The 55,392-nt window shown below is 59.4% G+C and carries 59 protein-coding genes and 1 pseudogene (1 of these 60 only partly in view); 30 read left to right on the top strand and 30 right to left on the bottom strand.

Annotation, left to right across the window (positions count from 1 at the left end; translation table 11 throughout):
• Positions 1 to 288: 288 nt before the first annotated feature.
• Positions 289 to 1,509 carry a CaiB/BaiF CoA-transferase family protein gene (locus CAF65_RS09190; protein WP_085716015.1) on the bottom strand — a complete coding sequence of 407 codons (1,221 nt, stop codon included), beginning with the start codon at positions 1,507 to 1,509 and terminating at the stop codon, positions 289 to 291.
• 13 nt (positions 1,510 to 1,522) lie between these two features.
• A complete protein-coding gene (locus CAF65_RS09195) occupies positions 1,523 to 2,704 on the bottom strand; it encodes an acyl-CoA dehydrogenase (RefSeq protein WP_085716016.1) in 1,182 nt (393 codons plus the stop codon).
• Between the two features lie 157 nt (positions 2,705 to 2,861).
• Here CAF65_RS09195 and CAF65_RS09200 point away from each other — a divergent pair, with 157 nt between their 5' ends.
• The 11 genes from CAF65_RS09200 (at position 2,862) to CAF65_RS09250 (ending at position 13,020) form a co-directional block, all read left to right on the top strand.
• Positions 2,862 to 3,761, top strand: coding sequence for a LysR family transcriptional regulator (locus tag CAF65_RS09200; RefSeq protein ID WP_085716017.1), 900 nt, complete (start codon positions 2,862 to 2,864; stop codon positions 3,759 to 3,761).
• Positions 3,762 to 4,196: 435 nt separating this feature from the next.
• Positions 4,197 to 5,318 carry a Re/Si-specific NAD(P)(+) transhydrogenase subunit alpha gene (locus CAF65_RS09205; protein WP_008018497.1) on the top strand — a complete coding sequence of 374 codons (1,122 nt, stop codon included), beginning with the start codon at positions 4,197 to 4,199 and terminating at the stop codon, positions 5,316 to 5,318.
• A gap of 11 nt (positions 5,319 to 5,329) precedes the next feature.
• Positions 5,330 to 5,686 (top strand): NAD(P) transhydrogenase subunit alpha, encoded by a 357-nt coding sequence (locus CAF65_RS09210; protein ID WP_008064823.1) that lies wholly within the window; start codon positions 5,330 to 5,332, stop codon positions 5,684 to 5,686.
• Positions 5,683 to 7,116, top strand: coding sequence for an NAD(P)(+) transhydrogenase (Re/Si-specific) subunit beta (locus CAF65_RS09215; RefSeq protein WP_085716018.1), 1,434 nt, complete (start codon positions 5,683 to 5,685; stop codon positions 7,114 to 7,116). Before CAF65_RS09210 ends, CAF65_RS09215 begins: the two co-directional genes overlap by 4 nt.
• Before the next feature lie 213 nt (positions 7,117 to 7,329).
• Positions 7,330 to 8,823 (top strand): acetyl-CoA hydrolase/transferase family protein, encoded by a 1,494-nt coding sequence (locus tag CAF65_RS09220; protein ID WP_085716019.1) that lies wholly within the window; start codon positions 7,330 to 7,332, stop codon positions 8,821 to 8,823.
• A gap of 319 nt (positions 8,824 to 9,142) precedes the next feature.
• The gene (locus CAF65_RS09225; protein WP_008018491.1) at positions 9,143 to 9,358 is read left to right on the top strand and encodes a DUF1127 domain-containing protein; all 216 of its coding nucleotides are present in this window, start codon (positions 9,143 to 9,145) and stop codon (positions 9,356 to 9,358) included.
• Between the two features lie 257 nt (positions 9,359 to 9,615).
• Complete coding sequence (locus CAF65_RS09230) at positions 9,616 to 9,825, top strand: DUF1127 domain-containing protein (RefSeq protein WP_085716549.1); 210 nt, start codon at positions 9,616 to 9,618, stop codon at positions 9,823 to 9,825.
• Between the two features lie 143 nt (positions 9,826 to 9,968).
• The gene (locus CAF65_RS09235) at positions 9,969 to 10,289 is read left to right on the top strand and encodes a DUF2388 domain-containing protein (protein ID WP_085716020.1); all 321 of its coding nucleotides are present in this window, start codon (positions 9,969 to 9,971) and stop codon (positions 10,287 to 10,289) included.
• A 107-nt stretch (positions 10,290 to 10,396) separates the two neighbouring features.
• Positions 10,397 to 10,714: a DUF2388 domain-containing protein gene (locus CAF65_RS09240; RefSeq protein WP_085716021.1), complete on the top strand. Its 318-nt coding sequence runs from the start codon at positions 10,397 to 10,399 to the stop codon at positions 10,712 to 10,714.
• A 27-nt stretch (positions 10,715 to 10,741) separates the two neighbouring features.
• Positions 10,742 to 11,062 (top strand): DUF2388 domain-containing protein, encoded by a 321-nt coding sequence (locus CAF65_RS09245; RefSeq protein ID WP_008018488.1) that lies wholly within the window; start codon positions 10,742 to 10,744, stop codon positions 11,060 to 11,062.
• Complete coding sequence (locus tag CAF65_RS09250) at positions 11,059 to 13,020, top strand: DUF4105 domain-containing protein (protein WP_085716022.1); 1,962 nt, start codon at positions 11,059 to 11,061, stop codon at positions 13,018 to 13,020. Before CAF65_RS09245 ends, CAF65_RS09250 begins: the two co-directional genes overlap by 4 nt.
• 46 nt (positions 13,021 to 13,066) lie before the next feature.
• Here the strand turns inward: CAF65_RS09250 and CAF65_RS09255 are convergent.
• The 3 genes and pseudogenes from CAF65_RS09255 to trpB all read right to left on the bottom strand — a co-directional run.
• Positions 13,067 to 13,267: pseudogene (locus tag CAF65_RS09255) on the bottom strand (hypothetical protein); the annotation flags it as partial.
• A 156-nt stretch (positions 13,268 to 13,423) separates the two neighbouring features.
• A complete protein-coding gene (trpA, locus tag CAF65_RS09260) occupies positions 13,424 to 14,236 on the bottom strand; it encodes a tryptophan synthase subunit alpha (protein WP_085716023.1) in 813 nt (270 codons plus the stop codon).
• Positions 14,236 to 15,471, bottom strand: coding sequence for a tryptophan synthase subunit beta (trpB, locus tag CAF65_RS09265; protein WP_085716024.1), 1,236 nt, complete (start codon positions 15,469 to 15,471; stop codon positions 14,236 to 14,238). The genes trpA and trpB overlap by 1 nt, the downstream gene beginning before the upstream one ends.
• Positions 15,472 to 15,595: 124 nt before the next feature.
• Here trpB and CAF65_RS09270 point away from each other — a divergent pair, with 124 nt between their 5' ends.
• Complete coding sequence (locus CAF65_RS09270) at positions 15,596 to 16,489, top strand: LysR family transcriptional regulator (protein ID WP_085716025.1); 894 nt, start codon at positions 15,596 to 15,598, stop codon at positions 16,487 to 16,489.
• Here the strand turns inward: CAF65_RS09270 and CAF65_RS09275 are convergent.
• Entirely contained in the window at positions 16,486 to 16,809 is a 324-nt protein-coding gene (locus tag CAF65_RS09275; RefSeq protein ID WP_008018481.1) for a YqjD family protein, read from the bottom strand. The genes CAF65_RS09270 and CAF65_RS09275 overlap by 4 nt on opposite strands.
• Before the next feature lie 157 nt (positions 16,810 to 16,966).
• Here CAF65_RS09275 and CAF65_RS09280 point away from each other — a divergent pair, with 157 nt between their 5' ends.
• Positions 16,967 to 17,182: a dodecin gene (locus CAF65_RS09280; protein WP_008018480.1), complete on the top strand. Its 216-nt coding sequence runs from the start codon at positions 16,967 to 16,969 to the stop codon at positions 17,180 to 17,182.
• Between the two features lie 121 nt (positions 17,183 to 17,303).
• A complete protein-coding gene (locus CAF65_RS09285) occupies positions 17,304 to 17,525 on the top strand; it encodes a DUF1161 domain-containing protein (RefSeq protein WP_085716026.1) in 222 nt (73 codons plus the stop codon).
• Positions 17,526 to 17,591: 66 nt separating this feature from the next.
• Here the strand turns inward: CAF65_RS09285 and CAF65_RS09290 are convergent, their stop codons facing one another.
• Positions 17,592 to 18,593: an LLM class flavin-dependent oxidoreductase gene (locus CAF65_RS09290; RefSeq protein ID WP_085716027.1), complete on the bottom strand. Its 1,002-nt coding sequence runs from the start codon at positions 18,591 to 18,593 to the stop codon at positions 17,592 to 17,594.
• A 188-nt stretch (positions 18,594 to 18,781) separates the two neighbouring features.
• Here CAF65_RS09290 and CAF65_RS09295 point away from each other — a divergent pair, with 188 nt between their 5' ends.
• Positions 18,782 to 18,994, top strand: coding sequence for a hypothetical protein (locus CAF65_RS09295; protein WP_085716028.1), 213 nt, complete (start codon positions 18,782 to 18,784; stop codon positions 18,992 to 18,994).
• Positions 18,995 to 19,048: 54 nt separating this feature from the next.
• Positions 19,049 to 19,282 carry a DUF1161 domain-containing protein gene (locus CAF65_RS09300; protein ID WP_008018477.1) on the top strand — a complete coding sequence of 78 codons (234 nt, stop codon included), beginning with the start codon at positions 19,049 to 19,051 and terminating at the stop codon, positions 19,280 to 19,282.
• Positions 19,283 to 19,286: 4 nt separating this feature from the next.
• Here the strand turns inward: CAF65_RS09300 and CAF65_RS09305 are convergent, their stop codons facing one another.
• Positions 19,287 to 19,709: a hypothetical protein gene (locus CAF65_RS09305; RefSeq protein ID WP_085716029.1), complete on the bottom strand. Its 423-nt coding sequence runs from the start codon at positions 19,707 to 19,709 to the stop codon at positions 19,287 to 19,289.
• Between the two features lie 41 nt (positions 19,710 to 19,750).
• The gene (locus tag CAF65_RS09310; protein ID WP_085716030.1) at positions 19,751 to 20,173 is read right to left on the bottom strand and encodes a hypothetical protein; all 423 of its coding nucleotides are present in this window, start codon (positions 20,171 to 20,173) and stop codon (positions 19,751 to 19,753) included.
• 59 nt (positions 20,174 to 20,232) lie between these two features.
• Between CAF65_RS09310 and CAF65_RS09315 the strand changes: the two genes are divergently transcribed.
• Positions 20,233 to 21,330, top strand: a complete 1,098-nt coding sequence (locus CAF65_RS09315) for an aminopeptidase (protein ID WP_085716031.1) — start codon at positions 20,233 to 20,235, stop codon at positions 21,328 to 21,330.
• On the opposite strand, the gene CAF65_RS09320 is transcribed toward CAF65_RS09315, so the two are convergent.
• The 4 genes from CAF65_RS09320 to CAF65_RS09335 all read right to left on the bottom strand — a co-directional run bounded on the left by CAF65_RS09320 (position 21,312) and on the right by CAF65_RS09335 (position 25,225).
• Complete coding sequence (locus CAF65_RS09320; RefSeq protein WP_085716032.1) at positions 21,312 to 22,541, bottom strand: nucleoside recognition domain-containing protein; 1,230 nt, start codon at positions 22,539 to 22,541, stop codon at positions 21,312 to 21,314. The genes CAF65_RS09315 and CAF65_RS09320 overlap by 19 nt on opposite strands.
• Before the next feature lie 117 nt (positions 22,542 to 22,658).
• Entirely contained in the window at positions 22,659 to 23,990 is a 1,332-nt protein-coding gene (gltP, locus tag CAF65_RS09325) for a glutamate/aspartate:proton symporter GltP (protein ID WP_085716033.1), read from the bottom strand.
• A 711-nt stretch (positions 23,991 to 24,701) separates the two neighbouring features.
• Entirely contained in the window at positions 24,702 to 24,866 is a 165-nt protein-coding gene (locus tag CAF65_RS09330) for a DUF1328 domain-containing protein (RefSeq protein WP_085716034.1), read from the bottom strand.
• A 71-nt stretch (positions 24,867 to 24,937) separates the two neighbouring features.
• Positions 24,938 to 25,225, bottom strand: a complete 288-nt coding sequence (locus CAF65_RS09335) for a hypothetical protein (protein WP_085716035.1) — start codon at positions 25,223 to 25,225, stop codon at positions 24,938 to 24,940.
• A gap of 440 nt (positions 25,226 to 25,665) precedes the next feature.
• Between CAF65_RS09335 and algB the strand changes: the two genes are divergently transcribed.
• The gene (algB, locus tag CAF65_RS09340; protein WP_085716036.1) at positions 25,666 to 27,012 is read left to right on the top strand and encodes a sigma-54-dependent response regulator transcription factor AlgB; all 1,347 of its coding nucleotides are present in this window, start codon (positions 25,666 to 25,668) and stop codon (positions 27,010 to 27,012) included.
• A 10-nt stretch (positions 27,013 to 27,022) separates the two neighbouring features.
• Positions 27,023 to 28,813, top strand: a complete 1,791-nt coding sequence (locus CAF65_RS09345; protein WP_085716037.1) for an ATP-binding protein — start codon at positions 27,023 to 27,025, stop codon at positions 28,811 to 28,813.
• Between the two features lie 7 nt (positions 28,814 to 28,820).
• Here CAF65_RS09345 and CAF65_RS09350 read toward each other — a convergent pair whose 3' ends face one another.
• The 7 genes from CAF65_RS09350 to CAF65_RS09385 form a co-directional block, all read right to left on the bottom strand.
• A complete protein-coding gene (locus CAF65_RS09350; RefSeq protein WP_085716038.1) occupies positions 28,821 to 30,434 on the bottom strand; it encodes an EAL domain-containing protein in 1,614 nt (537 codons plus the stop codon).
• A gap of 76 nt (positions 30,435 to 30,510) precedes the next feature.
• Positions 30,511 to 31,290 (bottom strand): N-acetylmuramoyl-L-alanine amidase, encoded by a 780-nt coding sequence (locus CAF65_RS09355; protein ID WP_085716039.1) that lies wholly within the window; start codon positions 31,288 to 31,290, stop codon positions 30,511 to 30,513.
• Positions 31,291 to 31,391: 101 nt separating this feature from the next.
• The gene (locus CAF65_RS09360; protein WP_085716040.1) at positions 31,392 to 33,377 is read right to left on the bottom strand and encodes a GGDEF domain-containing protein; all 1,986 of its coding nucleotides are present in this window, start codon (positions 33,375 to 33,377) and stop codon (positions 31,392 to 31,394) included.
• Positions 33,374 to 34,252, bottom strand: a complete 879-nt coding sequence (locus tag CAF65_RS09365; RefSeq protein ID WP_085716041.1) for an endonuclease/exonuclease/phosphatase family protein — start codon at positions 34,250 to 34,252, stop codon at positions 33,374 to 33,376. Before CAF65_RS09365 ends, CAF65_RS09360 begins: the two co-directional genes overlap by 4 nt.
• Before the next feature lie 14 nt (positions 34,253 to 34,266).
• Positions 34,267 to 34,908, bottom strand: coding sequence for a thiol:disulfide interchange protein DsbA/DsbL (locus CAF65_RS09370; protein ID WP_085716042.1), 642 nt, complete (start codon positions 34,906 to 34,908; stop codon positions 34,267 to 34,269).
• Positions 34,909 to 35,107: 199 nt separating this feature from the next.
• Positions 35,108 to 35,737 (bottom strand): cytochrome c, encoded by a 630-nt coding sequence (locus CAF65_RS09380; RefSeq protein ID WP_008018457.1) that lies wholly within the window; start codon positions 35,735 to 35,737, stop codon positions 35,108 to 35,110.
• A gap of 45 nt (positions 35,738 to 35,782) precedes the next feature.
• Positions 35,783 to 36,073 carry a cytochrome c5 family protein gene (locus tag CAF65_RS09385; protein WP_085716044.1) on the bottom strand — a complete coding sequence of 97 codons (291 nt, stop codon included), beginning with the start codon at positions 36,071 to 36,073 and terminating at the stop codon, positions 35,783 to 35,785.
• 191 nt (positions 36,074 to 36,264) lie between these two features.
• Here CAF65_RS09385 and yihA point away from each other — a divergent pair, with 191 nt between their 5' ends.
• Positions 36,265 to 36,909 (top strand): ribosome biogenesis GTP-binding protein YihA/YsxC, encoded by a 645-nt coding sequence (gene yihA, locus CAF65_RS09390; RefSeq protein WP_085716045.1) that lies wholly within the window; start codon positions 36,265 to 36,267, stop codon positions 36,907 to 36,909.
• Between the two features lie 320 nt (positions 36,910 to 37,229).
• Here the strand turns inward: yihA and polA are convergent, their stop codons facing one another.
• Positions 37,230 to 40,034 (bottom strand): DNA polymerase I, encoded by a 2,805-nt coding sequence (gene polA / locus CAF65_RS09395; protein WP_085716046.1) that lies wholly within the window; start codon positions 40,032 to 40,034, stop codon positions 37,230 to 37,232.
• 74 nt (positions 40,035 to 40,108) lie between these two features.
• Here polA and CAF65_RS09400 point away from each other — a divergent pair, with 74 nt between their 5' ends.
• Both CAF65_RS09400 and CAF65_RS09405 read left to right on the top strand, forming a co-directional pair.
• Positions 40,109 to 40,396, top strand: a complete 288-nt coding sequence (locus CAF65_RS09400; RefSeq protein ID WP_057397384.1) for a DUF2782 domain-containing protein — start codon at positions 40,109 to 40,111, stop codon at positions 40,394 to 40,396.
• A gap of 60 nt (positions 40,397 to 40,456) precedes the next feature.
• Positions 40,457 to 41,407, top strand: a complete 951-nt coding sequence (locus CAF65_RS09405; RefSeq protein WP_007989412.1) for a homoserine kinase — start codon at positions 40,457 to 40,459, stop codon at positions 41,405 to 41,407.
• A gap of 52 nt (positions 41,408 to 41,459) precedes the next feature.
• Here CAF65_RS09405 and znuA read toward each other — a convergent pair whose 3' ends face one another.
• Positions 41,460 to 42,389: a zinc ABC transporter substrate-binding protein ZnuA gene (gene znuA / locus CAF65_RS09410; RefSeq protein WP_085716047.1), complete on the bottom strand. Its 930-nt coding sequence runs from the start codon at positions 42,387 to 42,389 to the stop codon at positions 41,460 to 41,462.
• Positions 42,390 to 42,446: 57 nt separating this feature from the next.
• On the opposite strand from znuA, the gene zur reads away from it, so the two are divergent.
• From zur to CAF65_RS09445, 7 genes are all read left to right on the top strand, one after another.
• Entirely contained in the window at positions 42,447 to 42,929 is a 483-nt protein-coding gene (gene zur, locus CAF65_RS09415; protein ID WP_085716048.1) for a zinc uptake transcriptional repressor Zur, read from the top strand.
• A complete protein-coding gene (znuC, locus tag CAF65_RS09420) occupies positions 42,929 to 43,714 on the top strand; it encodes a zinc ABC transporter ATP-binding protein ZnuC (protein WP_008064713.1) in 786 nt (261 codons plus the stop codon). The genes zur and znuC overlap by 1 nt, the downstream gene beginning before the upstream one ends.
• The gene (znuB, locus tag CAF65_RS09425; protein ID WP_085716049.1) at positions 43,707 to 44,495 is read left to right on the top strand and encodes a zinc ABC transporter permease subunit ZnuB; all 789 of its coding nucleotides are present in this window, start codon (positions 43,707 to 43,709) and stop codon (positions 44,493 to 44,495) included. The genes znuC and znuB overlap by 8 nt, the downstream gene beginning before the upstream one ends.
• A 37-nt stretch (positions 44,496 to 44,532) precedes the next feature.
• Positions 44,533 to 45,249: a PA5502 family lipoprotein gene (locus CAF65_RS09430; RefSeq protein WP_085716050.1), complete on the top strand. Its 717-nt coding sequence runs from the start codon at positions 44,533 to 44,535 to the stop codon at positions 45,247 to 45,249.
• Positions 45,250 to 45,508: 259 nt separating this feature from the next.
• Positions 45,509 to 46,516 carry a methionine ABC transporter ATP-binding protein gene (locus tag CAF65_RS09435; protein WP_085716051.1) on the top strand — a complete coding sequence of 336 codons (1,008 nt, stop codon included), beginning with the start codon at positions 45,509 to 45,511 and terminating at the stop codon, positions 46,514 to 46,516.
• On the top strand, positions 46,516 to 47,190 hold the full coding sequence (locus tag CAF65_RS09440; protein ID WP_085716052.1) for a methionine ABC transporter permease: 675 nt from the start codon (positions 46,516 to 46,518) through the stop codon (positions 47,188 to 47,190). The genes CAF65_RS09435 and CAF65_RS09440 overlap by 1 nt, the downstream gene beginning before the upstream one ends.
• Positions 47,191 to 47,250: 60 nt before the next feature.
• On the top strand, positions 47,251 to 48,021 hold the full coding sequence (locus tag CAF65_RS09445; RefSeq protein WP_085716053.1) for a MetQ/NlpA family ABC transporter substrate-binding protein: 771 nt from the start codon (positions 47,251 to 47,253) through the stop codon (positions 48,019 to 48,021).
• A gap of 110 nt (positions 48,022 to 48,131) precedes the next feature.
• On the opposite strand, the gene CAF65_RS09450 is transcribed toward CAF65_RS09445, so the two are convergent.
• From CAF65_RS09450 to CAF65_RS09470, 5 genes are read right to left on the bottom strand one after another with little or no spacing between them, the layout of a single operon-like run.
• Entirely contained in the window at positions 48,132 to 48,767 is a 636-nt protein-coding gene (locus tag CAF65_RS09450; protein WP_085716054.1) for an SCO family protein, read from the bottom strand.
• A complete protein-coding gene (gene cyoE / locus CAF65_RS09455; protein WP_085716055.1) occupies positions 48,764 to 49,663 on the bottom strand; it encodes a heme o synthase in 900 nt (299 codons plus the stop codon). The genes CAF65_RS09450 and cyoE overlap by 4 nt, the downstream gene beginning before the upstream one ends.
• Positions 49,651 to 50,724 carry a heme A synthase gene (locus tag CAF65_RS09460; protein WP_085716056.1) on the bottom strand — a complete coding sequence of 358 codons (1,074 nt, stop codon included), beginning with the start codon at positions 50,722 to 50,724 and terminating at the stop codon, positions 49,651 to 49,653. The genes cyoE and CAF65_RS09460 overlap by 13 nt, the downstream gene beginning before the upstream one ends.
• A gap of 10 nt (positions 50,725 to 50,734) precedes the next feature.
• Positions 50,735 to 51,328 (bottom strand): hypothetical protein, encoded by a 594-nt coding sequence (locus CAF65_RS09465; protein ID WP_085716057.1) that lies wholly within the window; start codon positions 51,326 to 51,328, stop codon positions 50,735 to 50,737.
• Complete coding sequence (locus CAF65_RS09470; RefSeq protein WP_085716058.1) at positions 51,294 to 52,034, bottom strand: SURF1 family protein; 741 nt, start codon at positions 52,032 to 52,034, stop codon at positions 51,294 to 51,296. Before CAF65_RS09470 ends, CAF65_RS09465 begins: the two co-directional genes overlap by 35 nt.
• 71 nt (positions 52,035 to 52,105) lie before the next feature.
• Between CAF65_RS09470 and CAF65_RS09475 the strand changes: the two genes are divergently transcribed.
• Complete coding sequence (locus CAF65_RS09475) at positions 52,106 to 52,309, top strand: twin transmembrane helix small protein (RefSeq protein WP_085716059.1); 204 nt, start codon at positions 52,106 to 52,108, stop codon at positions 52,307 to 52,309.
• A 19-nt stretch (positions 52,310 to 52,328) separates the two neighbouring features.
• On the opposite strand, the gene CAF65_RS09480 is transcribed toward CAF65_RS09475, so the two are convergent.
• The 3 genes from CAF65_RS09480 to ctaD all read right to left on the bottom strand — a co-directional run.
• Positions 52,329 to 53,216, bottom strand: coding sequence for a cytochrome c oxidase subunit 3 (locus CAF65_RS09480; protein ID WP_085716060.1), 888 nt, complete (start codon positions 53,214 to 53,216; stop codon positions 52,329 to 52,331).
• Between the two features lie 25 nt (positions 53,217 to 53,241).
• Entirely contained in the window at positions 53,242 to 53,793 is a 552-nt protein-coding gene (locus CAF65_RS09485) for a cytochrome c oxidase assembly protein (protein ID WP_085716061.1), read from the bottom strand.
• A gap of 141 nt (positions 53,794 to 53,934) precedes the next feature.
• Positions 53,935 to 55,392, bottom strand: the 3' portion of a protein-coding gene (gene ctaD / locus CAF65_RS09490; protein WP_085716062.1) for a cytochrome c oxidase subunit I. The gene runs 135 nt beyond the window's last position; 1,458 of the gene's 1,593 nt are visible here — the last part of the coding sequence; its start codon lies off the right edge, out of view — the gene reads right to left on this strand; the stop codon is at positions 53,935 to 53,937.

The following is a 55,392-nucleotide window of genomic DNA, read 5'->3' on the forward strand; positions in this document are numbered from 1 at the left end:
ATCTCTCGTCAGCGGGAGGCGAATTCTACAGCGTTACTCGCTGCTGTCAACACCTCTTTTTCAACTTCCTTTCGGCTTCGATGACCTGAAGCAACCTGCCGCCGAAACCCGCATAACTCATTGTTTATCAAGGAGTTTTCCGTTTCGACTGCGCCGGAAGTGGGGCGAATTATAGAGATCTGAAATCTGCCGTCAAGCACTGATTCTGGTTTTTTGCAGAAAGGCGCAAAACGCCCCGATGGGCTCCTATATAGAGGAGCGAAAGCGCCCCTCTATATAGAAGAGAGATCAAAGTACGCCAGACGCCTTGAACGCAGACACCGCCCCCGCATCCAGACCCAGCACCCGCTGGAGAACCTCCAGCGTATGCTCACCCAGCAAAGGAGGCGCATATCGATACTCCACCGGAGTCTCGGACAAACGAATAGGACTGGCCACTTGCGGCACCATGCCAGCCAGCGCATGCGGCAACTCGATGGCCAACCCGCGCGCCTTGACCTGAGGATCGGCAAACATCTGCGCCAGGTCATTGATAGGCCCGCATGGCACGCCAGCCTGTTCCAGCTGCGTCACCCATTCAGCGGTAGTCTTGAACACCGTTGCCTGGCGGATCAGCGGAATCAGTACAGCCCTGTTTGCCACCCGCAACTTGTTTGTCGCAAAACGCGGGTCGTCCGCCCACTGCGGCTGCCCAGCCACTTCCGCGAACTTGCGGAACTGCCCATCGTTGCCGACGGTAAGGATGAAGTCACCATCCGCCGTAGGAAAATCCTGATAGGGCACGATGTTCGGATGAGCATTACCCAAGCGTTTAGGCGCATTACCTGTCGTCAGGTAGTTCATTGCCTGGTTGGCCAGACAAGCCACCTGTACGTCCAGTAGTGCCATATCGATATGCTGACCACCGCCGTCGTGGTCCCGATGCGCAAGCGCAGCCAGGATCGCGACGGTCGAATACAGCCCGGTCAGGATGTCCGTCAGCGCCACGCCAACCTTCACCGGCCCCGCGCCTTCTTCGCTTTCAGGCCTCCCCGTCAGACTCATGAGGCCGCCCAGCCCCTGGATCATGAAGTCATAACCCGCACGCTTGGCGTAAGGACCGGTCTGACCGAACCCGGTGATCGAGCAATAGATCAGATCCGGATTGATTGCCTTCAATGACTCATAGTCCAGGCCATAAGCCGCCAGACCACCGACCTTGAAGTTCTCGATCAGGATGTCCGACTTGGCCGCCAGCTCACGTACCAGCTTCTGCCCTTCAGGGCGCGTGAAGTCGATGGTGACCGACTGCTTGTTGCGATTGGCCGATAAGTAATAAGCCGCCTCGCTGGTGTTCTCGCCATAAGCGTCTTTCAGGAACGGCGGCCCCCAGGCGCGCGTGTCATCGCCGTTACCCGGGCGCTCGACCTTGATCACTTCGGCGCCAAGGTCGGCCAGGATCTGCCCGGCCCAAGGCCCGGCCAGCACCCGCGACAAATCCAGTACCCGTAGATGCGATAGCGCGCCCATGGACGTCCTCCTGTTAATAGAACGCCTGGATGCCGGTCTGTGCACGACCGAGGATCAGCGCATGGACATCGTGCGTACCTTCATAGGTGTTCACAACTTCCAGGTTGACCAGGTGACGTGCGACACCGAACTCATCGGAGATACCGTTGCCGCCCAACATATCGCGAGCCATGCGCGCGATGTCCAGCGACTTGCCGCAGGAGTTGCGCTTCATCATCGAAGTGATTTCGACCGCCGCAGTCCCCTCGTCCTTCATACGCCCCAGACGCAGGCAGCCTTGTAGCGCCATGGTGATTTCGGTCTGCATGTCGGCCAGTTTCTTCTGGATCAACTGAGTGGCGGCCAATGGACGACCGAACTGTTGACGATCCAGGGTGTACTGGCGAGCGGTGTGCCAGCAGAACTCGGCCGCACCCAGCGCACCCCAGGAGATGCCGTAACGCGCCGAGTTGAGGCAGGTGAAAGGACCTTTCAGGCCGCGGACATCCGGGAAGATGTTCTCTTCCGGCACGAACACATTGTCCATGACGATTTCACCGGTGATCGATGCCCGCAGGCCAACCTTGCCGTGAATCGCCGGAGCGCTCAGACCTTTCCAGCCCTTTTCGAGAACGAAGCCGCGGATATCGCCGGCATCGTCCTTGGCCCAGACCACGAACACATCGGCAATCGGGCTATTGGTGATCCACATCTTGCTGCCAGTGAGGCTGTAGCCGCCTTCCACTTTGCGCGCACGAGTGATCATCGCACCGGGGTCGGAACCGTGGTTAGGCTCGGTCAGACCGAAGCAGCCAATCCACTCGCCAGAGGCCAGTTTTGGCAGGTACTTCTGCTTCTGGGCTTCGGTGCCGAATTCATTGATTGGCACCATTACCAGCGAGGACTGCACGCTCATCATCGAGCGATAGCCGGAGTCGATACGCTCGACTTCGCGGGCAATCAGGCCGTAGCTGACGTAGTTCAGGCCACTGCCGCCGTACTGCTCGGGGATGGTTGCGCCCAACAGACCAACCTCGCCCATTTCGCGGAAGATCGCCGGATCGGTCTTCTCATGGCGGAAAGCTTCAAGAATGCGCGGCGCAAGGCTCTGCTGAGCGAACTGCGCAGCCGTGTCGCGAATCATGCGTTCTTCTTCAGTGAGCTGTTGATCCAGCAGCAGGGGATCGATCCAGTTGAAGCTAGCTTTACCGCCCATGAGTGTGTCCTCTCGAATCGGGTCAAATAACGTGGACTGATCCTAGGCCCGGATTGGCACTACGGCAAACGAGGATTTCGCATACTGTTGTGCTAATTTCTCACTCCGAAACGTCGAAAAAGAGCATTATTTCGATGTATTAGTGAGGTTGACGTACATGCGCAGGAAGATACCCAGTACCACCGCCCTGATCAGCTTCGAGGCCGCAGCGCGACACGAGAGCTTCACCAAGGCCGCCCAGGAGCTTTCGCTGACCCAAGGGGCGATTTGCCGACAGATCGCCAGCCTTGAAGAGTTCCTCAGTGTGGAACTCTTCCGACGCTCGCGGCGCGGGGTCAAGCTGACGGAAGCCGGCCTCTCCTACAGCCGTCGAGTGGCCACTCAACTCGATGCGGTTGAACGCGACACCTTGTCCGTGATGGGCCAGCAGGGCACCAACGTGATCGAGTTGGCCGTAGTTCCGACCTTCGGCACCCAATGGCTGCTGCCGCGACTCAAGGACTTTCAGCAAAAACACCCGGAAGTGACAGTCAACCTGACCAACCGCACGCGGCCGTTCCTGTTCGCCGATACTGATTTTGATGCCGCCATCTACTTCGGTGATGCGGATTGGTCAGGTACAGAGTCCCACAGGCTGATGGGTGAAAATCCGATGCCCGTTTGCAGCCCTGATCTACTCGGAAACAAGATCAGTCTGACACCCGGCGAAATCGCCGACTTGCCTCTTCTGCAACAAACCACACGCCCCTATGCCTGGCGCCAATGGTTCGACTCCCAACACCTGAATGTCCCGCGAGACATGACAGGCCCTCGCTACGAGCTATTCTCCATGCTCGCCCAAGCAGCCATGCACGACATGGGCATTGCCCTGATTCCGCCGTTCCTGATTCAACGGGAGTTGAAAGAAAAACGCTTGGTGATCGCCAACCCGCAAGCACTGTCCAGCATCAAGGCTTATTACCTGATGATTCCTGAGCGAAAGGTCGAATCCGCGTCTTTGAAGGCATTTCGTGACTGGCTGGTAAACCAGGCACACAGCTACAACCTAGAAGGATAAAGACTCTCAAGCGATACCTGACCTCGTAGTCAGCAAAAAACAAGCCCTACAGATATACGTATTTGTCGCAAAACAGCAAACTGTATCGAGAAGTCGTACAAACGTCCCACAAGCGCCTGCCTACGCGGCTTTGCGCCACTATTTCGAAGCGATGCCGCATCATTCATACGGCCGATGTGTAAATTCTTAAATTTCGGCCAGAATCCTTGAAAAGCACGGCCTGCAAGGGATTGATCCGGGTGGTTGCGACATTCGGTCACGGGGTGACTTGTAGTTAATTTTCCGTCACCCGTCATAATCCCTTGAAGGGCACAAAGTTCGCCTGCAAAATGCCGCGCCCCGCCCTGATTTGGCGGGACCGTGCTGATCGGCCGCCCCAGCCGCACCATCCGTAGTGCATGGGTTTACTCAATAAGATCACGCAGGAGATTTGACGTGCACATTGGTGTTCCTCTCGAAACCCAGACCGGTGAAACACGGGTTGCTGCAACCCCGGAAACCATCAAGAAGCTGATCAGCCAGGGTCATAAGGTCACTGTACAAAGCGGCGCCGGCGTTAATGCCAGCGTTGTCGACAGTGCTTATGAAGCGGCAGGCGCAACCATTGGCAGCGCCAATGACGCGTTTGGTGCAGAGCTGATCTTGAAGGTGGTCGCTCCCAGCGACAGCGAGCTGACGCTGATTAAAAGCGGCACCGTTGTGGTGGGGATGCTCAACCCGTTCAGCAACGAAACCATCGCCAAGCTGGCCGAGTGCGGGATTACCGCATTTGCCCTGGAGGCTGCGCCTCGCACCTCCCGCGCCCAAAGCCTGGATGTGCTGTCCTCGCAAGCCAACATCGCCGGCTATAAAGCCGTGTTGCTGGCCGCGCACTACTATCCACGCTTCATGCCAATGCTGATGACTGCTGCGGGCACCGTGAAAGCGGCGCGCGTGCTGATTCTCGGTGCCGGCGTGGCCGGTTTGCAGGCAATCGCTACCGCGAAACGCCTGGGTGCGGTGATCGAAGCGTCTGACGTGCGTCCGGCGGTAAAGGAGCAGATCGAATCCCTCGGCGCCAAGTTCGTCGACGTGCCTTACGAGACCGACGAAGAGCGTGAATGCGCCGTTGGTGTCGGCGGTTACGCCCGCCCCATGCCGGCCAGCTGGATGCAGCGCCAGGCCGCAGCCGTGCACGAACGCGCCAAGCAGGCTGACATCGTCATCACCACCGCACTGATTCCGGGCCGCAAGGCACCGACGCTGCTGAGCGCGGAAACCGTGGCACAGATGAAACCGGGCTCGGTGGTCATCGACCTCGCGGCAGCCCAAGGCGGTAACTGCCCGCTGACCGTGGCCGATCAGGTGGTCGTCGAAAACGGCGTGACCATCGTTGGCCCGACCAACCTGGCTGGCGCCGTGGCGGCCGATGCTTCGGCGCTGTATGCACGCAACCTGCTGGACTTCATGAAACTGTTGTTCGATAAAGAAGGACAACTGGTGATCAACCTTGAAGACGATATCGTCGCCGCGTGCCTGATGTGCCGCGACGGCCAGATCGTGCGCAAGAACGGCTGAGGATAAAAACAATGGAAGACATGCTGATCTCTCACGGTATCTACAACCTGATCATCTTCGTGCTGGCCATCTACGTCGGCTACCACGTGGTGTGGAACGTTACACCTGCACTGCACACGCCACTGATGGCTGTCACCAACGCCATCTCGGCCATCGTGATCGTCGGCGCCATGCTCGCCGCCGCCCTCACCGTGACGCCGCTGGGCAAGACCATGGGTACCCTGGCGGTGGCCCTGGCCGCGGTCAACGTGTTTGGTGGCTTCCTGGTGACCCGCCGCATGCTGGAAATGTTCAAGAAGAAAGCGGCTCCAGCAAAAGCTCCGGCAGCCAAGGCCGAAGCAATCAAGGCTGAGGTGCAGCAAGCATGAGCATGAACCTGGTTACTTCCCTGTATTTGATCGCCTCGGTCTGCTTCATCCAGGCGCTCAAGGGCCTCTCGCATCCCACTACATCGCGTCGCGGCAACCTGTTCGGCATGCTCGGCATGGGCCTGGCGATCCTCACCACGGTCGGCCTGATCTACAAATTGGGTGCTGAACTGGCCCATGACGGTATCGTCTACGTGATCGTCGGCCTGCTGATCGGCGGCACTGTCGGCTCGATCATGGCCAAACGCGTCGAAATGACCAAGATGCCCGAGCTGGTCGCCTTCATGCACAGCATGATCGGCCTGGCAGCGGTGTTCATCGCCGTGGCTGCCGTGGTCGAGCCACAGTCGCTGGGCATCGTCCAGCAACTCGGTGACGCGATCCCGGCCGGTAATCGCCTGGAGCTGTTCCTCGGTGCCGCCATCGGTGCAATCACCTTCTCCGGTTCGGTGATCGCGTTCGGCAAGCTCTCGGGCAAGTACAAATTCCGCCTGTTCCAGGGTGCACCGGTACAGTTCGGCGGACAGCATAAGCTGAACCTGCTGATGGGCCTCGCCACACTGGCACTGGGCGTGACTTTCATGCTCACCGGCGACTACACCGCTTTCGGCGTAATGCTGGCGCTGGCCTTCGTGCTCGGCGTACTGATCATCATCCCGATCGGCGGCGCCGACATGCCGGTGGTGGTGTCGATGCTCAACAGCTACTCCGGCTGGGCAGCGGCGGGTATCGGCTTCTCGCTGAACAACTCGATGCTGATCATCGCGGGTTCGCTGGTAGGTTCGTCCGGTGCGATCCTCTCGTACATCATGTGCAAGGCGATGAACCGCTCCTTCTTTAATGTACTGCTCGGCGGTTTCGGCAATACAGCGGACGCAGGTCCGGCAGGCGCCAAGGAGGCCCGTCCGGTGAAATCCGGTTCTGCCGACGACGCCACCTTCCTGCTGACCAACGCCGATACCGTGATCATCGTTCCGGGCTACGGCCTGGCGGTAGCACGGGCGCAGCATGCGCTGAAGGAACTGACCGAGAAGCTGACCCATCGCGGCGTGACCGTGAAGTATGCGATCCACCCGGTTGCCGGTCGTATGCCAGGGCACATGAACGTGTTGCTGGCCGAGGCTGAAGTGCCTTACGACCAGGTGTTCGAGATGGAAGACATCAACTCCGAGTTCGGCCAGGCCGACGTGGTGCTGGTATTGGGCGCCAACGACGTGGTCAACCCGGCGGCGAAGAACGATCCGAAATCGCCGATTGCCGGCATGCCGATCCTCGAAGCGTTCAAGGCCAAGACCATCATCGTCAACAAGCGCTCGATGGCCAGCGGCTATGCCGGCCTGGACAACGAACTGTTCTACCTGGACAAAACCATGATGGTGTTCGGCGACGCTAAAAAGGTCATCGAAGATATGGTCAAAGCCGTCGACTAACCCCGCGCGGCACTCAGAACGCCCCGACTTGTCGGGGCGTTTTTGTTTGCGCAAATCGTCGGACAAACTATGCTTTTGTTACCGATCCGGTAACGGTGTTTTGCTTCAAAGGCCCGGAATAGACGCCTCGATTGCGACCTTGGTAGCGGGACAGAAGCCGGCGCAATTCACTAGACTGCACGTCCTGCTACCCGTTGCCCGAGATAACAATCCATGTACCGTGACCGTATTCGCCTGCCTTCGTTGTTGGACAAAGTGATGAGCGCTGCCGACGCTGCCGCTCTGATTGAGGACGGCATGACCGTCGGCATGAGTGGTTTTACTCGCGCCGGCGAAGCCAAGGCCGTCCCCCAGGCGCTGGCCGAGCGTGCCAAGGTCACGCCGCTGAAGATCAGCCTGATGACTGGCGCAAGCCTGGGCAACGACCTCGACAAGCAGTTGACCGAAGCCGGCGTGCTGTCGCGACGCATGCCGTTCCAGGTCGACAGCACGCTGCGCAAGGCAATCAATGCCGGTGAAGTCATGTTCATCGACCAGCACTTGTCGGAAACCGTGGAGCAATTGCGCAACCAGCAATTGAAGCTGCCGGACATTGCCGTGATTGAAGCCGTAGCGATCACCGAGCAAGGACATATCGTGCCAACCACCTCGGTAGGCAACTCGGCCAGCTTCGCGATCTTCGCCAAACATGTGATTGTCGAGATCAACATGGCGCACAACCCGAACCTCGAAGGTCTGCACGACATCTACATTCCGACCTATCGCCCGACCCGCACCCCGATTCCATTGGTCAAAGTCGACGACCGCATTGGCAGCACCGCCATCCCGATCCCAGCGGAAAAAATCGTCGCCATCGTGGTCACCAACCAGGCTGACTCACCGTCCACTGTGCTGGCACCGGACGCCGAGACCCAAGCCATTGCCGACCACCTGATCGACTTCTTCAAACAGGAGGTGGCCGCCGGACGCATGACCAACAAGCTCGGCCCGTTGCAAGCCGGCATCGGTACCATCGCCAACTCGGTGATGTGTGGCCTGATCGACTCGCCGTTCGAAAACCTGACGATGTATTCCGAGGTACTGCAGGACTCGACCTTCGACCTGATCGACGCAGGCAAGCTGAGCTTTGCTTCGGGCAGTTCGATCACCTTGTCGAGCCGGCGCAATGCCGACGTGTTCGGCAATCTGGAGCGCTACAAGGACAAACTGGTCCTGCGCCCGCAGGAGATATCCAACCACCCTGAAGTCGTGCGCCGCCTAGGCATCATCGGCATCAACACGGCACTGGAGTTCGACATCTATGGCAACGTCAACTCCACTCACGTCTGCGGCACGCGGATGATGAACGGTATCGGCGGCTCGGGTGACTTCGCGCGCAATGCACACCTGTCCGTGTTCGTGACCAAGTCGATCGCCAAGGGCGGTGCGATCTCCAGCGTGGTACCAATGGTCAGTCACGTTGACCACACCGAACATGACGTCGACATACTCGTGACCGAAGTGGGCCTGGCAGACTTGCGAGGCCTTGCGCCTCGGGAGCGTGCCCGGGTCATCATCGACAAGTGTGTGCACCCGGATTACCGCCAGGCGCTGAATGATTACTTTACCGCCGCGTGCGCCATCGGCGGGCACACCCCGCACATCCTGCGCGACGCCCTGAGCTGGCACATCAACCTGGAAGAAACGGGGCAAATGCTGAAGAAGTAATTGCTACAGATAGCAAGCTGGCGCAAACACAGTTTCGCCAACTTGCTCTTACCGCTTCGAAATATGAAAAAACTGTACTGCTGTACTGGTCATTTTCCAGGGAAAACTCCCATCTCACCGAACGAAAACAACACTTTTGCACCTTAATAGTGCATACAGGTACAGTTGCCTCAATTTCGACCAGTACACCGCCTATAAACAGTTAACTGAGCTCTCACAATACAGATGAACTGTATCTACAGTGACTAGGCAAACGAGAGGATCATGGGCACCAGTTAAACCACTACCTAATCCCGCCATAAGCGGAAGGATGTCAACCATGGAACGTACACTCAGTTCCGAACTGTTCTTCGAAGACACTGCTGCAAAAACCCAGGCTTCCCTGCCTCTGCGCGTTATTGCCAACCTGATGCTGTGGCAGCGCCGCATCACCAGCCGCCATCAACTGGCTCGCCTGGATTCGCGTCTGCTGGCTGACGCCGGGATTAGCGAAGCACAACGCTACGAAGAGCTGAGCAAGCCGTTCTGGCGCTAAGCTAGCGTCGCTGGCTCTGACCTTAAGGTCCACCGCCAGCAACCCGAATTGAAAAAACAAAACCCGTCGTGGGAAACCACGACGGGTTTTGTCGTTTTGGCCTGTCAGATCCGGTCCTACAGTAGGGAAACTTGAAGACCAGTACAGTTTTCAAAAACTACAAACTGGATGAGTACAATATCATCACAGTGTGTCTGTAGTGAATGTTCGTCCGGTGCCAGCATGGAACCTCTACTGATCAGGACAGGGACCGCCCCATGAACTCTTTACAGGATGTTTCCACCCCGTCAGCTCAATCGAGACCTTGCCTGAACCGGGTTAGAGATCTGTTCACAGGACTCTTCGCCAGCCTCGAAAGAGCAAGAACACGACGTTTACTGGCTCAACTCGATGATCGTCAGCTATCAGATCTCGGCATCAGCCACGCCGAGCGCAGCAATGAACTGGATAAACCGTTCTGGCGCTGACTTCCCGCTTGCACGACGGGCTGTTCGAACCGACACACTCAGGCCTAATATCAGACCAGAACGTGGCGAGCGCCAAGCGCCTGGCGTCTGACTTTGCAGACACTGCGCCATTTTTCAATTGGTTTACCCAAAGGAGTTACCCCATGTCCCGTCTTCGCCTGCTCAGTGCTGCGGCCCTGTTTGCCGTGGCTGCCAATGCCAGCGCAACCAGCTTCATCGTGACCACCGACGCTGTTGTCAACGCGCTCAAAGCCACATCCGATGCGACCACCGACGTCGTCTCGTCGTCATTCAAGGATGACAAGATCGTGCTCGCGGCCCGTGACGACGCTGCCAGCTTCGTCGCCAGCGAAGGTTCCATCCGTGGCGTGAAACTCGAAAGCGCCCTCGACCACATTCGCCACCAGGCACCACAGCTGAACGCAAGCGACGCACAACTGGCACAAGCGATCCTGACAATCTAAACGACTGCCCAGGCATGGGGCACGTCCGGCGTGTCCCAGAGTCTTGGCGTTGGCTCCAGGCCGGACCTTGCGCTAGCCTTGGGACTCACTTTCAACTGTCGAGTCTCATGCGTTTTCCTTCAAGTCTCTTGATCGCTCCAGTCTTTCTTATCCTTGGCTACTGTGGATCAGTCCACGCTTATGACGCCTTCAACCTGTCCACCCAAGGCATCGTCGCCAGCGGTTACGCTACAAGTTTGGTGACCAGCGCCCCCTTCGACCATAAACTGCTGCTCGCCGCCCAGGATGACGCGGCGGCATACGTTGCCAGTGACGGCCAACTGAGAGGCGCACGACTGGAGTCGGCCCTGCGGTATCTGCGCCGAACCCAGGCAAAACTTCATGCCAGCGACCTTGAACTGGCACAAGCAATTCTCGTCCAATAGTTATCCCTGTTTTTCTGGAGTCGTTCCATGCGTAACCCGCTGATTGCTGCCACCTTAGGCCTGCTGCTGTTGGCCGATGTAACCCAGGCACATACTCTGGTTGCCACCAGTAACATGCTGATCCGTGCTACCCAGCGCACCCTCGATTTCACCTCCGACACCACCACATCCATTCGCGATTCGAAAATCGTGCGCGAAGCCCAGGACGACGCCGCCAGTTTCGTTGCCAGCAATGGCGACATTCGTGGCGCTCACCTGGAATCCGCTTTCGACTTGCTGCGCACCCGCGTGCCGGAAGCCCGTGACGCCAGTGATCAGGATCTCGCCGAAGCCATCCTCGCACTGTGAGACGCCCAGGCACCTGGCTGCTGGCCGGGGCCCTGTTGCTGCTTGGCAACACGGCCCAAGCAGGCCTTCAGTTACATCTCAAGACCGAAGGTCTGACGCCCGCGCAGCAGCAAGCCAGCCAGGCGTTGCTCGATGAAGCCATGCAGGCACTGCCGCCACGTTTTATCGAGCAACTCGATCGACGCATCGACGTCGATTGGACCGATGACATGCCGCGCAACGCCTACGGTCAGGCATCACTGGTGTCCGAGCTCGATCTGAACCGCAACCTGCTGGCCGGCCTCACCGATGGCAGCGCCGCGACCAGGAAAACCCATCGCCCTCATGGGACCGTGCGCAAGGAACTGCTGGCCACGGTGTTGCACGAACTGACGCACATCTACGATCGCTCGCGCCTGTGGCCGGATACCGAACGCAAGCTGATTCAGCGCTGCACCCGGCACAACAACAGCTCAGGGCTGGTTGGCATTCCCGACCAATGTCGAGGCCAGTCCGATCGGCGCTTTACCCTCAGTGACGATCCGCGTTTGCTCGACCTCGCTGGCTGGCAGCAATACGTAGGCCGTCGTGGAGAACGCGAACAGCACAATCGCCAGATTGCCCGCAGTCCGGATATCTACGAGACCAGCAGTCCAAAGGAGTTCGTCGCGGTCAACATGGAGTATTTCCTCCTCGACCCGAGCTACGCCTGCCGCCGCCCGGCGCTGTACCGCTACTACAAGGAACATTTTGGCTGGGCGCCCGCTGCCAAAGACACCTGCAGCAAAACCCTCGCTTTCCTCAATGCCGGCAACGACTTCGCCAAGACACCTTTGGGCCAGGTCGATCCGGAGCGGGTCTATGCCGTTGACTACCTGCTGGCCGAGGCTAACCAGAACCTGTTCAGCCGCTGGGGCCACAGCATGTTGCGCCTGGTGATCTGTGCGCCGGGGCGACCACGCGGGCCGGATTGTCGATTGGACCTGGACCAGCATCTGGTGCTGTCGTACCGCGCCTTCGTCGGCGACGTACAACTGTCGAGCTGGGATGGCCTGGTCGGCAAATACCCGTCGCGGCTGTTTATCCTGCCGCTGTCTCAGGTCATCGACGAATACACCAAGACCGAATTGCGCAGCCTGGCCTCCGTACCCCTGAACCTGTCGCGCAGAGAGATTGAAGACGTGGTGGAGCGTGCTGCCGAGATGCACTGGAGCTACGACGGCAACTACTTCTTCCTGTCAAACAACTGCGCGGTGGAAGAACTGAAATTACTGCGCGGCGGCACCAACAATCCGCAACTGGTGGGGCTCGACAACATCATGCCCAACGGCTTGCTGGAGGTACTGAAGGGCCGTGGACTGGCGGACACCAGCGTGCTGGACGATCCGCGAGAGGCCTTGCGCCTGGGCTATCGCTTCGACTCCTTCCGCGATCGTTATCAGGCCATGTTCGAAATACTGAAAAAGCAATTGCCGATCAAGCAGGAAACCGTCGAAGACTGGCTGGACTTAAAAGCCCAGGAGCGTCGCCAATGGTTCGAGCAGGCCGATTTGCGTACCAGTGCGGCGTTGCTTCTGCTGGAACAGGCGAGTTTCCGTCGACAGTTGCTATTGGCTCAGGATGAAGTGAAGCAGCGTTATCTGGGCGCCCGAGAGCTGAAGAATGGCGGCATGGACAAGGCCAACGAGACGCTCAAGGACATTCTCGCCAACAGTGGCTTCCTCAGCCGGCCAGCGGAACTGCTGGGCACCCACGGTTATGGCTTGCCACAGCCGAGCGAGTGGCAGCATCTGGAAGCGGAAAGCAGCCAGCGCCAGAAGCAGCTCCTGGCGCTGTCCGGGGATCTGGACAAGGAAGTGAGGGCACTGCTTGAACCTGGCCGTGCCGCCGAAATGGCCGCTAACGAGGCCAACGTGAAACAGATTGGCGAGCACTTGCGCAAACTGCACAGGGCGTCGGGCGGGATAGAGTTGCCCTGACCCCGCTCCTACAGGGGGTTCAGGGTTCAACCCAATGACAGATCCATCAGTACAGCCCTCCCTGCAGAACCTCATAAACAATCCAGGTTTCCGCGGCGATCAGCACAACGTCCGCGCCCGCGCGACGCCATTCGTAGCCCGGGTAATACGGCAACCGGCTTAACGCGCGTTTATCCAGGCGTTCGCCGTAATAGCCCCGAGGCTGCGGCCTGCCACGCACCAAGATGACACCCGGTGGTGGCGGGGCCCAAGGCCGGCCATCAGGCGTTTCGACATTTTCATCAGGTCTTTCCTCGCAACACGCACAGCAAAAAGGGCCTCAGAACGCAGTCCTGAAGCCCTCGGTCTTGCTGTTTAGTCTGTGCCGCGAGGCGCTAATTCCTCTGTATCAGGAACTTTACCCTCAGTTGACGCGGGCTTTACGCACGCCATCGGCCAATGCCGAGCAAAGGCTCAGCACACCATCGACCGCCTGATCCGGCGTCGAGGCATTGGCGATGTGATCGATCAGTGCCGAACCCACGACCACACCGTCCGCCAGACGCGCGATAGACGCTGCTTGCTCCGGCGTGCGAATGCCGAAACCGATGCTGATCGGCAGATCGGTATGGCGACGCAAACGGGCGACCGCCTCTTCAACGTGTTCCAGCGTCGCCGCACCAGCACCGGTCACACCGGCAACGGACACGTAGTAAACAAACCCGGAGCTGCCGTTAAGCACTGTCGGCAGACGCACATCGTCGGTGGTCGGGGTGGTCAGACGGATGAAGTCCAGGCCGGCAGCCTGTGCCGGATCGCACAACTCGCCGTTATGTTCGGGAGGCAGGTCGACCACGATCAGACCATCGACACCGGCCTCTTTCGCTTCGGCGATAAAGCGCGGCACGCCATATTTGTGGATCGGGTTGAAGTACCCCATCAGCACCAGCGGCGTTTCATTGTTGTCCTTGCGGAACTCGCGAACCATTTGCAGGGTTTTCGCCAGGTTCTGCTTGGCAGCCAGAGCACGGATGTTGGCGAGCTGGATTGCCGGACCGTCGGCCATCGGATCGGTGAAGGGCATGCCCAGTTCGATCACGTCGGCGCCTGCAGCCGGCAAGCCTTTGAGGATCGCCAGGGACGTGTCATAGCCCGGGTCGCCAGCGGTCACGAAGGTCACCAGGGCGGCGCGGTTCTGTTCCTTGAGTTCGGCAAAACGTGTTTGCAGGCGGCTCATCAGTGTTTCTCCTGCTTCGATTGCTCTTGTTGAGAGTGTTCCATGTGGTGCATCACGGTTTGCATGTCTTTGTCGCCACGGCCGGACAGGTTAACCACCATCAGGTGATCCTTTGGCAGCTTCGGTGCACGCTTGAAGACTTCAGCCAGGGCATGGGCGCTTTCCAGGGCAGGGATGATCCCTTCCAGGCGGCAGCATTGGTGGAACGCGGCGAGAGCCTCGTCGTCGGTCACCGAGGTGTACTGGGCGCGACCGATGTCGTGCAACCAGGCGTGTTCAGGGCCGATGCCTGGATAATCCAGACCTGCTGAGATCGAATGAGCGTCGATGATCTGGCCATCGTCGTCCTGCAGCAGGAAGGTGCGGTTGCCGTGCAACACACCCGGTACGCCGCCGTTCAGGCTGGCCGCATGCTTTCCGGTCTCGATGCCGTAACCGGCGGCTTCAACGCCGATGATTTCGACGCTCTTGTCGTCAAGGAACGGGTGGAACAGCCCCATGGCGTTGGAGCCGCCACCAATGCACGCCACCAGGCTGTCCGGCAGGCGGCCTTCCTGGGCTTGCAACTGCTCACGGGTTTCCTTGCCGATCACGGCCTGGAAGTCGCGAACCATTGCCGGGTAAGGGTGCGGACCGGCCACGGTGCCGATCAGGTAGAAAGTGCTGTCGACGTTCGTCACCCAGTCACGCAGGGCTTCGTTCATCGCATCCTTCAGGGTGCCGGTGCCGGCCACCACCGGGATAACCTCGGCGCCCAGCAGCTTCATGCGAAACACGTTGGCCTGCTGACGCTCGATGTCAGTGGTGCCCATGTAGATCACGCAATCCAGACCGAAACGCGCAGCGACGGTGGCCGTGGCCACACCGTGCATGCCGGCGCCGGTCTCGGCAATGATGCGTTTCTTGCCCATGCGCCGCGCCAGCAGGATCTGGCCGATGCAGTTGTTGATCTTGTGCGCGCCAGTGTGGTTCAACTCTTCACGCTTGAGGTAGATCTTCGCGCCGCCACAGAACTCGGTCAGACGCTCGGCGAAGTACAGTGGGCTCGGACGGCCGACGTAATCGCGCTGGAAGTAGGCCAGTTCTTCCTTGAATGCAGGATCTTCCTTGGCCAACTCATATTCACGGGCCAGGTCGAGGATCAACGGCATCAGGGTTTCGGCAACGTAGCGGCCGCCGAACGCGCCAAACAGGCCGTTGGCATCAGGGCCGTTGCGCAGATTAGTCTGGGTCATTTGGCGCTCCAGTTGAATGCGTGAAGTGATGCATAAAGTGATAGTGGGCTTAACTCTACCCCTGACGCCTCGGCCTGAAAACCGATAAGATCGCCACAACCTGTCAGTAAAACTCACAGATCAAATGAGCCATGACCTTCCACCGCTGAACGCGCTTCGCGCCTTCGAAGCCACCGCCCGCTTGAACAGCGTCAGTCAGGCGGCCGAGCAGTTGCATGTCACCCATGGGGCCGTCAGCCGGCAATTGAAAGTCCTCGAAGAACACTTGGGTGTGAGCCTGTTCATCAAGGACGGACGCGGCCTGAAACTCACAGATGCCGGGTTGCGCCTGCGTGACGCCAGCAGCGAAGCCTTCGAACGCCTGCGCGGTGTTTGCGCCGAACTCACACAAAGCACAGCCGATGCCCCGTTCGTGCTCGGTTGCTCGGGAAGCCTGTTGGCCCGCTGGTTTATCCCGCGACTGGGGAGACTCAATGCCGACCTGCCGGACTTGCGCCTGCACCTGTCGGCCGGAGAAGGCGATCTCGATCCGCGAAGACCGGGGCTGGATGCCTTGCTGGTCTTTGCCGAGCCACCCTGGCCGGCGGACATGCAGGTTTTTGAGCTGGCCAGCGAACGTATCGGTCCGGTCATGAGTCCTCGGTTCAGCGGCTATGAGCGGCTCAGGCAAGCGCCGGAAACCGCACTGTTGAGCGAACCCTTGCTGCACACCACCTCACGCCCGCAAGCCTGGCCGAGCTGGGCGCAACCACGCGGCCTCGACGCCAGGGCGTTGAAGTACGGTCAGGGATTTGAACATTTGTATTACTTGCTCGAAGCCGCTGTCGCAGGCCTGGGCGTGGCGATTGCCCCCGAACCCCTGGTGGCCGAGGACTTGAAGGCCGGTCGCCTGGTTGCACCATGGGGTTTCAGTGAAACCCCGGCGCAACTGGCGTTGTGGCTACCCAAGCGCGCCGCGGACGGGCGCGCCCGGCAACTGGCTCAGTGGCTCAGGAACGAGCTGCGTCGAGCGGATTAATCACGCTTGCACAACAGATAAGCGGCCAGCAGGCCCAATGCGCCCACAGCGACACCAGCTGTTGTCCAGGGGTGTTCCTGGGCGTAGTCACGGGTGGCAATCCCGGTTTCGCGGGTTTTGACCTTGACCTCTTCATAGGCGTCGGCAAGCAGATGGCGCGAGTGCCTCAAGGCATTCTCGGCGTTGCTTTTCAGGGTCTTGAGGGTTTTACGCGACTCGTCCGAGGCATCGTCCTTCAGGCTTTCCAAAGACTTGAGCAGACTCTCGATCTCGGCTTCCATGCTTTGCAATGAGGCTTTGCGTAACGAGGTGTTGGCCATGGTGGCTCTCCTGCACTGGTGATAAGTGGCGTGTGTTGGTTGGGACTTCAGGGGCGCGAGAAAGTGCATAAAATCTGAACTTCATCCGGAGAACGACCAACACAAGAAATAGGAAAAATCACTGCTAGGCTGTAATTCACACGCCGAGGAGAACGCCATGTCTGACCATCACACCTACAAGAAAGTCGAGCTGGTTGGCTCGTCCACCAGCAGTATCGAAGATGCGATCAACAACGCGCTGGCCGAAGCCAGTAAAAGCCTCAAGTACATGGAATGGTTTGAAGTAACCGAGACCCGTGGGCACATCCGGGACGGCAAGGCTGCACACTTTCAGGTGACCTTGAAAGTCGGGTTTCGGATTGCCAGTAGCTGACTTTGGGCTAGTCTTCTGAACTTGCACGCCGGCCGAATGCCACAGGGAATGGCAATGCGCGACATGAGTGCGTCCGGCTGACGGCTGGTTACCCCTATGACCCGACCAGGGAATGCAACCGATGAAGAAGTTTATGTTGGCGGTAGGTTTGTTGAGCCTTGCGGGGACCGCATTGGCGGGCGGCAAGCCATGCGAAGAGCTGAAAGCCGAAATCGCAGCGAAACTTGATGCCAAGGGCGTTTCCGGTTATTCGCTGGAGATTGTCGATAAAGGTGCCGCTGCCGGCGGGAAAGTTGTTGGCAAGTGCGAAGCGGGCGCCAAAGTGATCGTCTATAAAAAGTAGGCAGAATCCCACCTGAAAAAAAGCCGACACCACGGTGTCGGCTTTTTTACGCCTGCCGTTTGAGTATCAGCCTCGCATGACCTGCGCCAGCAACTCGTAGGAATGCACGCGATCCGAATGTTCGTACAGGTCACAGGTGAAAATCAGCTCGTCAGCCTGGGTCTGTTCAATCAGGACCTCGAGTTTGGCGCGGATTTTCTGCGAGCTTCCGATCATGGCCAAGCCAAGGAAATCGTGCACGGCCTCTCTCTCATGAGGCAGCCACAGGCCGTCCATGGTCTTCACCGGCGGGCGCTGTACCAGGCTTTGGCCACGCATCAGGGCGAGAATCCGCTGGAACACCGAAGTCGCCAGGTAATCGGCCTGCTCATCGGTATCGGCTGCCACCAATGGCACACCGAGCATCACGTAGGGCTTGTCCAAAACGGCTGACGGCTTGAAGTGATTGCGGTAGACCCGAATCGCTTCATGCATGTAGCGCGGTGCGAAATGCGAAGCGAAGGCGTAGGGCAAACCGCGTTCACCCGCCAGCTGCGCACTGAACAGGCTCGATCCCAACAACCAGACCGGCACATTGGTCCCGGTCCCCGGCATGGCGATGATGCGTTGATCCGGGGTCCGTGGCCCAAGGTAGCGCAGCAGTTCCGTCACATCTTCCGGGAAATCGTCGGCGCTGCCGGAGCGTTCGCGGCGCAGCGCACGTGCGGTCATCTGGTCAGAGCCGGGCGCGCGACCCAGGCCCAGATCAATCCGGCCCGGATAAAGGCTTTCCAGGGTGCCGAACTGCTCGGCGATCACCAGCGGTGCATGGTTGGGCAACATCACCCCACCCGAACCGACACGAATGGTCGACGTACCACCGGCCAGATAACCGAGCAGCACCGATGTCGCAGAGCTGGCGATGCCGTCCATGTTGTGATGCTCAGCCACCCAGAAGCGGTTGTAACCGAACTTCTCGACGTGCTGCGCCAGGTCCAGCGAGTTGCGCAGCGACTGGGCCGCGCTGCCGTTCTCGCGCACCGGCACCAGATCGAGGGTCGAGAATTTGATATCGGACAGTCGTTTCATGAACCTGCTTCTCCAATTGAGGGCGCAGGTTTGTTCTTGCGAACGCAAACCTGCCGAATCCAAAAGCGTGTTCATGCAATGTGGGCATATACCCGAGTTTCAATAGCCAGGTAAAAAAACCCGCGAAAAAAGCAGATTGATCGGACGAGGTGAACCTTGCCCCACCATCTATCGCCATGGCGTTTTCCATGATCCTCGGTGATGACAAAAAAGGCTGTCCGGTGTCCAGGGTACTGAAGGCGAAGATCAGCCTGGAGGCAACATTGGTCGGCTGGATTTCTGTTGAAAACAAAAGATCGCAGTTTTGTGCAACCTGCCGGGATCATTCGGCAAAAGCTGCTCAAGGCTGCGATCTTTTTTACGGCGTGACAGATCTGCCCGCTAAAACTATGGTCGAATAAATGACAGCAGCGAAACCCCATGAATATGCGTGCTGCCTCAAAGGAGCTTCAACCATGAAACGTTTTGCCTTGGCGGTTATCTGTTGCGCACTGGCCACTTCGGCCCTCGCAGCACCGAAGCCCTGCGAAGAACTCAAGGCCGAGATCGAAGCCAAGATTCAGGCCAGTGGCGTCACTGCCTACACGCTTGAAATCGTCACCAACGACGAAGTACACGACCAGAACATGGTCGTGGGCTCGTGCGAAAATGGCACCAAAAAAATCATCTACCAGAAGAACGACCGCTGACAGCTCACATCAGGCAGTAGGACTCCCGATCTTCAGCGACGATCTCGCGCTTGGCGTTGTACAGCCGGGCCTCGGGTATGAAGGCGATTGAGCGGCCTTGGAGCACATAACGCTGACCGGCTTCGAAATGATCGTAATTGATGGTCAGGTAGCAGATCCGTTCAGAGGGGCCGTTCATCATGCTCAATCCGCCACCACCGGGTACTTCAAAGTCGAAACGGACGATCAGTTCGTGGCTGCCCGGCGTGACCTCAAAAAAACGCCCATCGGGCAGGCGCTGTTTATCCAGTCGTTCGGCCATCAACAACTTGTCGTTAGGGAAGGGCGTAGAGAATTCGACCCAGGCCATCTTCGGATTAGCCGCCGGCATCGGGCTCTGACAACCGGCAACAACACTGGCGGCGAGTAACAGCATCAACCTGCGCATGATGAATGTCCCTGGGGATTATGTATTCAGCATAACGCCGATCAGGTGCCTTGGCAGCCCGCTGGCTTGCCTTGACCAATCACTTTTCGCTGCTGATCGTAGAGTTTCGCCCAAGGCCGAAAACCAATGTTTCCCGCCTGTAGCTCATAACGCTCACCCGCGTTGAAATCGTTGAATTTCACGCTCAACTGACAATCGCGCCACAACGGCTCGGCGTCGGGACCGATGTTGGTGGGCTGGACCGAAAACTGATAGCGGACCGTCAACTCATGGCTACCGGGCTGGACCTCGAAATAGCGTTTATCGTCAGTGGCCTTGTTATCGACCTCAAGCGCCTGCAGCGCCGTATCTTCCTGCTTTGAGTCCAGGTCGATCCAGGCTTGCGCAGGATCAGGGCGAGGTATTCCGAAACCAGCACAGCCGGCCAGAAACAGCAGGCCACCCGTCAGTACCAACATGCGCATAGCGGAGCTCCATTCAAGCGGGATAGTCTTGTGCAAAGACTCTCCAAGGAAGAATTATTGTGTTCAGGCCGCTTCCTAGCCTTGGTTTACTTGATCGCGTTTTTCGCGTTTTGTTTCCGGGTGTGTTGTTTTTGTTGCTCAACGGTTGCGCCAGCGTCAGCTATTACAGCCAATTGGTCAGCGGCCAACTGCAGTTGCTGCGGGCCAGGGAGCCTGTTTCCAGTGTGATTGCCGACCCGGCGCGCGATGAAAAACTACGTACACACCTGGAGCAATCGCAAAAAGCCCGAACGTTCGCCAGCCGGCAATTGCACCTGCCGGATAACCAGAGTTACCGCTTGTATGCAGACATTGGGCGGCCCTTCGTCGTCTGGAATGTCTTCGCCACGCCGGAATTTTCCCTCAAGCCTGTAAACCACTGTTTCCCCGTTGCCGGTTGCGTGGCCTACCGCGGTTACTACAGCCAGGGCGCAGCCCGCGGCGAAGCTGCTGTGCAACGCTTACAGGGCATGGACGTGTCGATTGGCGGTGTCGAAGCGTATTCGACGCTTGGCTGGTTCAATGACCCAATCATCAGTTCGATGATGGGCTGGGGCGATGAGCGACTGGCCACGCTGATCTTTCACGAGTTGGCCCATCAGCGCTTCTATGTGAAGGACGACACGGAGTTCAACGAATCCTTTGCCACCTTCGTCGAGCAGGAAGGTACTCGCCAATGGCGCGCCTACCGCCACCTGCCACCGGCTGACAATGCGCAGGCGCGTCAGCGCGACCAGTTCACCGAGTTGGTGCTCAAGACCCGCACCCGACTGGAAAAACTCTACACCGCGCCGTTGCCAACCGAACAAATGCGCCAGCACAAGGCGGCCGAGTTCGAGCGCTTGCGCAGCGAATACCGGCAAATGCGCGACCGTCAGTGGGCTGGAGACAAACGCTACGACGCCTGGATCTATGCGCCAATGAACAATGCCCGGCTATTGCCGTTTGGTTTGTACGATCAATGGGTACCGGCATTTACCGCGCTGTTCCATCAGGTGGATGGCAACTGGCTGCAGTTTTATGCGGCCGTGGAGAAGCTCGGTGCCTTGCCCATGGACCAGCGCAAAGCAGCGTTGAAAACGCTGGCTGACGGCACCAATCAACCAAAGAACCAGTAGCAAACCCCGATTGAACCCAGCACCCCGGCAAGCTCCGCCAGCAATGCGCAGCCAACCGCATGGCGTGCGCGCTGGATGCCCACGGCGCCGAAGTACACCGCCAGGACATAGAACGTCGTCTCTGTACTGCCCTGGACCGTTGCCGCCACCAGTGCCGGGAAGCTGTCTACGCCCGAGGTCTTCATGGTTTCGATCAACATCGCCCGGGCGGCGCTTCCGGAGAAGGGTTTGACCATCGCCGTCGGCAGCGCATCGACGAAGCGCGTGTCCCAACCGGCCCACGCCACCAGATGGCGAATCCCGTCCAGGCCGAAGTCCAGCGCCCCGGAGGCGCGCAACACGCCCACCGCGCAGAGCATCGCCACCAGGTAGGGCAGCAAGTTCTTGGCGACGTCGAAACCCTCTTTGGCACCTTCGACGAAGGCCTCGTAGACCTTCACTTTGCGCAGTGCACCGATCAGCAGAAACAGCATGATCAGACCAAACAACGTCAGGTTGCCGAGGATCGATGACAAGCCGGCCAGCGCGGTCGCCGAAAGGGTCGCCAGCAAGGCCATGAAAGCACCGAGGGCGAGGGCGCCGGGGATCAGGTAGGCCAGCACCACGGGGTCCCAGATGCGCAAACGCTGCATGAACGCCACTGACAGGAAGCCGACAATGGTCGAGCAACTGGTCGCCAGCAGGATCGGCAGGAACACCAGCGTCGGGTCTGGTGCGCCTTGCTGGGCGCGATACATGAAAATAGTGACCGGCAGCAGGGTCAGCGAGGAAGCGTTGAGCACCAGGAACAGAATCTGTGCGTTGCTGGCGACGGTAGCGCTGGGATTGAGTTCTTGCAGCGCCTTCATGGCCTTGAGACCGATCGGCGTGGCAGCGTTGTCCAGACCCAGGCCATTGGCGGCGAAGTTAAGGGTGATCAGGCCGATGGCCGGATGTCCAGGCGGAACTTCAGGCATCAGGCGCAAAAACAGCGGCCCCAAGGCCCTGGCCAACCATTCGACGATCCCGGCTTTCTCGGCAATGCGCAGAAAGCCGAGCCAGAGGGTGAGGGTGCCGAACAGCAGCACCATGACTTCGACCGATAGCTTGGCCATGCCGAAAATGCTTTCCACCATCGCCGCGAATATCCCGGCGTTACCGCCAATCAGCCACTGGACCAGCGCCGATACGGCGGCCACGATGAAGAAGCCAAGCCACAGGCCATTGAGCATCAGTCAAACCCCCCAAAAGATCCGCGAATGATAGCGGGGTGGCCAGAAACGACAAACCCCGAATTTCTCCGGGGTTTGTCTGTTATTGCCTGCACCGCTCCCACAAGGGGTGTTGCATCAGTTCTTGGAAACTTCACCCAGCGGCAGTGTTTCCTTGCTGCGCCAGTGCGGCAGGGAGTTCCAGTAGCGCTGACCCTTGGCGTCGTCGTACATACCTTCCCAACGAGCGATAACCAGAACGGCCAGAGCGTTGCCGATCACGTTCAGTGCAGTACGGGCCATGTCCATGACGCGGTCGACACCGGCGATGAACGCCAGGCCTTCCAGTGGAATACCGACGCTGCCCAAGGTGGCCAGCAGTACCACGAAGGACACGCCTGGTACGCCGGCGATGCCTTTGGAGGTGACCATCAATGTCAGTACCAGCAGCAGTTGCTGGCTGATCGACAGGTCGATGCCATACAGCTGGGCGATGAAGATCGCTGCAATGCTTTGGTACAGGGTCGAACCGTCGAGGTTGAACGAGTAACCGGTCGGCACCACGAAGCTGCAAATGGCTTTCGGCGCGCCGTAGGCTTCCATTTTCTCGATCACGCGCGGCAGCACGGTTTCGGAGCTGGCGGTGGAGTAGGCCAGTACCAGCTCATCCTTGAAGATGCGTATCAGCTTGATCACCGAGAAGCCGAACAGGCGAGCGATCAGGCCCAGGATCACGAAAGCGAAGAAGGCAATGGCGAAGTAAACCAGGATCACCAGTTTGGCCAGCGGCAGCAGCGACGCGAAGCCGAAGTTGGCCACCGTCACCGCGATCAGCGCGAACACGCCGATCGGGGCGTAGTTCATGATCATGTGAGTGACCTTGAACATGCTTTCAGATACGCCCTGGAACATCTTCACCAGCGGTTCGCGCAGGTCTGCCTGCAGGCTCGACAGGCCGAGACCGAACAATACGGAGAAGAAGATGATCGGCAGCATTTCGCCGCGGGCCATGGCCGCGAAGATATTCGACGGGATCAGGTTGAGGATGGTTTCGATGAACGCATGTTCATGCTGAACCTCGGCCGCCGTGGCCTGGTACTTGGAAATGTCCACAGTGCCCAGGGTGCTCATGTCGATGCCGGCACCCGGATGGAACAGGTTGGCCAGCAGCAGACCGACCACGATGGCGATGGTAGTGACGATCTCGAAGTAAATGATGGTCTTGAGGCCGATACGCCCCAGTTTCTTGGCGTCACCGACGCCTGCGATGCCGACGATCAGAGAGGAGATGACGATCGGAATCACGATCATCTTGATCAGACGGATAAAGATATCGCCTGCCGGTTGCAGGACGTTGCTGATCCACCAGGCTTTTTCGGCACTGAAATGGTTGAGCAGCGCACCGATTGCAATCCCCAATACCAGACCGATGAGGATCTGCCAGGCGAGGCTAAGCTTTGCCTTCTTCATATCTTTACCCTTACTTGTTGTTTGACTCAGGGAGATGCGCGAACTGGAACGCTTATGGCGAAAAAGTCTAGTGCATCTACCCTCCGTATAAGGTGCCCCGGAACGCGTATTGACGGCTCTCTGGCAGGCGAAAAAAGGCGCAACTATTCCGATGCAAGGGAGCGCCGTCTAATGCCATAAACGCCTACCCCATGCCGAATCGGCATGGGTTTTTTTTACCGAAAGCGACGTCGCAATCGGTTCGAATGCGACATTTCAGCAGGCATAAGTGCCGTGAACCGGTCATCACAGAGCAGATTGAATGTTTTTTGAGCAGTGGCTGAGCGTTGATTTTTCGGCAGAATCCCGCTGGACGAAGCGAAAAATCACGGCCAAAGAAAATGGATTTTTCTCGATATACGGTCGCTGGTGAAACACCAGGAAAAGTATTTTGCGACGTAACAAGGACAAAGATGCGATAACACTGGTGAAACCGAGACGAGCGCTCTATTTCAATGTGTTGCGTGTTCAAGCCCTTCGCAAGTCCGTCGAGCCATGGCGGTCCGGCGAACTTGCGCAGCAGCTTTTCCTGACCCGGCCCTTGCGCAGGCACTCCCTGTACCCGTAGGTCACTCCGCCCCTGAAACAGGCAGAACGTCCCGACCCCTTGGTCATGCGCCAGCCTTCCTCAGGTGACGCAGGTGGAAGGAGGCGCTGTGGCCTCCTCTCATATCAGTCTCGACCGCGACGGCCAAAAAAGAAGGAGGCAATGAACATCACCAGGAACACGACAAACAGAATCTTGGCGATACCCGTGGCGGTGCCCGCTATACCACCGAAACCCAGTACGGCGGCGACGATGGCGATGATCAGGAATGTGATTGCCCAGCTCAACATGGTGATTCTCCTTACACTTGTGTTTAGAGGTGCTGCGTTTCCCGGCACATCGGGTGCGGCGGAAGTTTTGCCTAGAACACCCAACGCTCTTGATGACGCATCTCACCCACAGGCCCGGCCTGGTCGACATCCATCATTCGCATCGGTGGGCTATCGGCCTGACCGCTGCTGACAGCACTGAAATGGTGTTGGGCCGGATGCGGAGTCGACAGGAACGGCGCCTCCAGCTGCTGACTCTGCTCCCAGCGCAGAAACTGCTGGCCGCCGATCAGGGTGATCAACAGCACCAGAACAGCAAACAGTCCTTGCAGGATATGCACAGGCGACAGGCGCAGGTGGGCGGCACGTTGACGGTTCATCCTGGAGCTCCTACCACTCGGGTCGGTATTCGATAGCGGGCGTTTGTTTTTTCAATGCCCTGGTTAACCAGACAATTGCAGCCCGCATGCCAGCTTTTACTCGAAATAATTCCCTTTTATTTCAATATCTTATGACCACCAAAGAAATCACTTCGCGCGCATCCTGCACGATGCCACGGGGGCAGTCGTGCGTATTGCACGACTCGCATGAAGGGAAGGTGTAAATTTTTTGAATTGAGAGAAGGGAGCGGATGTCAGAAATACAGGCTGCCCACTCTCCAGTAACCGGCATCTACTAAAAGACCCGCATAACCAGGTAGCTAACCGATTCATCGGATGAAAGCTACTCTGCCATGACAGCATTGGCTCAGAATCAATCATGCAACTTGCCCGATTTTTCCGAGCCTAAATAAAGATCATTCATTAAGGAGCGCAGGAAAATGGAATCAGCCACTGAGCATCAAGGCCGCATTCTGCTGGTGGATGATGAGTCCGCTATCCTGCGTACCTTCCGTTATTGCCTTGAAGACGAAGGCTACAGCGTGGCCACCGCTACCAGCGCCGCGCAGGCAGATACCCTGTTGCAGCGACAGGTCTTCGACCTGTGCTTCCTCGATTTGCGCCTGGGTGAAGACAACGGCCTCGATGTGTTGGCCCAGATGCGTATCCAGGCGCCCTGGATGCGGGTGGTGATCGTCACTGCGCACTCGGCCGTCGACACGGCGGTGGATGCGATTCAGGCCGGTGCCGCCGACTATCTGGTCAAACCGTGCAGCCCCGATCAATTGCGCCTGGCAACCGCCAAGCAACTGGAAGTGCGGCAACTGTCGGCGCGACTGGAAGCCCTGGAAGGTGAAGTGCGCAAGCCCATGGATGGCCTGGACTCCCACAGCCCGGCCATGAAAGTGGTACTCGAAACCGCCCGCCAGGTTGCCACGACCGATGCCAATATCCTGATTCTTGGTGAATCCGGTACCGGCAAGGGCGAACTGTCCCAAGCCATTCACGGCTGGAGCAAACGCGCGAAGAAATCCTGCGTCACGATCAACTGCCCGTCGCTGAGTGCCGAACTCATGGAAAGCGAACTCTTCGGCCACAGTCGCGGCGCCTTCACCGGCGCCAGCGAAAGCACCCTGGGCCGAGTCAACCAGGCTGACGGCGGGACGCTGTTTCTCGACGAAATCGGCGACTTTCCCCTGACATTACAGCCAAAATTGCTGCGTTTTATTCAGGACAAAGAATATGAGCGCGTCGGTGATCCCGTGACCCGACGTGCCGATGTGCGCATCCTTGCGGCGACCAACCTCAACCTTGAGGACATGGTCCGCGACGGTCGCTTCCGCGAAGACCTGCTCTATCGCCTGAATGTCATTACCTTGCACCTGCCGCCGCTACGCGAACGCCGCGAAGATATTCTCAACCTGGCCGAGCGTCTCCTGGCGCGCTTCGTCAAGGAGTACGCCCGTCCCGCGCGCGCCTTCAGCGACGAGGCTCGGGAAGCGCTGCTGAGCTATCGCTGGCCGGGCAACATCCGTGAGCTGCGCAACGTGATCGAGCGGGCGAGCATCATCTGTCCTCAGGAGCGGGTCGAGATCAGTCATCTGGGCATGGCCGACCCCCCGGTCAACAATGCACCTCGCATCGGCGCGGCTTTGAGCCTGGATGAGCTGGAAAAGGCCCATATCGGCGCGATCCTCGCCACCGCCGACACGCTGGACCAAGCGGCCAAAACCCTGGGCATCGACGCCTCGACGCTGTACCGCAAACGCAAGCAGTACAACTTGTGAGCAATAGCCGATGAAACTGGCGATGAAATTGCGGACCCGGCTTTTCCTGAGCATCTCCGCCCTGATCACCGTCGCCTTGCTCGGGCTCTCGCTCGGGCTGGTCAGCGTGATGCAGATGGCCGGCAGTCAGGAAGCTCTGATCCGCAGTAACTTCATCACCCTGGACCTGGGGCTCAAGCTGCGTCAGACCCTGGGTGACCAGTTAATCATCATGCTGAGCGAGAAACCCGACTCTGCGGCCTTCGCGGCCTCGAAGCAGCATTACTTCGAACTGCTCGAACAAGGCATTGCCCAGGAACCGGCAGAATCAGGAAGCGAATACGGTTTCAGAAAAGCCAAGGCCGATTACGAGCGCTTTATCCAGGCTTATGAAGCATCCCCGGACACCTCGAATGTGCTCAGCAGCCAAGGCGACCTCACAGATAAATTCAACGCACTGCGCAATGGCCTGATCGCCGAGCACAAGCGCGCGCTGGATAACATCAACGATACCGAGCGCCAAGCCCGGGAGCAGGCACTGCTGATTGCCGGGTTACTTGGCCTGGTGGGGCTGGCGGTGCTGATCATCGGCTTCGTGACTGCGCAGGCCATGGCCCGGCGTTTCGGCGAGCCCATCGAGGCCTTGGCCAAGGCGGCGGACAATATCGGCCAGGGCAATTTCGATGTCACCCTGCCGATCTCTTCGGCGGTGGAGCTGAACCAGCTGACCCGGCGCTTCGGGATCATGGCCCAGGCGCTGCGTGAACATCAGGCCACCAACGTCGATGAGTTGCTGGCCGGTCAGCAGCGTTTGCAGGCCGTGCTCGACAGCATCGACGACGGACTGCTGATGATCGACCGCCAGGGTCACCTGGAACACCTTAACCCCGTAGCCCAGCGTCAACTGGGCTGGGAGTCCGATCGACTGGGTCAAGGACTGGGCACGGCGCTGGAGCGCCCCGAACTCGATGAGCAACTGCAACTGGTGCTGCGTGGCGGCACGCTGGAGCGGGCACCGGAAGACTTGAGTATCGACGTCGACGGCGAGTCGCGATTGCTGACCTATAGCCTGACCCCGGTCAGCCATACCCAGGACCATATTCTCGGCGCTGTGATGGTGCTGCATGACGTCACGGAACAGCGTGCCTTCGAACGGGTTCGCAGCGAATTTGTACTGCGCGCCTCCCATGAATTGCGTACTCCGGTCACCGGCATGCACATGGCCTTCGGATTGTTCCGTGAGCGCACGCACTTTGCCGCGGACTCCCGGGAAGCCGACCTGCTCGATACCGTGAATGAAGAAATGCAGCGGCTGATGCAGTTGATCAATGACCTGCTGAATTTCTCCCGTTACCAGAACGGCTTGCAGAAACTCACCCTGGCGCCGTGTTCCATCGAAGCATTGCTGGAGCAGGCTCAGTCACGCTTTGCCACATCGGCCGAAGAGAAGGAAATCAGTCTGCAGGTGGAAGTGCAGGGGCCTTTGCCGCGGTTGCAGGCCGACCAGCCACAGCTGGACCGGGTACTCGACAATCTGCTCGACAACGCCTTGCGTCATACTGGCTCCGGCGGGCGGATACGCCTGCAGGCCCGGCGCCACGGCGACCGGGTCATCATCAGTGTGGAGGACAACGGCGAAGGCATTGCCTACGGTCAACAGGGGCGGATCTTCGAGCCGTTCGTGCAGGTCGGACGCAAGAAGGGCGGGGCCGGGCTCGGCCTGGCCTTGTGCAAGGAAATCGTGCAATTGCATGGCGGGCGGATGGGCGTTTATTCACGGCCGGGGCAGGGTACCCAGTTCTACATGGCACTGACCGTTTAGGTCGCATTCACGCTTCGTCATCCAGCCGCCGGCCAGCCAGGCGTCGCCCCCGGGTTATCAATTCAATGAACTGAACCGCGCTCAACGCGTGGGCGAACAGCCAGCCCTGGCCGAACTTCACGCCTTCACTGCTCAGGAACTCGGCCTGGGCCTCATGCTCAATGCCCTCGGCAATCACCTTCAGGTGCAGCGACTGGGCCATATGAATGATGTGCGGAGCCACACCGCTGCTGGCAGCGTCATGGCCCAATGCATCAATGAACGCCTTGTCGATTTTCAGGCAATCCACCGGCAGGGTTTGCAAATAGGCGAGGCTGCAATAGCCGGTGCCAAAGTCATCGATCAACACCTGGTGCCCGACATCCCGCAAGGACTGCAGGTTTTCCCGGGCCACCACCACATCGACCAGCCCGCGCTCGGTGACCTCAAAAGCAATTTGCCGAGCAGCGACGCGGTGCAGGGTCAGCAACCTCGCCATCACCTGGCCGATCCGCGGAACCATCACATCACACGCAGCGAGATTGACCGAGATATACAGATGCGGGTTGGCACGCAGCAACTGGCCGAGTTGCTCGAGCAGACGTTGCAGGACGAAGTCCGTCATCTGGCGAATCTGCCCGGTATTCTCCGCCATCGGAATGAACAGATCGGGACTGGTCAAGGTACCGTCCGGCCTGCGCCAGCGCAGCAGCGCTTCAGCCCCGACACAGTTGCGGCTATCGAGGTCGAAGATCGGTTGATACAGCACCTGCAACTCACCTCGGCGAATCGCGCCGGTCAGTTCGGCGTCCAGCGACTGCCGCTGGCGCACCAGCAGAAACACCAGGAACCCAACGCATATGCCCAGCGCAAGGCTGGCCGGCAGCAGCCACCACCAGACAGCCGGGATGTGCATACCGCTACGCGGGCTGATCAACACCAATTGATACTCCGGGTTGTCGGTGGGCATGCGGTATATCAGGCGTGTCTGGGTGATCTGCAGCGCATCACGGTTTTTTGGTGGCCAGGACTCGACCGGCGGCCAGATCTGAGTAGCTCCCAACACCGGAATCGCGCGCGCACCATGGTCCAGGACAACCAGCAGGCTACTGCCCGGAGACAGGTCGACCATATCGGTCAAATGCCCGCGAGAGGTCGCGACCCGGAAATTCCCGCGCCCGAGCATCAACGCGGCGCGGTTTTCATCGGGTTCGGTGGTGGTGTTGAGCCAATAGCTGTAAGTCGGGCCCTTGATGTCTGGCGATCGAATCAGCGACAGCCCTTCCTGGCGAGGTCGATTGGAGCAGATTCGCGAGGAGTCCATGTAGGCAGCTTCGTAGACGAAGCGATAATTGAACGTAAGCTGTTGCAAGGTCGCGATCATTTCAGCATCGCAGCCGCGCAACGGTTGCGCTTCAAGGTCGTCAAGGCTTTCACGCAGTTGCCCGAAGAGCTGTTCCAGACGGGCGAGGAAGCGCTCGCCCTGAGCATTCATTTCTTCGCTTTCGTTTTGCTCGACCTGGTGTATGGCGACGAACAGGCTGCCAGCCATCAATAACGTTGCGCTCAAGACAGCCGACATCAGCCCCAGGAACCAGGGGCGATGGAGCCAACCAAGGAAGGTCTCTCGAGCAGCAGGCATTGTGCAATATCCGAAGTATTACCAATGAGTTATAGCTGCTGATTGGGAAAAAGCCCTGACCGTCGGGCGGGCGTCATTATTTTGTCTGATTCAGCACCAATAGTAGCGCTGCAGTTTGTGCATCTGGAGTGCCATCGAAGCGCGCCGGGCGAAAATGCATCTGGAATGCCGCTATCACATGCCGTGTTGCGACATCGAGTTCACCAGTTTGTGGCGAGGCATAACCCAGGCGGGCCAATTGCGCCTGAAACCAGCTGATGCTTGGCAACTGTTCGGCGAACTGCATTTGCTGGCGCGCCACCGACTGTTCGTTCGGCCAGATACCCAGGCCTTCGGCGGCCAGACGCTTCCAGGGGAACAGCGGCCCCGGGTCCAGCTTGCGCAATGGCGCAATATCGCTATGGCCGATAATGTCACGAGGCCTTATGCCATGGCGTTTGCTGATGTCCTTGAGCAACACGATCAACGACTGGACCTGATCTTCGGTGAAGGGATACCACACGCGCCCGGTTGGAGTGTCCTTGAAGCCCGGGTTGACGATTTCGATACCGATGGAACTGGAATTCAGCCAGGTCCGGCCATTCCACTCGCTCTCCCCGGCGTGCCAGGCCCGCAGGTTTTCATCCATCAGCTTGTAGATGGTGGCGCCCTTGTCATCACCAATCAGGTAATGGCTGCTGACTTCACCATGAGTCAGCAGTTGCAACGAACGCTCCAGCGAGGCATTGGTGTAATGCAACACTACAAATTGCACGCGGCTGTCGTAATTGGCCGAAGGGTGGCTGGTGTCGAAACGGGGGCCGCTGGCACAGCCGGCCAGCAGAAGCAGTGACACGATCAGAGCAAAATATTTCATGGCGAAAGGCAGTACACACAAAAATAATGCAACAGTGTAACGTAATGCCTTGCGAGCTGACGGCAATCGCATCGAATTAAACAAAATGGAACAAATGATCGTCAGCCTGGTTCCACCCGGTTGCGGCCAGCATTTTTTGCGCGATACAGCGCCTGATCGGCTCTTTTAAGCACTTGATCGCTGTACTCGCCCGGCCTGAACGCCGTCATTCCGATAGACACAGTGATGGTCACCGGCTCTCCCTTGAAGTGGAACGGGCAGGCCTCAATTGAGGCACGCAAGCTTTCCAGCAGCTTCAGCCCCGCCGCAGGCACCGTGGATGGCATTAACAGCACAAACTCTTCACCGCCAAACCGGGCAATGAAATCCGATCCGCGCAGGCGCTTGCGCAACACGCTGGCAATGATTTTCAGCACTTTGTCACCGGCCAGGTGCCCGTAGTTATCGTTGATGCGCTTGAAATGATCTAGATCGAGCATGGCCAGCATCAGCGTGTTGCCATGTTGCTGCCATTGTTTGACTTCATGATCCAGGCGCTCGCTCCAGGCCGCGCGGTTGGGCAGGCCGGTCAACGGGTCGACCAATGCCTTCTGACGTTGCTCTTCAAGGTGCTCGCGATAACCCTGAGCCTCCTGCTCCATATGGGCGACCCGTTCGGCCAGGCTGTGCAGGCGTGCAGCGACCTCTTGCTCGCGTTCATCGCGCTGTTTCTGGTGCTGGTCCATGGTGCCCAGCAAACCTTCGAGATGGTTTTCCAGGACGTGCTTGAGATCTTCCAGGTCCGCGGCTTCCTGCATGCTGCTTTGCAGGCCATCGACCTGTTCACGGATCTGCGTGTCCATTTGCCGCGCCGCCGAACGGTTGTCGGCGTGTCCTGCAGTGGCAGCCTGCAAGTTGCTCTGGAACGATTCGAGGCGCTCGTTGAGTCGTTGCAGGTAGGCTTCGAACTCGTGCTGACCGCTGTCGGTAATGGCCAGCATCAACGTGGCAAAGTCGTCGAGAATCGGCAGCAATTCGTACCAGTTCAGACCGTTTTTCAGACGATCGCGCATGGATTCGGCTTGCGGGCGATGACGTTCGGGCAATGTCAGGTCTTCAAGCAGCCCCAGCAGCGTGTCTTCGATGTGACTGGCCACCGAGCTGTAGGAGGGCTCGGGGGAATCCGGGAGTGCGTAGTGAATGTCGTGCCCGGATTGCGCCTGATGGGCGGCGACCACGTCCTCCGGCGGAATCGGAGGCAAGGGCAAGCTATCCGGCGATACTTGCGCGGTCAGTTCATCAGGGTTGGCTTCCGGCTCAGGCGGTGCCGTGACGGTTTCCGGGGTCGATTTTTCGGCCGGTTCGATTTCTGCCACGACTGCACTGGCTGGTTGAGGCTCCGCAGCCGGAGGTGCAATTGCCACGGCTGCCGGCTCGGTCGGCACCGGCTCGTCCTCAACTCGCTCAGCATCGGAAGCTTCGAAGATTGCCGACTCAATGACAACCGGGGTCAACTCGATATTCGCCGCAGGGCTCTCGGTTACAAGGGCGGTCGGTGCAGGAGAAGTCGCCGTATCCTCCGCTTCACGACCACCGAACAACCGCTGCAGCAAACCCGGCCGACCAGGCTCCGTCGGGGCCTCCATCTGGCTCAGGGCCTTGCCTTGCAAGCCACTCAGCTCGCTGAGCAACAAGGGTATCTCACGTGCCTGACTGACCCGCGCATCCAGGCGCTTGGCGAAGCTCTTGAGTGGCCGGCTCACATCCCGTGGCAGCGGCAATGTTTGCAGCTGAGTGACCAGCGCAGTCAGGGCGGCACTGGTCTGGTTGACCCGGATTTCCCGACGCTGCTCCGAGTCGAGCACCGCTTTTTCCAGGCGTGGAATCAGTGCGGCCAGGCCGGCGTCCATGTCGTCGGTACGCACGACCTCGCGCATCTCCTTCATGCATTGGTCAACAACACGGTCAGTACCTTCCGCCGCCAGGGTGCTGCGCACCAGTCCACGACGCAGCAAGTCGAGCCGCGCATCCCAGCGACGTTCGAGCTTTTCCTGCTGTTCGATGCTTTTCAGGTATTTTTCTTTCCAGCGCTGTGCTTCGTCGCTCATTCATGGGATCCGCGAGGGGCAGGACTCAACGCGGGCAATGCATCGACCGTGAGCGAACCCGGCAGACGAATCTCTACCGCGACCGGCAGGTGATCGGAAATGGGCTGTGCCAGCACCTCGACCTTTTCCAGGGTCAGGCTCGGGCTCAGCAGGATATGGTCCAGGCAGCGCTGTGGGCGCCAGCTGGGGAACGTCGCTTCCAGTTGCGGCGCGAGCAGACCGAGATCGCGCAGCGCGGAGTTTTGCAGCAGGTCATTGGCATGGGTGTTCATGTCGCCCATCAGTACCTGGTGCTTGTAGTCGCCAATCAGGTCGCGGATGTAGGCCAGCTGCAGGCTGCGCGCCCGGGCGCCCAGCGCCAGGTGCATCATGACCACCACCAGCGCTTCCGGGCCTTCGCCGAACCGTACCAGAATGGCTCCGCGACCCTTTGGTCCTGGCAAGGGATGATCTTCAATGGCCCACGGGCGCAATCGGCTGAGCACGCCATTGCTGTGCTGGGCCAGGCGACCGAGATTGCGATTGAGTTGTTGATACCAGTAGGGAAAGGCGCCGAGTTGGGCCAGGTGTTCAACCTGATTGACGTAGCCTGATCGCAGACTACCGCCATCGGCCTCCTGCAAGGCGACCAGATCGAAGTCGCCCAGCAGATTGCCGATTTTCTGCAGATTGTCGGCACGCCCGGTGTGCGGCAGCAGATGCTGCCAGCCCCGGGTCAGGTAATGCCGATAGCGCTCGGTACTGATACCGACCTGGATATTGAAACTGAGCAAGCGCAGACGGCTGTCTTCGGGCAAGCCCGAGGACTCCAGATGATGCTCGTTGACCCGTGGATCATGCAGGCCAACGATGCGTTCAGTACCCCATCGGCGCATGGCAGTGACTGCCCTTAGTTGGCGGCAGCCTTGTTAGCTGCTCGCTCTTTGTCGATCAGTTTGTCGGCCAGTTGCAGGGCCTGTTCCGCACCGCCGGCAGAGCCTACGTCAAAGCGGTATTTGCCGTTGACGATCATGGTTGGAACGCCGGTGATTTCATACTTCTTGGCCAGCTCACGCGCCTTGACGATCTGCCCCTTGATAGCGAAAGAGTCGAACGTTGCGAGGAACTTGTCCTTGTCCACGCCTTGGGTAGCGAGGAAGTCGGCCATGTCATCCTTGTCGGTCAGTTTCTTGTGTTCTTTCTGAATTGCGTTGAACACCGCGGCGTGAACGTTGTGCTCGACACCCATGGCTTCAAGAGTCAGGAACATCTGACCGTGAGCATCCCACGGGCCACCGAACATGGCTGGAATGCGTACGAAATTCACATCCGTCGGCAGTTTCTCGACCCACGGATTGATCACAGGTTCGAAGGCGTAGCAATGCGGGCAGCCGTACCAGAACAGCTCGACCACTTCGATCTTGCCAGGCACGGCGACCGGAACCGGATTGCTCAGTTCGACATAGGGTGCGGCGGGGGCTTCAGCGGCCTGGGCAGTCATGCCGAACAGGCTGGCAGCGGCAAAAAAGGCGCTGATGATCAGATTACGCATGCTTTACTCCTGGACAAATTTTTCGCCTCGCGCGACTTGTCATCAGACAGATCCTGGCGGGCTTGAGTTCTGTAGTGTAACGGCAGCGGCCACAAAAAAGGGCGGCCAAAGCCACCCTTTTTATACTTCCCGGGACGGATTAATCGAGCGTTAACGTTGCTGGTAATAAGCACCCCGTTCAACGCCCGATCCACCGGCCTTAGTGAAGGCCTTGAATGTAACTGGACACTGCGGCGATATCTTCGTCGCTCAGCTTTTTGGCAATGCTCTGCATCGGCTTGGTGTCGCCGTCGTTGTTGCGGCCGCCTTCTTCCTTGCGGAAATCGGTCAGTTGCTTGGCGATATACTGAGCGTGCTGGCCACCCAGGTGCGGGAAACCGGCGGGTGCGTTGCCCGCACCATTTGGCGAGTGGCAACCGGTGCACGATGGCAGGCCCTTGGCCAGGTCGCCGCCGCGGAACAGTGCTTCACCGCGAGCCACGACTTTCGGATCGGCGGCGCCGACGCTGCCTTTCTGGCTGGCGAAGTAGGCGGCGATGTCCGCCAGGTCCTGATCGCTCAGGTTGGTCAGCAGGCCGGTCATTTCCAGAACGGTGCGCTTGCCCGACTTGATGTCGTGCAATTGCTTGGTCAGGTAGCGTTCACCCTGACCCGCCAGTTTTGGAAAGTTTGGCGCCATGCTGTTGCCATCCGGGCCGTGGCAGGCGCCACATACGGCGGCTTTGGCCTGACCGGCTTTTGCATCACCCGGTTGTACTGCCTCACCTGCAGCATGGGCCATGCCGGAGATGCCCACGGTCAACAGCAGACTCACGATCAATTTCTTCATCAGCTAATCCAACTACGGCTAAGGGTTAAGAGTTATGGACCGGGTTTACTCGCTCATCCAAAGGATGATGGCTTGGTAATCCTCGGCACTGCAGTCCATGCACAAACCACGCGGCGGCATCGCCTTGAAACCCTGGGTCACGTGTTGCACCAGCGTCTCCATACCTTTCGCCAACCTCGGCGTCCAAGCTTCCTGATCGCCTTTTTTCGGCGCCATGGGGAGTTGGCCGGAATGACAGGCACCACAAACACGGTTGTACACAGCTTCCGGATCCTGTGTAGCCTGAGCGCTGTAAAGCGGCATCATGACACCGGCAACTAGCAGCCATTTCGTCATAAAACGACCTTTTCAGGGTTGAGAGCGAGCTGCGTTCTAGTGCGCAATCAAGGTCTGTCGCTCTCGTGAACTTCATCCTACGCCGGGACAAAGCGCACACAAAATCTGCGGCATTATATACTGGCGTCACTGAAACGGAAGCGACACTGCTTGCCGCGCCCATTCCTGGCGCCGCCCACATCGGAAATCCCATGCAACTCAAGAATCCCATCCTCGGTCTGTGCCAACAGTCCACCTTCATGCTCAGCGCCGCCAAAGTCGACCAATGTCCGGATGACGAGGGCTTCGAAGTCGCCTTCGCCGGGCGCTCCAACGCCGGCAAGTCGAGTGCCTTGAACACCCTGACCCATGCCAGCCTGGCGCGCACCTCGAAAACCCCGGGGCGCACGCAACTGTTGAATTTCTTCAAGCTAGACGATGAACGCCGTCTGGTCGACCTGCCGGGCTACGGTTATGCAAAAGTACCGATCCCGCTCAAGCAACACTGGCAGCGTCACCTCGAGGCCTACCTGGGTGGACGCGAGAGTTTGAAAGGTCTGATCCTGATGATGGACATCCGCCATCCGATGACCGATTTCGACCTGCTGATGCTCGACTGGGCCGTGGCTGCCGGCATGCCAATGCACATTCTGCTGACCAAGGCGGACAAGCTGACCTATGGCGCAGCCAAGAACACGCTGCTCAAGGTTCAGTCGCAAATCCGCAAGGGCTGGGGCGATCTCGTGACGATTCAGCTGTTCTCGGCCCCCAAGCGCATGGGCCTGGAAGAAGCCTACACAGTGCTGGCAGGCTGGATGGAACTGGCGGACAAGGGGGCCGAGGTAGAAGCCCAGTAAGCAGCGAAAACTGCCTGGGACGCCCCAGGCAGTTTTCGCCTGGCAAAAAAAACCCCGGACTTCATATGGGGAGGGAGAAGGTCCGGGGTTCAAATTCTAGACCGCTAGGGCGGGGTCCAGATATCTGCCAACACTTAACACAACATAGGAGCATCGAAGGGCTTCACCAGCCATTCAGTACCTCTGAGTGGTGGTTTGCAAGATTAGTTCAGATTTTTTTCAAATAGCTTTGGAATAACTCTGATTATCTTCCGGTCTAAACGACTTGCGCCCTTCTGCCGCGGCACCATGCCGCAGCAGAACAGGTCTTTTCAGATGGCTCAGTGAGCCTCATCCCAGTTATTTCCAATACCCACTTCGACCAGCAACGGGACATCCAGTTTCGCGGCCTCGCTCATGTGCACGCGAATTTCATCGCGAACCTGGTCGACCAGGTCTTCACGCACCTCAAGCACCAGTTCATCGTGCACCTGCAAAATGACTTTGGCGTCGAGGCCAGACGCGGTCAGCCAGTTATCCACCGCGACCATGGCTTTCTTGATGATGTCCGCCGCGGTGCCTTGCATTGGCGCGTTGATCGCCGTGCGTTCGGCGGCGGCGCGCTCTTGCGGCTTGTTGGAGTTGATGTCCGGCAAGTACAGGCGACGGCCGAAGATCGTCTCGACATAACCTTGCTCGGCGGCCTGGGCACGCGTGCGGTCCATGTACTGGCGAACGCCGGGGTAGCGGGCGAAGTAGGTATCGATGTAGGCCTTGGCGGTCTTGGTGTCGACGCCGATGTCCTTGCCGAGCTTCTGCGCCCCCATGCCGTAGATCAGGCCGAAGTTGATCGCCTTGGCACTGCGGCGCTGGTCGGAGGTCACCTCGGCCAACTCGACCTTGAACACTTCGGCGGCAGTCGCGGTGTGCACATCCAGGTTGTGGCGGAAGGCGTTCATCAGCCCTTCATCCCGGGACAGGTGCGCCATGATCCGCAGTTCGATCTGCGAATAGTCCGCCGCCAGCAGCTTGTAACCGGCCGGCGCCACGAAGGCCTGGCGGATGCGACGCCCTTCGGCGGTGCGCACCGGGATGTTCTGCAGGTTCGGATCACTGGAGGACAGCCGCCCGGTGGACGCCACCGCCTGGTGGTACGAAGTATGGATCCGTCCGGTACGTGGGTTGATCTGCTCCGGCAGGCGATCGGTGTAGGTGCTTTTGAGCTTGCTCATGGAACGGTGTTCCATCAGCACTTTTGGCAAGCGGTGATCGTCTTCGGCCAGTTTCGCCAGCACTTCTTCGGCAGTAGACGGCTGGCCCTTGGCAGTTTTCTTCAGCACCGGCAGGCCGAGCTTTTCGTAGAGAATCACGCCCAGTTGTTTCGGCGAACCGAGGTTGAATTCCTCGCCGGCGATCTCGAAGGCTTCACGCTCCAGCGCCACCATCTTGTCGCCCAATTCGATGCTTTGCACACCCAGCAAGGCGGCGTCGACGAATGCGCCCTGGCGCTCGATACGCGCCAGTACCGGCACCAACGGGATTTCGATGTCAGTCAGCACACTGGCCAGGCTCGGAATGGCCGAGAGCTTTTCGAACAGGGTCTGGTGCAGACGCAAGGTGATATCCGCATCTTCGGCGGCGTAAGGTCCGGCCTGCTCCAGGGCAATCTGATCGAACGTCAGTTGTTTCACGCCTTTGCCGGCGATGTCCTGGAAACTTACCGTGGTGTAGTCCAGATACTTCTGCGCCAGGCTGTCCATGTCATGGCGCGTGGCCGTGGAGTTGAGCACATAGGACTCAAGCATGGTGTCGAAGGCGATGCCGCGCACGGTGATGCCGTTGTCCTGATCGCCGCCGATGGCGCAGTTGGCCAGGATGTTCATGTCGAACTTGGCGTGCTGGCCGACCTTGAGCTTGTCCGGGTCTTCCAGAATCGGCTTGAGCGCGCGCAGAACAGTATCGCGGTCCAGCTGCTGCGGCACGCCGATGTAGGAATGGGTCAACGGGATGTAGGCCGCTTCGTTGGCCTGAACCGCGAACGACAGGCCCACCAGTTGTGCCTGCTGCGCGTCGATACCCGTGGTTTCGGTGTCGAAGGCAAACAGCTTGGCCTTGTTCAGCTTTTCCAGCCAGGCGTCGAATCGCGCCTGATCAAGGATGGTTTCGTACTGGGCTTCAGCGGTCACAACGGGTGCCTCGGCCTCGACAGCGCTAAACAGATCAACCGCCGGCTCAGGCTCGGCAGCGCTGCTCTGTTCGATACGCTTGGCGTCCCGTTGCAGATCGTTCAGCCAGCTCTTGAACTCCAGCAGGGTGTAGAGCTCGAACAGCTTGTCCGGATCTTCCGCGCCCATCTGCAAGTCATCGAGACCAATATCCAGTGGCACGTCGACCTTGATCGTTGCCAGTTGATAGGAGAGGAATGCCATCTCCTTGTGCTCTTCGAGTTTGGCCGGCAGAGTCTTGGCGCCGCGAATCGGCAGGGTCGGCACGATATCGAGTTGCGCATAGAGTTCGGTCAGGCCGCCGTTCACGCCGACCAGCAGGCCTGAAGCCGTCTTCGGGCCGATACCCGGAACACCCGGAATGTTGTCGGAAGAATCGCCCATGAGCGCCAGATAATCGATGATCTGCTCCGGAGCGACGCCGAATTTCTCCTTCACGCCCTCCACGTCCATGCTGCTACCGGTCATGGTGTTGACCAAGGTAATGTGGCCGTCGACCAGTTGCGCCATGTCCTTGTCGCCAGTGGAGATAATCACCGGACGATCCGCCGCCGCGCTGCTGCGGGCCAGGGTGCCGATCACGTCATCGGCCTCGACACCTTCGACGCACAGCAGCGGGAAGCCCAAGGCGATCACGCTCTGGTGCAGCGGTTCGATCTGCACGCGCATATCGTCAGGCATGCTCGGACGGTTGGCCTTGTATTCGGCGTACATGTCATCGCGAAAAGTCCCACCCTTGGCATCGAACACCACGGCGAACGGACTGTCCGGATACTGCTTGCGCAGGCTCTTGAGCATGTTCAACACGCCCTTGACCGCGCCGGTCGGCAGGCCTTTGGACGTAGTCAGCGGCGGCAGCGCGTGAAAGGCGCGGTACAGGTAAGAAGAACCGTCCACCAGGACGAGGGGGGCTTGGCTCATGAGCAGGATCAACCTTTTCGGCGGGTCCGGCGCTAGAATAGCGGGACCGTTGACGACAAAGGGACAAGGTTATCATGCGCACACCAAATCGCCTGTTGCTGGCTGGCTTGTTTGCAATCGCCCCATTGGCCGTCATGGCGGCGGACGATGCGCCGACACCGGAGCCGGAAGTCACGATCCGCACGGAAGGGGACAAGCTCATCCAGGAGTACCGCCAAAACGGCTTCCTGTATGCGATCAAAGTCACGCCCAAAGGCGGCAAGCCGTATTTCCTGGTACGCGCCGACGGATCAGAAGGTAACTTCATTCGCTCGGATTACCCGGATATGCTGATTCCGGCGTGGGAAATATTTAAGTGGTAAGTCGTCCTTAACTTTAATCGGCGCTGGCTCAACAGCGGCGCCCGTACTGGCAGTTTAAACATGTCTGTGTTCACCCCCCTGGCTCGGCCCGAGCTGGAAGCTTTTCTCGCCCCTTATGGCCTCGGCCGCCTGCTTGATTTCCAGGGGATTGCCGCCGGTAGCGAAAATACCAATTTCTTTATCAGCCTGGAGCAGGGCGAATTCGTCCTGACCCTGGTCGAGCGCGGTCCGGTTCAGGAAATGCCGTTCTTCATCGAACTGCTCGACGTGCTGCACGGCGCCGACCTGCCGGTGCCTTACGCCCTGCGCACCACGGACGGCGTGGCCCTGCGCGAGCTGGCGGGCAAGCCTGCCTTGCTGCAACCGCGCCTGGCCGGCAAGCACATCAAGCAAGCCAACGCGCAACATTGCGCGCAGGTCGGTGAGTTGCTCGGCCATCTGCACCTGGCGACCCAGGCCAACATGATCAAGCGCAAAACCGATCGCGGCCTGGACTGGATGCTGGAAGAGGGCACGCAGTTTCTGTCGCACCTCGGTGCCGAACAGAAAGACCTGCTGCAACGGGCGCTGGAAGAAATCACCCGGCAGAAGGAAAAAATCCTGGCACTGCCGCGGGCGAACATTCACGCCGACCTGTTCCGCGACAACGCGATGTTCGAAGGCACGCACCTGACCGGGCTGATCGATTTCTACAACGCCTGCTCGGGGCCGATGCTCTACGACGTGGCGATTGCCTTGAACGACTGGTGCTCGGACGATGATGGCGTGATCGATGGACCGCGAGCGCGGGCCTTGTTGGGTGCCTACGCGGCCTTGCGACCGTTCACCGCGGCCGAAGCCGAGTTGTGGCCGACCATGTTGCGGGTGGCGTGTGTGCGCTTCTGGTTGTCCCGTTTGATCGCAGCGGAATCGTTCGCCGGACAGGATGTGTTGATTCACGATCCGATGGAGTTCCAGCTGCGTTTGGCGCAGCGGCAGACGGTCAATACGCCTTTGCCTTTCGCCCTTTAAAAGCTTCGACCTGTGGGAGCGAGCTTGCTCGCTCCCACAGGTCTGGTGTCGATTACAACGACTCCAGGCACCCCGCCAGATCATTGCCCAACTTCTCCAGCACCTGCTCATAGCCCTGAGCAGTCGCCGGTGTGTACCCACCCAACGCATCCAGTTCAGCCAGTTTCACCGGCAGGCCGGTCACCAGGGTTTCCGCCAGGCGCGGACGCAGCGGTGGCTCGCTGAACACGCAAGTCTTGCCGACTTCCTGCAAGCGCGCGCGCATCGTCGCGACATGCTGGGCCCCGGGCTGCACTTCGGCTGCAACGCTGAACACACCCGCGTGCTTGAGCCCATAAGCGTCTTCGAAGTAATCGAAAGCTTCGTGGAACACGAAGTAGGGTTTGCCCTGAATATCGGCCAGGCGCTTCTTCAGGCGCGCATCCAGCGCATCGAGACGCTCGTCGAAGGCTTTCAGATTGCTCTGATAACGCACGGCATTGTCAGGATCGGCGGCACTCAGGTCAGCCGCCATTTTCGCGGCGATAACCCGGGCGTTAACCGGCGACAGCCACAGGTGCGCATCCAGGCTGCCCGGGCGATGATCGTGGTCATGTTCGTCGGCTTCTTCGGCGTGGGAGTGACTATCTTCGGCAAAGCGGCGCAGTTTCATGCCTGGCAAATCTTGCACCGCGACGCTGGGCAGCGTACGACCATTGAGCACGCGCGGCAGGAAACCTTCCATGTCCGGGCCGATCCAGTACAGCAGGTCCACCGATTGCACCTTGCGTACGTCGGATGGGCGCAACGCATAGTTATGCGGCGAGGCACCCGGTGGTAGCAAAACCTCAGGAATCGCCACGCCGTCCTGCACCGCCGCAGCGATCAATTGCAGAGGCTTGATGCTGGTAAGGACCTTGACCTCGGCTTGCGCCGAACCGATCAGCAGAAAACTTGCGACAAATGCGACAAAGATAGAAAAAAGTCGGGACACGATGACCACTCGAAGAGGCGAGAACGGGTAACATAATAACGTCTCTCACAAAACTCGTCGCCGCTCATGCTAAAAACACCGATTGCCAGCCGCCCCCACGACCACTCACATTGCGTTCACAGCGCTTTGTCCGAGGCCGATGCCCTGTGCGCACGTCAAGGCCTGCGCCTGACCGCCTTGCGCCGGCGAGTGCTGGAACTGGTGTGGCAAAGCCACAAGCCCCTGGGCGCCTACGACATTCTCGCGGTCCTCAGCGAGCAGGACGGCCGCCGCGCTGCGCCGCCGACGGTGTACCGCGCGCTGGATTTCCTGCTGGAAAACGGCCTGGTCCATCGCATTTCCTCGCTCAACGCCTTCATCGGCTGCAATCACCCGGAACATGCCCACCAGGGTCAGTTCCTGATCTGCCGTAAATGCCACGCCGCGATCGAGCTTGAGCAAAAGTCCATCAGCGACGCGATCATCGCCAGTGCCAGGGATGTCGGGTTTGTCGTCGAAAGCCAGACCGTCGAAGTCGTCGGTCTCTGCTCGGGTTGCCAGGGGGCTTGATGAGCAACGCGCTGATCCGTCTCGAGCAGGTTGCCGTCACGTTCGCCGGGCAACCGGTGCTGGACAACATTGAGCTGAGCGTCGAGCCGGGGCAGATCGTTACCCTGATCGGCCCCAACGGCGCCGGCAAAACCACACTGGTGCGCGCCGTGCTCGGCCTGTTGAAACCGGACAGCGGCAGCGTCTGGCGCAAGCCGAAGCTGCGGGTCGGTTACATGCCGCAAAAACTTCATGTCGATCCGACCCTGCCGCTGTCAGTCCTGCGCTTCTTGCGCCTGGTGCCAGGCGTGGACCGCGCGATGGCCTTGGCGGCACTCAAGGAAGTCGGCGCCGAACAGGTGATCGACAGCCCGGTGCAAAGCGTTTCCGGTGGCGAAATGCAACGCGTGTTGCTGGCCCGGGCCTTGTTGCGCGAACCTGAACTGCTGGTACTCGACGAACCGGTACAGGGTGTCGACGTGGCCGGCCAGGCTGAGCTGTACAGCCTGATTACCCGCCTGCGCGACCGTCACGGTTGCGGCGTGCTGATGGTCTCCCATGATTTGCATCTGGTGATGAGCACCACGGATCAGGTGGTTTGCCTCAATCGTCACGTCTGCTGCTCGGGCCATCCCGAGCAGGTCAGCGGCGATCCGGCTTTCGTCGAGCTGTTCGGAAAAAACGCACAAAGCCTGGCGATTTATCACCACCATCACGACCACGCCCACGACTTGCATGGCTCGGTGGTCAAGGCGCCCGCGTCGGGCCATAACCATGTTCACGGAGATAGCTGCAAGCATGGCTGATTTTCTGCTCTACGCCCTGCTTGCAGGCTTGGCCCTGGCCGTCGTCGCAGGTCCGCTGGGGTCTTTCGTGGTCTGGCGACGCATGGCCTATTTTGGCGACACGCTGTCTCACGCAGCATTGCTCGGTGTGGCCCTGGGCTTTCTGCTGGATGTCAGCCCGACCGTTGCCGTCACCGTTGGCTGCCTGCTGTTGGCGGTGTTGCTGGTGACATTGCAACAACGCCAGCCTTTGGCATCCGATACGCTTTTGGGGATTCTCGCACCCAGCACGCTCTCTCTGGGCCTGGTGGTACTAAGCTTCATGCACGAAGTGCGGATCGACCTGATGGCCTATCTGTTCGGCGACCTGCTGGCAATCAGTCCAACCGATCTGGCCTGGATTCTTGGCGGGAGCGCTGCGGTACTAGGCTTGCTGGTTGCGTTGTGGCGCCCATTGCTGGCGATCACGGTGCATGAGGAACTGGCCCGGGTCGAAGGCCTGCCGGTGGCGGGATTGCGCCTGGCCCTGATGCTGTTGATCGCCGTAGTAATTGCCGTGGCGATGAAAATCGTCGGCGTGTTGCTGATCACTTCGTTGCTGATCATCCCGGCTGCTGCGGCACAACGTCATGCCCGCTCGCCGGAGCAAATGGCACTGGGCGCGAGCCTGCTGGGCATACTCGCCGTGTGTGGCGGGCTGGCGCTGTCCTGGTTCAAGGACACCCCGGCCGGCCCGTCGATTGTGGTGACAGCCGGCGTGCTGTTTCTGCTGAGTTTTGTTCTGCCCCGCCGAGGGGTGTAGACTTGCTCGTTTTTTGCGCAAATAGAGAGTCGCAGGAATGAAGTCGTTCGCCTCCCGTTATCTGCTCCTTGTCGCATTTTCTTTGCTGCTGGGCGCCTGCCAAAGCACGCCACCGGCGGCCACCGTGGCCGCCGATGCGCGGGCCTCGGCCATCGTACAGCTGGAACAAAACATCGCCAGCGATGAACTGGCGACCGCCGAAGACCAATTGGCCGCCTTGCAGGCCGAATCGCCCACCGATGCTTCCCTTGAGCAATACCAGCGGCAACTGGCCGAAGCCTATCTGCGCCGCAGCCAGATCGTGCTGCAAAAGGGTGACGTGGATGCCGCCGCAACCGCCCTGAGCCGTGCCCGCGCATTGATGCCCAAAGCTCCGGCGCTGACCGGTGGAGTCAACGGCTCGATTGCCCAGGCGCGCAAGGCCGAGCTGGAAAAAGCCGAAGCCGACCTCAAGGCTGCCGAAGCCAAACCAAAAGCCAAGGTCATCGATCTAACGGCTGAAAGCACCACCGTCGCGCTGAATATCAACGATATGGGCAAACTGCGTCGCCAACTGGATGCCATCGCCGCCGACGTGGTGAATTTTCAGTGCGACGTGAGCATTCAGGCTCCGCGCACCAATGATTATCCTTGGCTGGCTAATTTGCTGACCAAACGGGTGAAGAAACTCGATCCTGAGTTTGATCTGAAGCTGGAGCGGCAGATTTTGCGCAGTGTTCCGGCGCAGATGGTGCTGAGCCCGCGCAAACCCTGAAAGCATCGCGAGCAGGCTCGCTCCCACACACTGGATCTGTGATCGACGCAGAACCATTGTGGGAGAGGGCTTGCTTGTGAAGACGTCCTTCCTCGCAAGAGGATTTCAAACCGGAATTCCTTTGGCCTTCGCCTTCGCGTTATTGCCAAATGACAGGACAAATGCGAAATAAATGCTAAGAACCTCTATACGGACAGGCTAAAATGCGCGCCCGGCTAACCGCTGACCCTTTTCTAACGCGCCCCACAAGGTTCGCTACGTGATCGAGTTTCAAAACGTCCATAAAACCTACCGCGTCGCCGGTAAGGAAATCCCCGCCCTGCATCCGACCAGTCTGACGATAGAGAACGGGCAGGTTTTCGGCTTGATCGGTCATTCCGGCGCAGGAAAAAGTACCCTGCTGCGTCTGATCAATCGCCTGGAAAACGCCAGTGGCGGCAAGATCATCGTCGACGGCGAAGAAGTCACAGCCCTGGACGCCAACGGCCTGCGCCGTTTCCGTCAACAGGTCGGGATGATCTTCCAGCACTTCAACCTGTTGGCCTCCAAGACCGTTGCCGACAACGTCGCGCTGCCGCTGACGCTGGCTGGTGAACTGTCCCGCAGCGACATCGACCGTCGCGTCGCCGAATTGCTGGCCCGGGTCGGTTTGTCCGATCACGCCAACAAGTACCCGGCGCAATTGTCCGGCGGGCAAAAGCAGCGCGTCGGCATTGCCCGCGCCCTGGCGACAAAGCCGAAAATTTTGCTGTGCGATGAAGCCACCAGCGCCCTCGACCCGCAAACCACGGCATCGGTCCTGCAGTTGCTGGCCGAGATCAATCGCGAGTTGAAGCTGACCATCGTGCTGATCACCCATGAAATGGATGTAATCCGCCGGGTCTGCGACCAGGTCGGAGTCATGGATGCAGGCGTGATCGTCGAACAAGGTTCGGTGGCCGAGGTGTTCCTGCATCCGAAGCACCCGACCACCAAGCGCTTCGTTCAAGAAGACGAGCACATCGACGAAAGCGAACAGCGTGACGACTTTGCACACGTGCCGGGTCGTATCGTACGTCTGACCTTCCAGGGCGAAGCGACCTACGCACCTTTGCTGGGTACAGTCGCCCGCGAAACGGGCGTGGACTACAGCATCCTTGCCGGTCGAATCGATCGCATCAAAGACGTCCCTTACGGGCAACTGACCCTGGCCGTGACCGGCGGTGACATGGAAGCGGCGTTCGCCCGCTTCACCGCAGCCGACGTCCACATGGAGGTGCTGCGCTAATGGAAGCCCTGACAAGTTTCTTCGCCAATATCGACTGGCTCGAAATCTGGCTGGCCACCGGCGACACCCTGCTGATGCTCGGCGGTTCGCTGTTGTTCACCGTGCTGCTTGGCTTGCCGCTGGGCGTGCTGCTGTTCCTGTGCAGCCCGCGCCAGTTGCTGGAAGCCAAAGGTGTCTATGCGATGTTGTCGCTGGTGGTGAACATTCTGCGTTCGCTGCCGTTCATTATCCTGCTGATCGTGATGATTCCGTTCACCGTGTTGATCACCGGCACGTCCCTCGGTGTTGCCGGTGCGATCCCGCCGCTGGTGGTAGGTGCCACGCCGTTCTTCGCTCGCCTGGTGGAAACCGCCCTGCGTGAAGTCGATCGCGGCATCATAGAGGCGACCCAGGCCATGGGCGCGACCACGCGGCAGATCATCACCAAGGCCTTGCTGCCGGAAGCTCGTCCGGGCATCTTCGCGGCGATTACGGTGACGGCCATTACACTGGTGTCCTACACGGCGATGGCCGGTGTGGTGGGCGCCGGTGGTCTGGGTGACCTGGCGATCCGCTTCGGTTATCAGCGTTTCCAGACCGATGTGATGGTGGTGACAGTGGTGTTGCTGCTGGTACTGGTTCAGGTACTGCAAACCGTTGGCGACAAATTGGTCGTCCACTTTTCCCGTAAGTAAGACATGAGCCGGCCATTCGCTGGCAGGCGCCAAACGGGCGCCCCACATGGAGTTAGCTGAATGAAAAAACTACTCGTGGCCTTCGCGGCCGTTGCCGCGTTCTCTGCCCACGCTGAAACCCTGACCGTCGCGGCCACCCCGGTACCACACGCCGAGATCCTCGAATTCGTGAAACCGGCCCTGGCCAAAGAAGGCGTGGACCTGAAGGTCAAGGTATTCACCGACTACATCCAGCCGAACGTACAGGTCGCGGAAAAGCGCCTGGACGCCAACTTCTTCCAGCACCAGCCGTATCTGGATGAGTTCAACAAGGCCAAGGGCACCCAGCTGGTTTCCGTGGCCGGCGTACACCTGGAACCCCTGGGCGCTTACTCCAGCAAGTACAAGACCCTCGCTGAACTGCCTGGCGGCGCCAACGTGGTCATCCCTAACGACGCCACCAATGGCGGCCGTGCGCTGTTGCTGCTGGCCAAGGCCGGCGTGATCAAGCTGAAGGATTCGAACAACATCCTGTCGACCGTGAAGGACATCATCGAGAACGCCAAGGACCTGAAAATCCGTGAGCTGGAAGCCGCGACCATCCCGCGCGTGCTGACCCAGGTCGACCTCGCGCTGATCAATACCAACTATGCGCTGGAAGCCAAGCTCGATCCGGCCAAGGATGCGCTGGTGATCGAAGGCAGCGACTCGCCGTACGTGAACATCCTGGTGGCTCGTCCGGACGACAAGGACAGCGAAGCGATGAAGAAACTGGTGGCTGCCCTGCACAGCCCGGAAGTGAAGGCCTTCATCCTCGATAAGTACAAAGGCGCGGTGGTGCCGGCGTTCTGATCAGCTGATGCAACGAAAAAAGGGGACGCCATGAGCGTCCCCTTTTTTGTGTCTGAAACACGAAACCTGTGGGAGCGAGCTTGCTCGCTCCCACAGGTTTCTTGGTGTCGCTACTTGCGGTTCACCATCACCGGCAATTGCGCCACCAGCTTCACATTGTTCAACGGCGCCCGAATAAACCCGCGTTGCGTCCCGTCCGGCCCGATCACCGCGAGGTTGCCACTGTGGTCGACGGTGTAGTTCGGCTTGCTGGTGTCCGCCGGAATGTACGGAATGCTCACCGCATTGGCGACCTTTTGCAGCTCTTCGGTCGACGCCGGGGTCAGGCCGACGAACTGCGGGTCGAAGTAGCCCAGGTACTGCTTGAGCTGCTTGGGCGTATCGCGATTGGGGTCGACGCTGACCAGCACGACTTGCAGTTTATCCACCGCCTCGGGCGGCAATTCGCTCTTGATCTGTCGCAGTTGGGCGAGAGTGGTCGGGCAGATGTCCGGGCAGAAGGTGTAGCCGAAGAACAGCAGGCTCCACTTGCCCTTCAATTCATTGATCGTGACCGGCTGGCCGTCCTGATTGGTCATCGTCACTTCCGGCAGATTACGGCTCTGCGGCAGCAAAATGATGCCGGCGTCGATCAGCGCCGTCGGATCGCCCTGGTTTTTCCCGGACAGCACCTTGTTGACGGTCAGGCCCAGGATCAGTGTGATCAAGGCGACGAGAATAAAGACGGTTTTCTGGGTTCGAGTCATAGGTTCAACAGTAAGTAGTGGTCTACGAGCAGGGCGATAAACAGCAGGAACAAGTAGTAGATAGAGTACTTGAACGTGTTGATCGCCGCGTGCGGCCGAGTGCCACGGTACAGCACCACGGCCCATTGCAGAAACCGCGCACCCAGCCCCAGCGCGCAGACCAGGTAGAGCGTGCCGCTCATGTGGATCACGTAGGGCATCAGGCTGACAGCGAGCAGCGCGAAGGTATAAAGCAGGATATGAATCTTGGTGTAGTGCTCGCCATGGGTGACCGGTAGCATCGGGATGTCCGCCTTGGCGTATTCCTCCTTGCGATGGATCGCCAGCGCCCAGAAGTGCGGCGGGGTCCAGGCGAAGATGATCAGCACCAGCAATAGCGGCTCGGCGCTGACGTGACCGGTGGCAGCGGTCCAGCCGAGCAACGGCGGCGCAGCGCCCGCCAGACCGCCGATGACAATGTTCTGCGGGGTCGCACGCTTGAGGAATCCGGTGTAGATCACCGCATAGCCGAGCAGCGAGGCCAGGGTCAGCCATGCGGTCAGCGGGTTGGTAAACGTCAGCAGCAAGGCTTGCCCGAGCGCCGCCAATACCAGCGCGAACGTCAGTGCGGCGGTCGGCGAAACCCGGCCTTCGGCCAGAGGCCGTTTATGGGTGCGCGCCATGATCGCGTCGATGCGCCGGTCCACCACATGATTGACCGCCGCCGCGCCACCGGCACACAGGGCGATACCCAGGTTGCCGAAAATCAGCACCGTCCACGGCACTCCGGCACGGGTCGCGAGGAACATCCCCACCAGTGAAGTGATGAGCATCAGCACCACTACTTTGGGTTTGGTCAGTTCCAGGTAGTCACGCCAGATCGCCTGACTGGGACGTTCGCCGATCAGAACCGCCATGGCGTCTCTCCTTTTATTGTTATGGGCCCGGCTGAGTGTTTACGCGGGCTGAAGTGCCAGCGCGCTGGCTGCTTGACCCGGACCAGACTGGTTCGGGCGTGGTAATTGACCAGCACCATGGTCAGCAACAGCGCCGCGCCGCCCGCGTTATGCGCGACGGCCACCGGCAACGGCAGATGGAACAGCACGTTGCTGATGCCCAAGCTGATTTGTGCCCCAAGCGCGATCAGCACCAGGCCTGCCAGGCGTGTCATGCCAACCACCTTCAATTGCCAGGCCAGACCGAGCAATACCAGGGTGACCAGCAACGCACCGATGCGATGGGTCAGGTGGATGGCCGTACGGGCGTCGCTGTCCAGTTGACCGCCAAGATAGTTCGGGCCGATGTGTTGAGTCAGGTGAAAGCCGTTGGCGAAGTCGGCCGGTGGCAACCACTGGCCGTGACACGTCGGAAAGTCGATGCAGGCCACGGCGGCGTAATTGGAACTGACCCAGCCGCCGAGGGCGATTTGCCCGATCACAAGCAACAGCCCCGCCGTCGCCCAGTACTGCAAGCGTCGTGGCACGGTCAGCGCCGGCAGTACGCCGGACAGGCGCAAGGTCAGCAGAAACAGCAAGCTCAGGGTCGCAAAGCCGCCGAGCAAATGCCCGGTGACCACCTGCGGCCAGAGCTTGAGCGTTACCGTCCACATACCGAAAGCGGCCTGGCCAACAACCACCGCCAACAGAAACAACGGTAACTTCACCGGTTGCCCCGGATGGCGGCGATGTACCCACGCGCGACCGGCCAGCACCGCGATCAACATCCCCAGTGTGCCGGCGAAGTAGCGGTGGATCATCTCGTTCCAGCCCTTGTGGGCCTCGACCGGAGCGTCCGGGAAATGCAATTCGGCATGAGCCAGCTGGGCTTCGCTTTTCGGCACGCTGATGAAGCCGTAGCAGCCAGGCCAGTCCGGGCAGCCGAGACCGGCGTGGGTCAGGCGGGTGTAGGCGCCGAGCAACACCACAATAAGCGCCAGCAAGGTGGCAAACAGCGCGAGGCGAAATCCAGGCTTGGCCATGACGATGCCCTTATCCGATGTTCGACAGTTTCAGCAGGTGACGCAGATCGTTGAGCAGGTCCTTGCCCTTCACCGACGGGTCGTAGCGCAGCACCAGATTGCCGTGAGGGTCGATGATCCACAGGTGCGGCGCGTCATTGCTCTGAGCGCCTTTAATGTAGGTCGGCAAGTCCAGTGAATAGCGTTGCAACTGCGGGTACTCGCGTTGAAGTTTAGTCTCGTAATCGCTGTTCAACGTCTGCGCGGCGGCCAATGCATGGCTGGCGCGGGACGCGTCGCGACCGAGGCCGATCTGGATCTGTCGCGCCAGGTACACCAGCTGCTGGCAGTCCACCGCGCACTCCTTGGGCGCCGTCACCAGCATCTGCCAACGATCCTCCTGGACCGGCACGCCGATATCGGCACGGGTCTGGCCATTGCCGATCAGTTCGCCGTGATAACTGCGGCCCTCGGGCACCCAGAAATTCAGCTTGTACATGCCGGTGGCGAGGATCATCGGACCGATCACCCCGAGCAGGATCAGCAGCAGTTGCAAGCGGCCCTTGCGCCGGTTCACCGACGGTTTCGCCTCAGACATGCTGGGTGGATTCATGGCCGCTCCCATGGTGTTTCTCCTTTGCGTTGTGCCAGCCGAGATAGAGATAAAGACCAAACAGGGCAATCGCCATGGCGAACCACTGCACGGCATAAGCGATATGTTTTTCCGGCCCCGTGGCGACCACTGGCCAGTCGGCCTGATAGGTGGCGGGACCGGTTTCGGCACGTAGTTCGTAGGCAAAACCTTCGCGGTTCAGTGCAGCCCAGAGCCTGGTTGGCTCAACGGCCGTAATCAGCTTCGGCCATGTCAACGTTGCGGGATCTGCGTGCAATTGGAACGTCGCACCGGGGGGAACGTAGACCCACGCGTCAAGGCTTACCGCTTCGGTGGACGTCTTGAATTGAGGTGGTGTGCGGCGCTCCGGCCATGGCAACCAGCCGCGATTGACCAGCAGCCATAGCCCGGTGGCCTGATCGTGAAACGGTTGCAACAGCTCGACGCCGACCTTGCCGTTGCGTTGACTGTTGTCCAGCAGCAGGCTGTGTTCGGCATCGAACTGGCCGTGCAGGCGAACCCGGCGAAAGGCAGGGTCCATGGTGTACTGCAGTTCGGTGCTGGCCATCGGCTCGGCGGCCCGGCGCTCGGCGTAGGTTTGCAGCAGCACGCTTTTCTCCGCGCCCCGGCTCAATTGCCAGAACCCCAAGGACACCAGTAGTGGCAGCAACAGCGCGACCACCAGCGTTGGCACGATACCCGGGCGAAAACGCTTCATGGCATCGCCAGAAAGTCGGTCATCGCGATAGCTATACTTAAGTGCATCGCTTGTCCCCCCGGAGTCTCACCATGCTCAAAGCAGCCATCGTCCTGATGCTGATTGCCACGGTTGTCAGCCTGTTCAGCGGCCTGTTTTTTCTGGTCAAGGACGACAGCCACTCAAACCGCCTCGTCATTGCCTTGAGTGTTCGTGTGACCCTGGCCGCCCTTACCCTTGGCTTGATTGCCTGGGGCTTTTTCAGCGGCCAGTTGGTGTCCCAAGTCCCGTGGTAGCTCGCTCCTGCAAGCTGCTCTAGAGCACATAGACGAAAACGAACAACCCGATCCACACCACATCCACGAAGTGCCAGTACCAGCTCGCCGCTTCGAAGCCGAACTGGTGCTCGCTGTCGAAGTGCCCGCGCATGATCCGCATCAGCATCACGAACAGGATGATGGTGCCAATAGTCACGTGGGCGCCGTGGAACCCGGTGAGCATGAAGAAGGTCGCGCCGTAGATGCCCGAGCCCAGGGTCAGGCCCAGCTCGCGGTAGGCGTGCATGTACTCTTCGGCCTGGAAGGTGAGGAACGCACAACCCAGCAACACGGTGAGCGCCAACCATAGCTTCAGTGCGCCGCGATGACCCTTTTTCAAGGCATGGTGGGCGATGGTCACGGTCACGCTGGAGCTCACCAGCAACACGGTGTTGAGCAGCGGCAGGCCCCAGGGGCTGATGACTTCCTTGGGCGGCGGAAACAGTTTCGAGTCGGGGTTGTCCAGCAACGGCCAAGTGAACTGGAAGTTCGGCCACAGCATGTGCGCGATGCCTTTGGCGCCTTCACCACCGAGCGCCGGCCCGGAGATTTGACGCACATAAAACAGCGCACCAAAAAAGGCGATGAAGAACATCACCTCCGAAAAAATGAACCAGCTCATGCCCCAGCGAAACGAGCGATCCATTTGCGGGCTGTACAAACCGCCGCGACTTTCCTTGATCACCGTGCCGAACCAGCCGAACAGCATGTAGGCCAGCAGCAATCCGCCAACGAAGAAGATCAGCGGCCCGTGGGACTCCGGGCGCGCCGCTTTCAGATCGTTGAACCAGGTGGCCAGGCCGTACACAGTAGTGACCAGGCCGAGCGTGGCGATGATCGGCCATTTGCTCTGGGCGGGAACGTAATAATGTTCATGAGTTGCCATTTATTGTTCTCCTTATCGGGCACGCTCAGCCGCCAGTGTTTACAGCTACCGGTGGATGTCGGGCGGTGATATCGAACAGCGTGTAAGACAGCGTCAGGTGCTTCACGTCCTTGGGCATGTCACGGTCAACGATGAAACGTACCGGCATCTCGATCCGTTGACCGGGCTGCAGCACTTGCTGGGTAAAGCAGAAACATTCGGTCTTGTGGAAATAAGCCGCCGCGATGCTGGGCGCGATGCTCGGCACGGCCTGGGCACTCATCGGCTTGTCGGTGGGGTTGTGGGCGATGAAGATCATTTCGTTCACCGCCCCCGGATGGGCCACCAGCTCCTCGCCCTTGGGATAGAAGTCCCAGGGCATATCGGCTGTATTGGTCGACAGAAACTGCACACGCACCTGCCGCGAAGTGTCGACCGTTTGCTCACCCTCGTATTGCCCGGCAGTCTTGCCGTTGATGCCAAAGGCCTTGCACATCACGTCGTAGATCGGCACCAGGGCAAAGCCGAAGACAAACATGGCCACCACCACAAGCAATAGTCGGGTGACCAGTTTCTTCATCGAAATCGAGTCAGCCATGGATTCGAATCCCTGTAGGAGCGAGCTCGCTCGCGAAAAACCTGAGAGCACCTCGGGGTACCAGGCTTCCAGCGTTATCGTTGACGACCATCGTCGGAACGCCGCCCGGAGACGAGCTCGCTCCTACAAAGGGCCAGGTGTTCATTTCACTTCCGGCGGCGTAGTGAAGGTGTGATACGGCGCCGGCGACGGGATACTCCACTCCAGGCCTTCAGCCCCATCCCACGGTTTGGCCGGTGCCTTGGGGCCGCCGCGAATGGTCTTGATCACAATGAACAGGAAGAAGATCTGCGTGGCGCCGAACATGAATGCGCCGATCGACGACACCATGTTGAAGTCGGCGAATTGCAGGTTGTAGTCCGGGATTCGCCGCGGCATGCCCGCCAGCCCCACGAAATGCATCGGGAAGAAGGCCATGTTCATGCCGATGAACGACAGCCAGAAATGCAGCTTGCCGAGGGTTTCGTCGTACATGTGGCCGGTCCATTTCGGCAGCCAGTAGTAGGCCGAGGCGAAGATCCCGAAGATCGCCCCCGGCACCAGCACATAGTGGAAGTGCGCGACCACAAAGTAGGTGTCCTGGTACTGGAAGTCCGCCGGGGCGATGGCCAGCATCAGCCCGGAGAAACCGCCGATGGAGAACAGGATCACGAACGCCACGGCGAACAGCATCGGTGTCTCGAAAGTCAGCGAGCCTTGCCACATGGTGCTGGCCCAGTTGAACACCTTGACTCCGGTGGGCACCGCAATCAGCAGCGTGGCGTACATGAAGAACAGCTCGCCCACCAGCGGAATGCCGACCACGAACATGTGGTGCGCCCACACGATGAACGACAGAAACGCGATACTCGCCGTGGCGTAGACCATCGACGTATAGCCGAACAATGGCTTGCGCGAAAAGGCCGGAATGATCGAGCTGACGGCGCCGAACGCCGGCAGGATCATGATGTACACCTCGGGGTGACCGAAGAACCAGAACACATGCTGGAACAACACCGGGTCCCCGCCACCGGCGGCACTGAAGAAGCTGGTGCCGAAGTGGATGTCCATCAGCATCATGGTCACGCAGCCCGCCAGTACCGGCATCACCGCGATCAACAGGAACGCGGTGATCAGCCAGGTCCAGACAAACAGCGGCATTTTCATCAGCGTCATGCCGGGGGCGCGCAGGTTGAGGATGGTCGCGATCACGTTGATCGCCCCCATGATCGAACTGATCCCCATCAAGTGGATGGCGAAGATGAAGAAGGTCACGCTTTCCGGCGCGTAGGTCGTCGACAGCGGTGCATAGAAGGTCCAGCCGAAGTTCGGCCCGCCACCGGCGGTGAACAGGGTCGATACCATCAGCAGGAACGCTGCCGGCAACAGCCAGAAGCTGAAGTTGTTCATCCGCGGCAGGGCCATGTCCGGCGCGCCGATCATCAGCGGAATCATCCAGTTGGCGAGGCCGACGAAGGCCGGCATTACCGCACCGAAGACCATTACCAGGCCGTGCATGGTGGTCATCTGGTTGAAGAATTCCGGCTGGACGATTTGCAGTCCAGGCTGGAACAGTTCGGCGCGAATCACCATCGCAAACGAGCCGCCCAGCAGGAACAT

Origin of the sequence: Pseudomonas sp. B28(2017) (assembly GCF_002113025.1) — a bacterium.
In the GTDB taxonomy this organism is placed as follows: Bacteria; Pseudomonadota; Gammaproteobacteria; order Pseudomonadales; family Pseudomonadaceae; genus Aquipseudomonas.

Coding starts and splice junctions, on each gene's coding strand:
- CAF65_RS09310 (WP_085716030.1), bottom strand. CDS start 20,173: ATGCGCATGTTGGTACTGACGGGTGGCCTGCTGTTTCTGGCCGGCTGT.
- trpB (WP_085716024.1), bottom strand. CDS start 15,471: ATGACCCAGACTAATCTGCGCAACGGCCCTGATGCCAACGGCCTGTTT.
- CAF65_RS09270 (WP_085716025.1), top strand. CDS start 15,596: ATGAGCCATGACCTTCCACCGCTGAACGCGCTTCGCGCCTTCGAAGCC.
- CAF65_RS09380 (WP_008018457.1), bottom strand. CDS start 35,737: ATGAAGAAATTGATCGTGAGTCTGCTGTTGACCGTGGGCATCTCCGGC.
- trpA (WP_085716023.1), bottom strand. CDS start 14,236: ATGAGCCGCCTGCAAACACGTTTTGCCGAACTCAAGGAACAGAACCGC.
- CAF65_RS09450 (WP_085716054.1), bottom strand. CDS start 48,767: ATGACTCGAACCCAGAAAACCGTCTTTATTCTCGTCGCCTTGATCACA.
- CAF65_RS09405 (WP_007989412.1), top strand. CDS start 40,457: ATGTCTGTGTTCACCCCCCTGGCTCGGCCCGAGCTGGAAGCTTTTCTC.
- CAF65_RS09295 (WP_085716028.1), top strand. CDS start 18,782: ATGATCCTCGGTGATGACAAAAAAGGCTGTCCGGTGTCCAGGGTACTG.
- cyoE (WP_085716055.1), bottom strand. CDS start 49,663: ATGGCGGTTCTGATCGGCGAACGTCCCAGTCAGGCGATCTGGCGTGAC.
- CAF65_RS09210 (WP_008064823.1), top strand. CDS start 5,330: ATGGAAGACATGCTGATCTCTCACGGTATCTACAACCTGATCATCTTC.
- CAF65_RS09305 (WP_085716029.1), bottom strand. CDS start 19,709: ATGCGCAGGTTGATGCTGTTACTCGCCGCCAGTGTTGTTGCCGGTTGT.
- algB (WP_085716036.1), top strand. CDS start 25,666: ATGGAATCAGCCACTGAGCATCAAGGCCGCATTCTGCTGGTGGATGAT.
- CAF65_RS09275 (WP_008018481.1), bottom strand. CDS start 16,809: ATGGCCAACACCTCGTTACGCAAAGCCTCATTGCAAAGCATGGAAGCC.
- CAF65_RS09350 (WP_085716038.1), bottom strand. CDS start 30,434: ATGCCTGCTGCTCGAGAGACCTTCCTTGGTTGGCTCCATCGCCCCTGG.
- CAF65_RS09220 (WP_085716019.1), top strand. CDS start 7,330: ATGTACCGTGACCGTATTCGCCTGCCTTCGTTGTTGGACAAAGTGATG.
- znuC (WP_008064713.1), top strand. CDS start 42,929: ATGAGCAACGCGCTGATCCGTCTCGAGCAGGTTGCCGTCACGTTCGCC.
- CAF65_RS09365 (WP_085716041.1), bottom strand. CDS start 34,252: ATGCGCCGATGGGGTACTGAACGCATCGTTGGCCTGCATGATCCACGG.
- CAF65_RS09355 (WP_085716039.1), bottom strand. CDS start 31,290: ATGAAATATTTTGCTCTGATCGTGTCACTGCTTCTGCTGGCCGGCTGT.
- CAF65_RS09400 (WP_057397384.1), top strand. CDS start 40,109: ATGCGCACACCAAATCGCCTGTTGCTGGCTGGCTTGTTTGCAATCGCC.
- CAF65_RS09320 (WP_085716032.1), bottom strand. CDS start 22,541: ATGCTCAATGGCCTGTGGCTTGGCTTCTTCATCGTGGCCGCCGTATCG.
- CAF65_RS09470 (WP_085716058.1), bottom strand. CDS start 52,034: ATGAAGCGTTTTCGCCCGGGTATCGTGCCAACGCTGGTGGTCGCGCTG.
- CAF65_RS09465 (WP_085716057.1), bottom strand. CDS start 51,328: ATGGGAGCGGCCATGAATCCACCCAGCATGTCTGAGGCGAAACCGTCG.
- CAF65_RS09190 (WP_085716015.1), bottom strand. CDS start 1,509: ATGGGCGCGCTATCGCATCTACGGGTACTGGATTTGTCGCGGGTGCTG.
- polA (WP_085716046.1), bottom strand. CDS start 40,034: ATGAGCCAAGCCCCCCTCGTCCTGGTGGACGGTTCTTCTTACCTGTAC.
- CAF65_RS09385 (WP_085716044.1), bottom strand. CDS start 36,073: ATGACGAAATGGCTGCTAGTTGCCGGTGTCATGATGCCGCTTTACAGC.
- CAF65_RS09335 (WP_085716035.1), bottom strand. CDS start 25,225: ATGAACCGTCAACGTGCCGCCCACCTGCGCCTGTCGCCTGTGCATATC.
- gltP (WP_085716033.1), bottom strand. CDS start 23,990: ATGAAGAAGGCAAAGCTTAGCCTCGCCTGGCAGATCCTCATCGGTCTG.
- CAF65_RS09440 (WP_085716052.1), top strand. CDS start 46,516: ATGGAAGCCCTGACAAGTTTCTTCGCCAATATCGACTGGCTCGAAATC.
- CAF65_RS09360 (WP_085716040.1), bottom strand. CDS start 33,377: ATGAGCGACGAAGCACAGCGCTGGAAAGAAAAATACCTGAAAAGCATC.
- CAF65_RS09215 (WP_085716018.1), top strand. CDS start 5,683: ATGAGCATGAACCTGGTTACTTCCCTGTATTTGATCGCCTCGGTCTGC.
- CAF65_RS09345 (WP_085716037.1), top strand. CDS start 27,023: ATGAAACTGGCGATGAAATTGCGGACCCGGCTTTTCCTGAGCATCTCC.
- CAF65_RS09480 (WP_085716060.1), bottom strand. CDS start 53,216: ATGGCAACTCATGAACATTATTACGTTCCCGCCCAGAGCAAATGGCCG.
- CAF65_RS09475 (WP_085716059.1), top strand. CDS start 52,106: ATGCTCAAAGCAGCCATCGTCCTGATGCTGATTGCCACGGTTGTCAGC.
- CAF65_RS09370 (WP_085716042.1), bottom strand. CDS start 34,908: ATGCGTAATCTGATCATCAGCGCCTTTTTTGCCGCTGCCAGCCTGTTC.
- CAF65_RS09195 (WP_085716016.1), bottom strand. CDS start 2,704: ATGGGCGGTAAAGCTAGCTTCAACTGGATCGATCCCCTGCTGCTGGAT.
- CAF65_RS09460 (WP_085716056.1), bottom strand. CDS start 50,724: ATGGCCAAGCCTGGATTTCGCCTCGCGCTGTTTGCCACCTTGCTGGCG.
- zur (WP_085716048.1), top strand. CDS start 42,447: ATGCTAAAAACACCGATTGCCAGCCGCCCCCACGACCACTCACATTGC.
- CAF65_RS09230 (WP_085716549.1), top strand. CDS start 9,616: ATGAACTCTTTACAGGATGTTTCCACCCCGTCAGCTCAATCGAGACCT.
- CAF65_RS09240 (WP_085716021.1), top strand. CDS start 10,397: ATGCGTTTTCCTTCAAGTCTCTTGATCGCTCCAGTCTTTCTTATCCTT.
- CAF65_RS09200 (WP_085716017.1), top strand. CDS start 2,862: ATGCGCAGGAAGATACCCAGTACCACCGCCCTGATCAGCTTCGAGGCC.
- CAF65_RS09300 (WP_008018477.1), top strand. CDS start 19,049: ATGAAACGTTTTGCCTTGGCGGTTATCTGTTGCGCACTGGCCACTTCG.
- CAF65_RS09285 (WP_085716026.1), top strand. CDS start 17,304: ATGAAGAAGTTTATGTTGGCGGTAGGTTTGTTGAGCCTTGCGGGGACC.
- yihA (WP_085716045.1), top strand. CDS start 36,265: ATGCAACTCAAGAATCCCATCCTCGGTCTGTGCCAACAGTCCACCTTC.
- CAF65_RS09485 (WP_085716061.1), bottom strand. CDS start 53,793: ATGGCTGACTCGATTTCGATGAAGAAACTGGTCACCCGACTATTGCTT.
- CAF65_RS09290 (WP_085716027.1), bottom strand. CDS start 18,593: ATGAAACGACTGTCCGATATCAAATTCTCGACCCTCGATCTGGTGCCG.
- CAF65_RS09280 (WP_008018480.1), top strand. CDS start 16,967: ATGTCTGACCATCACACCTACAAGAAAGTCGAGCTGGTTGGCTCGTCC.
- CAF65_RS09245 (WP_008018488.1), top strand. CDS start 10,742: ATGCGTAACCCGCTGATTGCTGCCACCTTAGGCCTGCTGCTGTTGGCC.
- CAF65_RS09430 (WP_085716050.1), top strand. CDS start 44,533: ATGAAGTCGTTCGCCTCCCGTTATCTGCTCCTTGTCGCATTTTCTTTG.
- CAF65_RS09330 (WP_085716034.1), bottom strand. CDS start 24,866: ATGTTGAGCTGGGCAATCACATTCCTGATCATCGCCATCGTCGCCGCC.
- znuB (WP_085716049.1), top strand. CDS start 43,707: ATGGCTGATTTTCTGCTCTACGCCCTGCTTGCAGGCTTGGCCCTGGCC.
- CAF65_RS09225 (WP_008018491.1), top strand. CDS start 9,143: ATGGAACGTACACTCAGTTCCGAACTGTTCTTCGAAGACACTGCTGCA.
- CAF65_RS09445 (WP_085716053.1), top strand. CDS start 47,251: ATGAAAAAACTACTCGTGGCCTTCGCGGCCGTTGCCGCGTTCTCTGCC.
- CAF65_RS09235 (WP_085716020.1), top strand. CDS start 9,969: ATGTCCCGTCTTCGCCTGCTCAGTGCTGCGGCCCTGTTTGCCGTGGCT.